We start from the raw sequence: 53566 nt of genomic DNA, 5'->3' as shown, positions 1-53566 counted from the left end.
CGCGGGAGAAGCCGAGAGTAGCGGCGGGCTGCTGCCCGCAATGCGGCGCTTGCTGCGCCTCGATACAGGGGAGCGTTCGCTCCGCGAGCAGCTGGAAGAAACCATCGACCAGCACGAGGGCGAGAGCGAGGCCGACGAGGAAGAGCCGTCGAATGGCGACCTGTCCGGTGTCGAGCGGCAGATGCTGCGCAACCTCCTCCATTTCAGCGAACACGATGCCGACGACGTGGCCGTGCCGCGCGGAGAGATCATCGCCGTCGAGGCCACCGCGCCGTGGGAAAAGCTGATCGGCATATTCTCCGAACACGGCCACTCGCGACTGCCCGTCTATCGCGACCAGCTGGACGACGTGATCGGCATGATCCACATCAAGGACGTCTTCCCCTACCTCGCCACCGGCAAGGTCCCGCCGGACGACTGGACCGTCCTGATGCGGCAACCGCTCTACGTACCGCAGGCGCGCGGCGCGCTGGACGTGCTGGCCGACATGCGCGCCCGCCGGATGCACCTTGCCATCGTGGTCGACGAGTTTTCCGGCACGGACGGCATCATCACCATCGAGGACCTGGTCGAGGAAATTGTCGGCGAGATCGAGGACGAGCATGACGAGGCGCCGGTGCAATGGGTCGTGCCCATCGGCGACGGCATGTGGGACTGCGATGCCCGCGCAGAGCTGGAAGACGTCGCCCGCGACCTCGATCCGCGCCTCGCCGATGTCGAGGAAGCGGTAGACACGCTGGGCGGCCTGACCTTCATCCTGGCCGAGCAGGTTCCCCCCGTCGGCACGGTGGTGGAGCATTCCAGCGGCTGGAAGATCGAGGTGCTGGCAGGCGACGAGACCCACGTCACCCGGGTCCGCCTGCACCAGCCGGAACAGGCCGAGGAAGACGAGGAAAGCTAGGCCCCGGGCGTCTTCGCATCGCCGTTTTGCGATGTTCGCAAAATCCGCCCGAATACGCCTCGACAACCGCGGGCCTTGCCCTAGATTGCGCCCATGCCCCTCCGCCGATTACCGCCCCTGCGCGCTCTGGAAGCTTTCATGCGCACTGTCCGCCTCGGTTCTGCACGCGCGGCATCGGAGGAGCTCGGGCTCAGCCCCAGCGCGCTCAGCCGCCGGATCGCCAGCCTGGAAGAATTCGTCGGCAAGAAACTGTTCACCCGCGCCCGGCAGTCGATGCAGCTGACCGATGAAGGCCACGCCTTCTACGAAGCGGTCGCGCCGCAATTCGAAGCGCTCGCCCGCGCGGTGGAGAGCCAGTCCGACAATATGTCGCTGCTGCGCCTGCGGCTTGGCGTCCTGCCCCTGTTCGGCAGCCAGCGCCTGTTCCCGCATTTGGGCGAACTGCGCCGCCTCCATCCGCTGCTGCATATCGACATCGATACCGGCGCCCATCTGGAAGCGCGCGTCGGCGATACGCTGGATGCCGCGATCATCCTGTCGGAAGGTCCGGAACGGGGGCTTCACGCAATCAGGCTGGACGAGAACAAGGTTCACGCCATCACCAGCCGCGAACTTGCCGCCTCCATCAGCGACAAGCCGATCGAGGCCGAACTGGCGAAGCAGACTTTCCTGATCCACAACGAGCTGCCCGAGAGCTTCACCGCGTGGAAAGAGGAAATCGGCCTGCGCGACCTGGAGCCTGTCGCCATCGACCATTACGATTCAGGCCAGCTGATGCTGGAAGCGGCGGCGCAGGGCCTGGGCATCGCGATCATGCATGACGACCATCGCCGCAGGGCCGCCGACCCGCGATTGACGGACCTGTTCGATGTCGATGTGGACAGCCCCTACAGCTACTGGTTCGTCTGCAAGCCCACGGCGCTGGAGGAAAGGCCCGTGCGCCTGTTCCACGACTGGCTGGCAAAGGCCGGGCTCTAGGCCTCTTCTTCGTCCTTCGGCGCGTGCGGGCAGAGTGCCGGTTCGGCATCGGGCCCCGGATGCCGCTTGTCCGCCTCGCCGCATTCGATTTCCGGTTTCGCGATGCCGTTCGGTGCCAGCACTTCGAACGCGGCGTCGTCGGCATAGGCCGCGATCCATGTCAGGCAGTCGGCCAGCCGCCGGATCGAGTGTTTCTCGCCCGCACTATCCGATGGATTGCAATTGATGACGATGGCTTCCGATGCTGGCGGGGCCTTGTATCGCCGCAGGACGCGCAGGAACTCGCCGCGTTCCGTGATCGCGAGCCGGTCCATGTCGCCGCGGCCGGGATCACCGCTGAAGAAAGGCGAGGTGTTGAACACGAAGGCGCGAACGCCGGGATTGTCGATGGAGATCTGCGTCGCCAGTGCCCCGCCCAGCGAATGGCCGGTCGTCTCGATCGGGATGTCGGTATAGCCTTCCGCGTCCAGCGCCGCCCGCTCCGCCGCGTAGACCGCGCGTGCCTGGTCGCGCTGCGCATCGCCGAGCGAACCCGACACGATGTCGGACGTAGAGCCGAACTCCGTCCCCCGAAACGCGATCACGCGCGCCTTCAGGATGCGGCGCGTGCCCTCGACCGCGTGGCGGTCGAACACGGAATAGGCGAACCCGCTATCGTCATTCCCGGTCTGCTCCCGCTCGAGGAATGCGTAAGGCAGGTCGGTATAGGTATCCTCGTCCGCATAGGCGTTGGAACTCAGCATGGCGTAGGGATACGCCTCTACCGCCGCTTCGCGCACGAAATCGCACCAGCCACCCGGCTCGGTCCGGCACGGGCTGCGGGACTGGGTCAGGTCGGGATAGGCCGTGATGCATCCCGCCAGCAGCGGCAGCACGGCAAGGACGGGCGCGCGGCGAATCAGTGCAGCACGCGCCCGGCCCATCGGATCAGCTGACGGTCGCTTTGACGATCTTGCCCGGGTTCGCCGGCGGCTCGCCCTTGGGCAGCGCGTCGACATGGTCCATGCCTTCGGTCACCTGGCCCCAGACGGTGTACTGGCCGTCGAGGAACTCGGTATCGCCGAAGCAGATGAAGAACTGGCTGTTGGCGCTGTCCGGCATCTGCGAACGGGCCATGGAGCAGGTGCCGCGCACATGCGGTTCGGAATTGAATTCCGCTTTCAGGTCGGGCTTCTCGCTGCCGCCCATGCCGGTGCCGGTCGGATCGCCGCCCTGTGCCATGAAACCGTCGATCACGCGGTGGAAGATCACGCCGTCATAGAACCCCTCGCTTGCCAACGCGGCGATACGCTCGACATGGTTCGGTGCGAGATCGGGGCGCAGTTTGATCACGACGTCGCCGCCATTGCCGTCGCCGGTGTCGAGAGTGAAGGTCAGTGTATCGGCCATTGAATTGGTCTCCTTTGATGCAATCTTGCCGCGGCCTTAGCGACCCGTGCCGCGCGCCGCTACCCCGGCGAGCATGATGGCATGCCAGCATTCCCCGCGCTTGCTTTTGTGCGCCCGCTGCCTAGAGCGAGGCGCATGACCTCGCCCGAGCCTCTCGACTACGACACCAATGTGGCCGACCTCGATCTCGAGGACGCGGAGAGCCGGGGCCGCCCGGACGATCGGATCGACGACGAGCGTCACGACGAGGAAAACCGGCTGAAGCCGGCCTATGTCCGCGCGGTCGAGGATGCGCTGGATGCGGGCGACAAGCAGGCGGTCTACGACCTTGTCGAACCGCTGCATCCGGCCGACGTGGCCGACCTCCTGGAACTGTTCGACCGCGACGAACGTGCGCAGCTGGCAGTGGCCATCAGCGACCTGATGACCAGCGATGTCGTGGCCGAACTCAACGACTTCGTGCGCGAAGACATGATGGAGGCGATGCCCGCCGACGCGGTCGCGCTGATTGCCGAACAGCTGGACACAGACGACGCCGTCCAGCTGATCGAGGACCTCGACGAGCCGGACCAGGCCGCCATCCTGGCGGAAATGGATGCGGGCGACCGCGCCGTCATCGAAAACGCCCTGTCCTACCCGGAAGAAACCGCCGGGCGCCTCATGCAGCGCGAATTCGTGGCGGTGCCCGAACATCTGAAGGTCGGCGACCTCATCGACATGCTGCGGGCGGAAAACGACCTGCCGACGGAATTCTTCGAAATCTTCGTGGTCGATGCCGCGCATCACCCGGTCGGCACGTGCAACCTGTCGTGGATCCTGCGCGCGCCCCGCACTGTCGCGCTGACCGATGTGATGAAGCGCGACCAGACCCTGATCCCGGTATCGATGGACCAGGAAGAAGTCGCGCTGATGTTCCAGAAATACGCGCTGATCTCCGCTGCCGTGGTGGACGAGAACGAGCGCCTGGTCGGCCAGATGACGGTCGACGACGTGGTCCACATCATCGCCGAGGAAGCGGGCGAGGACGCGCTGCTGATGTCGGGCGCAGGCGAAGGCGACATCAACGAACCGCTGCGCGACGCCTATCGCAGCCGCGTGCGCTGGCTGATCGCCAATCTGGGCACCGCGCTGGTCGCTTCGCTGATCATCGCCGCCTTCGGCGCCGCGATCGAGAAGCTGGTCGCGCTTGCCGTGCTGATGCCGATCGTCGCCAGCATCGGCGGAAACGCCGGCACGCAGACGATGGCCGTGACGGTGCGCGCCATCGCGATGAACCAGCTGACGCAGGCAAACACGAAGCGCATATTATGGCGCGAAATGCGCGTTGCGATGATGAACGGTGCGACCATCGCCGTCCTGATCGGGCTGGCGACCTGGGTGATTTTCAGCCCCATGCTGGGCGGCGTCATCGCGGCGGCCATGATCATCAACGTCGTGGTGGCGGGACTGGCGGGCGTGCTGGTGCCGGTGATCTTCGACCGGCTGGATACCGACCCGGCGCTTGCCAGCAGCGTATTCGTGACGATGATCACGGACTCCATGGGCTTCTTCGCGTTTCTTGGCCTCGCGGTGCTGTCCGGACTGGCTGCCTGACGGGACCAGCGCCTTGAGGTCGGGGAGGGACGCCCTATCTTGGAGCCGATGCCGCTCAACCTGACCAAGATAGCCTTCGGGGCGCAGAGCTTCGACGATATCGAAAGCTGGTATGCCGGGCGTCGCAGCCCCAATCTCACCACCCGCTATCGCCCGACCCGGTGGCAGGAATGCATCGGTGGCTCGCTGTTCTGGATCCACCAGCACAACATCGTCGCCCGCAGCCCCATCACGGGCTTTTCGGAGACGAAGACCGGGCGCTGGTCGATCGACCTCGAACCGCGCCTCATTCGCGTGATGCCCGTGCCCAAGCGTGCGCACCAGGGCTGGCGCTATCTCAAGATTGAGCCCCCGCGAGACCTGGAAGACGGCGAGGATATCGGCGATGTCCTGCCCGGCAGGCTGGCCGGAAAGCTCCAGCGCCTGGGCCTGATCTAGCCCCGTCTCTATCCTGCCAAGCCCGACCTCACCGGGCCGAGATACGTTCCACGAGTTTCAGCGATACCGCCCAGACCGCGAAACCGCCGATCAGGTCGGTCACGTAATGCCCGCCCATCGGGATCGTCGACACGATGGTCAGCGCCGCCCAGACGATGGCGGGCCACCTTGCAGGCGTTGCATAGGCGCCCTGCACGATCAGCAGCGCGAGAACGGTGTGGAACGACGGGAAGGTAACGATCCCGTTCAGATCCTCGATCCTGACGACCCGGCCGACGCCGGAATAGAACAAATCGAATGTCTGTCCGGCATAGGTGCCGGCGCCGATCGGCAACCCTTCCAGTCCGGGGCCTTTCATATCGTAGTGCAGGATTGCGCCGCGAGCGGGAAAGAACATCTACGCGATGGCCGTTGCCTGCATGGTCACGATCGCCGTCGCGACATACCGCCAGAACCGCAGTCTCTCGCCGCTGGCGACCATCCACGCGGCAGCGGCGAGGCAGAGAATCGCCGAACTGTCATAGGCCCATTTCAGGACCCTGACCGCCATATCCTGCGATGCCGTGAAATAGACCATGCTGCGGCTGTCCAGCGGCAGATACGCGTCCATGCTTGCCAGCAACGGGTCGGCCACGGGCATCCGCAGGCCCAGTCCGCCATTCGACACGAGGCCGCACAGCAGGAGGCTGGCGATGAAGAATGTCATCAGCCTGGCAAGGTCGGCAATGCGCCAGCCGAGCCCGCGAAAATCGCAATAGAGCGACAAGACCGCCGTCATCACGGCTAGGCCGGCGATGCCCAGGAATTCCGAGTGGAACCGGATGCCGGTCTTCGCGGTGATGACGGCAAGCGCGATCATGGACGATCCGAGCGCGGCGGCCATCAGCGCGGAAAGGCGCCTGCCTGCATCCAGGCGCGGGACAGCGCCCGCCCCCGACAGGCGATCGAGCCTGATTGTCATGTTTCTCGCGAACATACCGCTTCGTAGGAAAACGCGCTTAACAAGCGGTGTAGATGAGCCGGCGGGAAAGGCCTGACGCACACGGCCCCTTCCCTCTTCTCGGAACCCTGCCCCGCCCGGAACCGTTGGTGGGGAAAGGAGAAAGCACATGCCCGAACGCCAGAGCACGCACCCCGACAACGACCTGATCGACGAGATGACCGACCTGCCGACTCCTTCGCAGGGCAGCAGTTCGGGAGGCGGCGTGAATGTCCGCGTCGGCAAGCGCGACGAGCACAACCGCGCGACCGATCCGGACAACCGCGAGCCGGAAATCGGCTCTGACAACCCCGAACAGGACGCGCGCAAGGGTCCCAAGACGATGGCCGCGATCAAGAGCGGCAATCAGGACTGACCCAGAACCGAAATCACCGCGACCACTCGTGAAAAACGCCTCGCAATCGATGGATTGCGAGGCGTTTGCCTATTGTGCGCTTATCCTGCCGCGAATTGTCAGGCGGCGGTTTTTGCCGCCACGCGGCGCAGCGCGTTGACATAGGCTTCGGGTGGCTGCGCTCCGGGCACCAAAAACTTGCCCTCGATCACCATGGCGGGGACGCCGGTAATATTCGCCTCGAACGCCTGCCGCTCTTCAGAGCGGACCTGCGCGGCGGTTGCATCGTCGGCAAAGGCCGACAGGGCGTCTTCCCGGCTGAGCCCGACGCCTTCGGCCACATCCAGCAGGACGTCGCGACCACCGATGCGGCGGCGTTCGTTGAAATGCGCCTTGAACAGCGCGAGCTTCAGCTCCGTCTGCTTTTCCGCGCCCCGGTTCTGCAGCGTCCACGACAGCAGGCGGTGCGCGGCAAAGGTGTTCCACATCATCGCTTCGGGCGCCGGCTCCTCGCCCTCGTAATCGAGGGACACGCCGGCAGCCTGCGCCGCCTCGCGCATCTGGCCCTGCACCTGTTTCGACTGGTCGATCGTGCGGCCGTATTTGCGGGCGATATGCGCGGTGCGGTCTTCGCCCTGCTCCCCCATGTCGGGATTGAGCTCGAACGCGTGCCAGCGAATGTCTGCGTCGATCTCGCCGTCAAGCTGGTCCAGCGCCTGCGACAGGTTTCCCCATCCGACGAGGCACCACGGGCACATCACGTCGGACCAGATGTCGATGGTCATGCGGCGGGCATTACCGGTATCGCCTTTGGTGCCTGTTTCGGTCATGATCCTGTCCTTTCCAGCCACCAGCCAAGCAGGTGATTGGCAATGGCCTGCGGCGGAGGCGCGCCGAACGGGGCGCCTTCTTCCCTGTTCATCGCGGCCTGCACCTCTTCGCGGGTGAAGAAGCGCACATCCTCCAGCTCGGTAGTGTCCACATCGATGTCGCCCGGCTCTGCCAGCGCATGGCAGCCGATCATCAGCTGCGAGGGAAACGGCCAGGGCTGGCTGGCGATGTAGCTGACGGAATGGACGACGATGCCCGATTCCTCCAGCACTTCGCGCGCGACGCCTTCCTCCATGCTTTCCCCCGGTTCCACGAACCCGGCGAGCGCGGAATAGGCTTTCTCCGGCCAGCCCTTGCCCCGGCCCAGCATCAATTCGCCGTCGCGTTCGACCAGCATGATGGTGACGGGGTCGGTGCGCGGGAAATGCTGCGCTCCGCATCCGCCCGCCTCTGCCGGGCAATCGCGCTGCCAGCCGCCCTTCGCGATGCGGGTCGGTTTGCCGCACTGGGCGCAGAAACGGTGCCTTGCATGCCAGTTCACGATGCTGCGCGCGCCGCCGTAAATGGCGAGATCGTCTGCCGAAAGCGCCATCATCGCGGCCCATACGCGCGGGTTGCTGATGCGCGGGGCCGCATCACCCTGCTGCGGGACGGCGGCGAAACAGGGCTTCGCCGGGCCATCGCCCGCCGGGTCGAGCCCGAGGAAAACGAGTTCCGCATCCTCCGGTGCGTCGGCCAGCGATCCCCATAGCAGGCCACCTGTATCGTCCATTTGCGGCATGAGACCGTCGAGCGCGAGCAGCCGCGCCTTCCAGTTCATCATTCCCGCCAGCGCATCGGGATCGGCGCGCAGGTTGTCTGCCCGGTCGAGCCGCGAACCGGTAAAAGCAACAGGTCTGTTCGTCATGGTATCAGGACCGTTCACTCGGCTCCGCCCTTGCCGGTCATGGCGGCGAGGTCCGCGCGCACCAGGTCGGGGAACTGGTTCTGGATCGGATAGCTCTCGCTCGGCATGTACTGGGTATAAAGCTGTGCGCGAAGGCCGCTGCCGAAATCGGCAAATGCCGCCGTTCCCGCAGCGCCGCCCCAGCCGAATGCGCCACCCGTCACACGGCCGCCTGCGCCAAAGCCCTGCCCTTCGATCCACGTCCCTTCTGTCTGGACGGTCGAGGGCAGGATGTTACGCGTACCGACCCGCACGGCCAGCTCGCCCATCACGCGCTTGCCGTCGATCTTGCCGTAGCCCAGCAGCATCCGCAGGAAGCGGTCATAGTCGCGCGGGCTGCTGACCAGCCCTGCGCCGCCGAACGGGAAGGCGGGTTCGTCGAGATAGATCGAGGCCGCCGCCGGATCGATCGGCAGGGGTGTGCCGTTGAGGATGCCGTAATTGGTCGTGAAACGCCCGACTTCGCTGCGCGGCACCTGGAAATACGTGCTGTCCATGCCGGCAGGGGTGAAGATATTGTCCTGCAGGAAGCTGGCGAAATCGGTGCCGCTCGCGACCTCGATCACGCGGCCTAGCAGGTCGAGGCTGACCGAATAGCTCCATTTCGTGCCCGGTTGCAGGACCAGCGGCACCTCGGCCAGCCGGTCGGCGAAATTGGCAAGACCCTCCACCGGCTTGGCCCGTCCGATGCCCGGGATCGGGATACGGCTGACCTGTCCGGGCACGAGCCCGAGCCGCTCGTATTCCTTGGTGATCGGACCTTTCTGGATGATGCCATAGCCAAGCCCTGCCGTATGGGTCAGCAATTGCCGGATCGTGATCGGCCGCTCTGCCGGGACGAGATCGGTGATCGACCCGTCATAGGTCTTCTGCACCATCATGTCGGAATAGGCCGGCAGGATTTCGGCCAGCGGCTGGTCGAGGCCGAGCTTGCCGTCATCGATCAGCATCATCGTTGCCATGCCGGTCACGGGCTTGGTCATGGAATAGATGCGATACAGGCTGTCCGCGTCGGCCATCGCAGGCTGGCCGATAGTCAGCTTCCCGCCGCCAACGGTCTGGAGCGCATCGCCCGTTCCCCAGCCGAAGGTCGCCAGCATGTTGGCGACCTTTCCTTTCGCGACATAGCCGGTGACTTCCTCGGTCACGCCGGGCCACGCCATCGCGTGCATCGCCCCGCCTGCATGATTGTGGGCAAGCGCCGCGCGCCCCATCGGCATACCGGCCAGCAGCGCACCGGCCCCGGCCAGCGCCCCGCCGCGAAGCAGGGCCCGGCGGCTGACCTGCGCCTGATTGAAGCCGTCGTCGAATGTCCGGTAAGCCATTGGCAATTCCTCTCTCATCGCTTTTCGATACGCTTCCTGCGGCATGCGGGGTGCACGGTCAATCTGCTCTTGAAAAGGCGCGGTGCTTTACCCATATAACACACATGGGAAACATCATTGCAATCTTGCTGGGCGTGCTCGTGCTGCCCATCGTCATCCTGGGGACCATCCCCTTTCTCGGCTGGGCGAACTGGCTTGCCCTGCCCGTCCTGGTGCTGGGCATCGTGGCCGGACAATTGTCGAGCAGCGGGAATGCCGGGCGCAATTTCTGCATCGTCGTCGGCATCATTGCCGCCATCCGGCTGAGCATCGGCGGCGGTATCATCTGACCTCCATCCGGGCGGTCAGCTTCTGGCGTCCGACAGGGCCAGCCGCGCCGCCTTCGCGAACAGCGTCGGCAGTCCGGCATCGTCCAGCTGCGCCACCGGCCACCATGTGCCCTGCCCCGGGGGATCGGTTTCGGCCGTGGCTCCCAGCACATCCATTTCCAGCGCGAAATGCGTGAAGCCGTGGGATACCGTGCCCAGCAAGGTCCACTTCACATCCAGCGGAGCGATGCCCGACCCGTCGCCGCCAGCATTCCATCCGTCGTCCGGCAGCGACCGCATCCCGCCGAGCATCCCCGTGCCGGGCCGCGCGACCAGCCAGACACGGTCATCCCGCTCGATCCAGTAAGCCTGTCCGCGCCGGACGGGCTTCACCTTCTTCGGGGCCTTTACCGGCAGGGTTTCGGGTTCCTGCAACCGTCCTTCGCACGCCGCGGCAAGCGGACATATAAGGCATTTCGGAGCCCGCACCGTGCAGAGGGACGATCCCAGATCCATCATCGCCTGCGCGAAATCGCCCGGCCGCTCGTCCGGCGTAATCCGGTCCGTCGCTGCCCGGATTGCCTTGCGCGCAGCGGGCAAGGGCTGACGGATCGCGAACAGGCGGGCGACCACCCGTTCGACATTCGCATCGACCACCACCGCCCGCTGGCCAAAAGCGATCGCGGCGATTGCGGCGGCGGTATATTCACCCACGCCCGGCAGCGCGCGCAGGCCTTTTTCCGTGCCCGGAAACGCGCTCGCCTGCGCCACGGCCCGCGCCGCCTTCACCAGGTTGCGGGCCCGCGAATAATAGCCCAGCCCCGCCCACGCCGCCATGACATCGGCATCCTGCGCCTTTGCCAGGGCATCGACACTGGGCCAGGTCGCAGTGAATTTCTCGAAATAGGGTTTGACCGCCGCAACGGTCGTCTGTTGCAGCATGACCTCCGACAGCCAGACGCGGTATGGGTCCGGGGGCGCGTCGCCCGGCGGGCTGCGCCACGGCAGGTCGCGGGCATGGGCGTCGTACCATTCCAGCAGCGCGTCCGGAATTGCGCGCAAGTCCTGTTTGCCGGTGGCGGTCACGCGGTGCCTATGGCATGGCTTTTCGCACGATGGAACGGGATGCTGACGAAACCTCCGGCAAGGGCACGAAACCGTCCGGCAAAGCTGCCGGCGCGCGGGCGAAGACGCCTGCGAAACCGCGCGCCAAGGCCCGGCCCTACGAAAGGCCGCGCGGCCGCGGGGCGAAGGCGATCGGCGACCTGACCCCGCAGGTCGGGCGCACCGCGTTTCGTCGCTTCGGCTTCGTGCAATCCAATATCGTCACCCGCTGGCCGGAAATCGTGGGCAATGCCCATGCGCAGGTCAGCTCTCCGGAAGCCATTCGCTTCCCTCCCGGCGAACGGGCGGAAGGCATCCTGCAACTGGTCGTGATGCCGGCCCACGCCCCGCTGATCCAGCACGTCATTCCCGAGATCATCGAGCGGGTGAACCGCTTCTTCGGCTATAAGGCGGTGGCCCGGGTCAAGATACGGCAAGGCAACGTTCAGGCGCCGCGTGCTGGAGACAAGCCGAAGGCCCCGCCCTCGCTCAAGCCGATCCCGATGGAACTGGGGGAAAGCCTGCGCGATGTTGGCGACCCCGAACTGCGCGCTGTGCTCGAAGGCCTAGCTCGCAGCCTCGGGGACGGGCGCAAGGCGGATCAGGAACAGGACAGGTAATTCCCATGAAAATCGGTCGGCGCACTGGCGCATCCCTGCTGGCTGTCGCAGCCCTTGCCATGATGGGCGCGGGCCAGAACTGGACGCTGGCAATAGAGCGCGGGGAGGCGTTCCACACGGTCGGCAATCCCGATGCCGAAATGACCGTCGCGGATTTCTCCAGCTACACCTGCTCGCATTGCGGACATTACGCGCGCACGGGCGGCGAGGTGATGAAGCTGGCCTATGTCGGATCGGGCAAGACACGGGTCGAGATGCGGCACGTCATCCGCAATCCCATCGACCTTGCCGCGGCGATGGCGGCATGGTGCGGGCCGAAGGACAAGTTCCTGCGCAATCACGCGGCCCTGATGTTCGCCCAGGACGACTGGCTGGAAAAGGCGGGCACTGCGACCGCGGCCCAGAAACAGCGATGGGTCAACGGGCCCATTCCGCAGCGGCTGCGCAATATCGCCAGCGACCTGGGATTCTACGAAATTTTCGAGCAGCGCGGCTATGACCGGCCGGCGCTGGACCGGTGCCTGGCCGATACCGAGCGGATGGAAGCGCTGGTCGCGGCGACGGGCTCGGACGCGGCGGAGTACGGCGTGCGCGGTACGCCCAGCTTCGCCATCGACGGCGAATTGCTGGACGGGGTGCATGGCTGGGACGCGCTGCAGCCGCAGATCCAGGCACGGCTGGACGGAGATCAGGGGAAAGACGACGGGCTCGGCGAATCGAGCGAACTTTCCACCGACAGCGCCTTTTCCCTTGAGTAGCGGCCCGAGGATTGCATAACTCCCCCTCGAACCCGCTCGCAGGCTGTGCAAAACCGCGGCGCCTGCCATCCCTTCCCTGCCCGTAACGGGCTAGCTTCCCCCTTTCAGGAGAGGACAACGATGAACCCTTTTCGCACCACGCTGATCGCCCTTCCCCTCGCTCTTGCGCTGGCGGCTTGCGGTGACGAGGCCGAAACCGCCGGCTCACTCTCGGGAGAGCCTGTCGCGGAAGTTCCCGCGCCGGAAGGCCAGTCCTGGCTCGATACGGTCGCCGTGTCGGATGCCGATGGCTATATCGTCGGCAATCCCGACGCACCGATCAAGCTGATCGAATATGCGTCCTACACCTGCGGGGCCTGCGCCAACTTCATCGAAACCGGCGTCGAACCGCTGAAGTCCGAATATGTGGAAAGCGGGCGCGTGTCCTTCGAATTACGCAACCTGGTCCGCGATCCCATCGACCTGTCGGTGGCGGTACTGGCCCGTTGCGGCAGCCCCGAAAGCTTCCACCCGCTGTCCGAGCAGGTGTGGCGCAATTTCCAGACCATCATGGGCGGCGCGCAAGCAAACGGGCAGGCCATCGAAGCGGCCATGACCGGGCCTGAGGACGAGCGTCTGGTCGGCGTGGCCGAGGCGGTCGGCCTGATAGATTTCTTTGCTTCCCGCGGGCTGAGCCGCGACCAGGCGCGCCAGTGCCTTGCCGATACCGACAAGGTGCAGAGCATTGCGGAAAATTCGAATACGCAGGCCAGCCAGAACGATGTGACCGGCACGCCGACCTTCTTCATCAACGGCCAGCAGACCGATGCCAGGGGCTGGGACCAGCTCGAGGTCGCGCTGCAGGAAGCCGGGGCCCGGTAAGGCAGCCGGATGCAGATACGCAGGCTCAAGCTCAGTGGTTTCAAGAGCTTTGTAGAGCCTGCAGAACTGCGCATCGAGCCCGGGCTGACCGGCGTGGTCGGCCCGAATGGCTGCGGTAAATCCAATCTCCTCGAGGCCATCCGCTGGGTGATGGGCGAAAACTCGCCCAAGTCCATGCGGTCGGGCGGGATGGAAGACGTCATCTTCGCAGGCACGCAGTCGCGTCCGCCCCGCGATTTCGCGGAAGTCGTGCTGCAGGCCGTGGACAGCGACGGCGAGGAATTGGACGTGACCCGCCGGATCGAACGCGGCGCGGGCAGCGCCTACCGCGTGAACGGCAACGATGTCCGGGCAAAGGACGTATCGCTGACCTTTGCCGATGCGGCGACCGGCGCGCATTCGCCCGCCCTCGTCAGCCAGGGCAAGATCGCGCAGGTCATCGCCGCCAAGCCGACGCAGCGGCGCCAGATGCTGGAAGAGGCGGCAGGGATCGCCGGCCTTCATGTCCGCCGCCGCGATGCCGAGGGCAAGCTGCGCCAGACCGAGGCCAATCTCGCGCGGCTGGAAGACCTGATGGCGGGGCTCGACACCCAGATCGCCAGTCTGAAGCGGCAGGCGCGGCAGGCGGAACGCTATACGAAGCTGTCGGACCAGATCGGCATCGCGGAAGGCCGGGTCCTGTTTGCCCGCTGGCGCGATGCCGCTGCCGCGGCAAAGGCGGCGCGCGAGCAGGCGCAGGCCGCAGACGCGCGGGTCGCCGGGCTGAAGGAAGCGGCCGATACCGCGCAGGCGCGCCAGCGCGAGGCGGCCCTTGCCCTCTCCGCCGCGCGCGAGGAACTGGCGGACCGGCGCGACGATGCCTCCGCCCACGGTCACCGCATGGCCGCGCTCACCAGCCAGCTCGAAGCGGCAGAGCAGCGGCTGGCCGATCTCGACCGGCAGAAGGAACGCCTTGAAGAGGACCGCGGCGAAGCGGACCGGTTGACCCGGGACGCGGCCGAGGCACTGGCCCTGCTGGAGAAGGACCTTGCCGCGAACGAGGCGGCGCTGGCCCGCGACGAGGAGGAGCGCCCTGCCCTTGCCGCTGCACTGGAGGACAGCGAACGCGGGGCGCGCGCCGCCGAACTCGCGCTGGCGCAGGCTACGGCGGACCATGCGGGTGTCGAGGCGGAATGGCGCGTTGCCGCGGCTGCGATCGAGCAGGCAGAGACCCGGATTGCGCGCCTCGACGCCGAATCGGCGCGGCATGCGGAAACGAAGGCTGCCCTGCTGGGCGGCGCCGATCCGGACGATGCGGTCGGCAGGGCGCGCGCGGACGCGAACGCAGCGTCGGCCCGCCTCTCCGACCTTCGCACCGCTCTCGATGCCGACCGGGCCCGCAAGGAAACGCTCCAGTCCGAACGCGACGAAGCGGCCAGCGCGCTCTCGGCCGCCATGGCGGAACTGGCCGGGATCGAACGCGAATATCAGGCGCTGGACCGCGACCGGAAAGCGCGCGAAAAACAGGCGAAGGGCCGCGAGGGACTGCCCTCTGCACTCGACAGGGTCAGCGTCGCGCCGGGGTACGAGCGGGCGCTCGCCGCCGTGTTGGGGCGGGATGCAAAGGCCCCGCTCGGCAGACCCGAGGGCGATCCCGAGGGCCGTTTCTGGACCGGACGCGATGCTCCGCCCCCGGTAGCCGATTCGCTGACTCATCATGTGCGCGATTGCCCGCCACAGCTCGCTGCCCGCCTCGCGCTGGTCCATGTCGCCGAGAGCGATGACGGCCGCGTGCTGGCCCCCGGCGAATGGCTGGTGACGACCAGCGGGGCCCTGCGCCGATGGGACGGCCTCGTCGCGCGGGGTCAGGGCGCGGCAGAGGCTGCACGGCTGGAAGCGGCCAACAGGATTACCGAACTGGAAGCCCTCCTGCCCTCACGGCGGGAGGAGCGCGATGCGGCCAAGGCGGCGCAGGACACGGCGCAGACCAGCCTCTCCGAATTGCAACGCAGCCTCGTCGCCTCGGAACGGGCCCTCGGCGAAGCTGCGGAGCAGGAGCGGCAGGCCCTGCGTGCGCTGGACCAGGCAGAGGCCGCGCGTGAGCGGATCGCGGCCCGGCTGGAAGAACTGGAGAACGCTGTCACCGATCTGGCGGAGCAGCGCCGACAGGCCGATGCCGACCTCGCAGACGCGAAGGAAAAACGCGGTGCGCTGACCGATCCGGAAGCGGGCCGAGCAAAGCTGGAGGCCGTGCAGGCCAAGAGCGAGGCCTCACGCTCTGCCATGCAGGCAGCCACGGCCCGGCTGGCAGCGCACGACCAGGCGCTTGCCGTGGCGCGCGAGCGGACTGCCGCGCAGCGCGGCGACATGGCGAACTGGCAGGCCCGCTCGGGCGAGGCCGCCCGCCGGCTGGCCGGAATGGACCAGCGGTTCGAGGAAATAGCGGGCGAGCGCGCCGTCATCGCTGCCAAGCCCAAGGGGCTGATGCGAGAAATCGAACAGGGCGATGCCGTGCGAGAGCGTCTTGGCACGGCTCTCTCGGAAGCAGAAGCGTCGGTCGCCTCCGCCGAGGCCGCAGCAAGCGACGCCGAGCGCGCCGTGGCCGAGGCAGGCGAGACGCTGGCCCAGGCGCGCGAGAACCGTGCCGGATTGACCGCCCGCGCGGAAAACGAAGAGACGCGCCGCGCCGAAATGGCGAGGGAATCGGGCGAGCGTTTCCAGTGCCCCCCGCCCCTTTTGGCCGAGAAGTTGGGCTTCGATGCGGGCGATGTCGGGCCGCAGGAGGACGAAACGCGAGGCCTGGAAACGCTTGCCGCCAGCCGCGAGCGTATCGGGCCGGTCAATCTCGTCGCTACCGAGGAACTGGAGCGCATTGAAACGGAGCACGGCGCAAGTGCGGCGGAGCAGGAGGAACTGGCGGAGGCGGTCAATCGCCTGCGCGGCAGTATCGGCAACCTCAACCGCGAGGGGCGCGAACGCCTGAGATCCGCATTCGAACAGGTCGACAGCCATTTCCGCGAATTGTTCACCAAGCTGTTCGAGGGCGGCCAGGCGCATCTCGCCCTGATCGACAGCGAAGATCCGCTGGAGGCGGGCCTTGAGATCTACGCGCAGCCGCCGGGCAAGAAACTGCAATCGCTGACGCTGCTGTCCGGCGGGGAGCAGGCGCTGACGGCCACGGCGCTGATCTTCGCGCTGTTCCTGACCAATCCGGCCCCGATCTGCGTGCTGGACGAAGTGGACGCGCCGCTCGACGATGCCAATATCGATCGCTTCTGCGACCTGCTCGATTCGATGGTTCGCGAAACCGATACGCGCTACCTGATCGTGACGCACAATGCGGTGACGATGAGCCGGATGCACCGCCTGTTCGGGGTGACGATGGTGGAAAAGGGGGTCAGCCGCCTGGTCAGCGTGGACCTTGGCGAGGCGGAGCTCCTGGCCGCCGAATAGGCCGCGCCGCGGGCACCGTCCGGCAGCGGGTGATCACTCGGCGATGGCAGCCTGCAGGCGCGCGCGAATATCCTTGAGTTCGGCAATCAGCTCGCTCGGCACGCCGCGCGCCTCGACGCTGGCCGCGGCAGAGCGAGGCGCCCTCTCCGGCGCTCCGGCGCCCGGGACCGTGCCCATGTCCGGACCCGTCTCCGGTGCAGGTTCGCTGGCTGCGCCATCCCCGCCATCGGGCGGCGCGTCCTGCGGAAGAACGGGTGCTTCGGAAACCGGCGCATCCGACGCGGCCTCCACCGCGGCGCGGCCGTCTTCTATGGCCGTGCGCGCACCTTTGAGGGTGTAGCCTTCGACATTCACCAGCCGGTTGATCGTCTCGATCAGGGCCACATCGCCGGGGCGGTAATAGCGCCGGTTGCCGCTACGCTTGAGCGGCTCGAGCATCGGGAACTGTTCTTCCCAATAGCGCAGGACATGCGGTTTCAGGCCGAGCGCCTTGCCGACCTCGCCGATCGTGCGCAGAGCGCCGTCGTCCTTGCCATCTTCGAAAGTCCCGCTCATCCCTGCTCCATGGCGAAGATCAACCCTTCGCGATCCTGTCCTTCAATATCTGGCTGGCACGGAACGTCATGACGCGGCGCGGCGTGATCGGAACCTCCACCCCGGTCTTCGGATTGCGGCCCACACGTTCCTTCTTGTCGCGCAGGACGAAGCTGCCGAAGCCGGAAATCTTCACGTTTTCGCCATCCTTCATCGCGCTGCACATATGCGCGAGGATGGATTCCACGAGACCGAGCGATTCCGCCCGGCTGAAGCCCATCTTGCGGTTGATCGTTTCCGCCAGGTCCGCACGGGTCAGCGTTCCCACATTACGCGCCATGCCGTTCTCCTTCATCACATCGGTGCGACCCGGGGTGCGTCAGTATCTGAAAAGATAGCCTTTTCCCGCATTTGGCGCAATCCGCGCAGGATAAAAGGCCGGAAGCGTCTTTCGGGACCGTCCGGGGTCAGAGCCGCATAAGGCTGGCGCCCCATGTGAAACCGCCGCCCATCGCTTCGAACATGACCAGATCGCCGTCCTTGATCCGCCCGTCCTTGCGCGCGGTATCGAAGGCCAGCGGCACCGAAGCGGCAGAGGTATTGGCGTGCCGGTCGACGGTCACGATGACCTTCTCCGCGGGCAGGCCCAGCTTGCGCGCCGTTGCATCCAGGATACGGGCATTGGCCTGGTGCGGCACGACCCAGTCGATATCGGCAGCCGCAATGCCAGCATCTTCGATGACTTCGCGCAGGACCGAGGACAGGTTGACCACCGCGTGGCGGAAAACCTCGCGCCCCTTCATCCGCAAATGGCCGACGGTCTGCGTGGTGGATGGACCGCCATCGACATAGAGCAGGTCGTGCTGGTCGCCATCGGCGTGCAGGCGAGAGGCGATGACCCCGCGATTCGCTTCCTCGCCCTCTTCCGCCTCGATCACCAGCGCCCCCGCGCCGTCACCGAACAGGACGCAGGTTCCGCGGTCTTCCCAGTCGAGGATCCGGCTGAAGGTTTCCGCGCCGATCACCAGCGCCCGCTTCGCCATGCCCGACTTGAGCAGCGAATCGGCGGTCGCGAGAGCATAGAGGAAGCCCGAGCACACGGCCTGGACGTCGAACGCCATGCCGCCGGTGCAGCCGAGCGCGGCCTGCACTTTCGTGGCGGTTGCGGGAAACGTGTTGTCGGGCGTCGCCGTGGCCAGGACGATCAGGTCGATCTCGCTTGCATCGATCCCGGCATCGTCCAGTGCCGCCCGCGCCGCGCCGATGGCGAGCGTGGAAGTCGTCTCGTCCTCGCCCGCGATATAGCGCTGGCGAATGCCGGTGCGCTCCACGATCCATTCGTCGCTGGTATCGACGGTCTTCGACAATTCGGCGTTGGAGACCACCTTCGCCGGCAGTGCGGACCCGCTGCCCCGGAACACCGAGCGAATCATTTGGCCGGCGAACCGTCTCGGCCGCTGCCGGCCCACATGCGCGCATCGAGCTCGCCCAGGTCGTGCACGATCCGTTCGGTCAGCTTGTCTTCCAGCAGCCGCGCTGCCACCGCCACTGCATTGGCGACGCCGGCCGACGACGCGCTGCCGTGGCTCTTCACGACGACCCCGTTCAGGCCGAGGAAGACGGCGCCATTGTGGTTGTTCGGATCAAGATGATGGCGCAGAAGCTCCGTCGCGGGACGCGATACCAGGAACCCGACCTTGGACCGGATCGAGCTGGTGAAGGCTGTCTTAAGCAGGTCGGTCACGAAACGCGCCGCCCCCTCGATCGCCTTCAGCGCAATATTGCCGGAGAACCCGTCGGTCACGACGACGTCCACTTCGCCGCGATTGATCTTGTCGCTTTCGATGAACCCGTCGAACCGCATTTCGAGCGCGGTCGCCTCTTGCAGCTGGGTGGCGGCATCGCGCAGCGCGTCCGTGCCCTTGATCTCTTCGGTACCGATATTGAGCAGGCGCACGCGCGGCTGGGCGCGGCCCGTCAGGATGCGCGAATAGGCCGCGCCCATCACCGCGAATTGCACCAGGTTGCGGGCATCGGCTTCGGTATTGGCGCCGAGGTCGAGCATGACGACGTCGTCATCCTCCAGCGTCGGCATGACACCGGCGAGCGCAGGACGGTCGATACCGGGCATGGTCCGGAGTGCCAGCTTGCTCATGGCCATCAGCGCGCCGGTATTCCCGCCGCTGACCGCGGCCCCGGCATCGCCCTGCTTCACGGCATTGACGGCAAGCCCCATCGACGTGGTCTTGGCCCGGCGCAGTGCCTGAGTCGGCTTCTCGTCGCCGCCCACGACATCGTCGCAATGCAGGATTTCGCTGGCGGACCTGAGATTGGGATGCGCGTCCAGCGCGCTTTCGATCCGGGCACTGTCGCCCACCAGCAGGAACTTGAACCTGTCATGCCGGCGGCGCGCCTCGGCGGCACCTTCGATCATGACGCGCACGCCCTCGTCCCCGCCCATCGCATCCACGGCGATACGAGGCAGGGTCATGACGGTCTCCGGCTGGACTGAATCGAAAATCCGCCCAAAATACTGGCGGATTTCAAGGGCAAACTACAGGCTGGGCGCGAGGACTTCGCGGCCGTTGTAGAAACCGCAATGCGGGCACAGATTGTGCGGGCGCTTCAGCTCGCCGCAATTGTTGCACTCGTGATGTGCCTCGACCTTCAGCGAATCGTGAGCGCGGCGATTGCCACGGCGATGCGGGGATACTTTTCTTTTGGGGACAGCCATCTCGGCACCGTTCCTCGAAATCTATCAAACTGTTGCGGAGCCGCATGTAGGTGAAGGACCGCACCGACACAACCCGGAAAGGATGCATGCGGAATGGCCCGACGGTAATGCGGCGAAGGCGCGGCCTATAGCGCAATTGCCGTGCGTTGCAACCTCTGCCCGCGCCATCTAGGCCTGCCACGATGCAATAACCGCGGGGCACTCGCGGGAAATACGGGGGAATCGTGATCATGGGCTTCATCCTGCCGACGACGCTGGCGCTGGCCGCAGCGACTGCGCTGACCAATATCTGGCTGTCGATCCGCATCGGCGCATTGCGGCGCGCCCACGCGATTTCCGTCGGCGATGGCGGGAACGAGGCCCTGTCGCGGCGCATGCGGGCCCAGCTCAATTTTGCGGAGAACACCCCGCTGGTCCTGGTGCTGGTCGCCGCGATCGAACTGACCGCGAAGGGCGGCGTCTGGTTGCCCTGGGTCGCGCTCGCCTATGCGCTGGGACGCGTATTGCACGGTTTCGGCATGGATGGCGGCGGACTGCAATGGGGCCGGATGGTCGGTACGATCGTGACGCTGCTGGTGCAACTGGGTCTCGGCATCTTCGCTGCGTTGATCGCGATGCGGATCATCTGAGCACCCGCCGCACCGACGCGCGGGCCTGCGGCAATCAGGACAGCGCAATCACGACAAGGCAGCGTCGCTGACGAAGGCGTTGGTCTTGCGCTCCTGACCGAACGTGCTGGTCGGACCGTGGCCGGGGATGAAGGTCACGTCGTCGCCCAGCGGCCACAGCTTCTGGGTGATGGCATCGATCAGGTCCTGGTGATTGCCCATGGGGAAATCGGTGCGCCCGATGCTGCCCTGGAAGATCACGTCGCCGACCACGGCGAACTTGCTCGGCCGGTGGAAGAAGACCACTTGGCCCGGCGTGTGACCGGGGCAATGGATGACCTCCAGCGTCAGGTCGCCGACCGTCACGGTGTCGCCATCGACCAGCCAGCGATCGGGTTCGAAGACCTGCGAGTTCATGCCGTAGCGCGCACCGTCTTCCTCCAGACGCGCGATCCAGAACCGGTCGGCCTCGTGCGGGCCCTCGATCGGCAGGCCCAGCTCTTTCGCAAGCACGCCCGCTTCGCCGCAATGGTCCATGTGGCCATGGGTGATGAGGATCTTCTCCAGCTCGACGCCGGATTTCGCCACGCCTGCCTTCAACTTGTCCAGATCGCCGCCGGGATCGACCAGCGCGCCCCTGTTCGTGGCGGTGCACCAGATCAGCGAGCAATTCTGCTGGAGCGGGGTCACGGGAATGATGCCCGCCTTCATCGGCGGCAAAGGCTTGGCGGTGCTGGGCGTATCGGTCATGACCCGTGATGTGGAGCCTGCAGCGCGGCTTCGCAAGCGTCAGATCCGCCCGCTCTTCCATACGACGCGGCCGATGATCTCGACCTCGTCCATCGACACCTCCACCGGCGGATAGCTCAGGTTCTGGCTCAGCAGGGTCAGGCGTCCCTTGCCCGGACTGGCGATCCGCTTGATCAGAAGCGTATCGCCCATCCGCACGACATGGACCCCGTCGCGAAAAGGGCGCGGCGTGCGGTCGACCAGGACCTCGTCCCCTGCGCGCAGCAGCGGCTCCATGCTGTCGCCCTCGACGGTAACCGCGCTCAGCATCTTTGGATCGAGGCCGTTGTCGCGCAGCCAGCGGCCGGAAAACCCGAAATTGTCGAACGGGGTCTCACCGGCTGCGAATTGCCCCGGCCCGGCCGCAACACTGACCGGCAGGCGCGGGACCGCGATGAAATCGTCGTCCCAAAGGGGCGCGAAAGATGCATAGGATTTTTCCTCCGCCCCGCCCAGCTCCGATTCGTGGACGCCGAAGAATTCCGCCAGTTTCCGGCGGTCGCCCTCCTCCAGCTTCTTCGGGCTGCCCTTGCGTATGAATTGCTGCAAGTAACTGGCATTACGACCGATAAAGGCAGAAAGCGAAGACAGGCTCGCGTCCCGTTCCTCCGCAAGCTGGAGCAGGCGACCCCGCGGATCGGAGGCCGGATTATCAAAGGATGGGTTGGGCATACTTCCTACCTAGACGAAAGATTTTTCCTAGACAAGTAGGATTTGGGGATTATCCCGTTGGAACAAGTAATCCACAGACCGAACCACGCCGACTCCCGAATCAGGGGGCGCGGTGATATGGGGATGGGATGGAAAAACGTCAGCTTATCCGCTTGGTGGGCAAAGTCTTGTTTTGGGTCGCCATCGTGGTTTTAGGGCTGAACCTTGAAAACCTAGCTGAAGCGTTTGGCTACGATTCCGTTTTGGCTGACTTCGCACAAGGCGAGGGATTCTTCCCCGCTGTGTGGTCGGTCATGACGAGTGACCTCGTGTTTTTTGGTGCCCTAGTTGCGCTAGGCGCAGGAATTGCCGCGTGGGCTGACCACTTTGCGAAAAAGTGGGACTCCACCCATCTGACTCACGAACAGCAGTGTGTGGCTCAATCGTGGCCTCTAAGGATTCTTGCAGACGAATTAGAACGCGCCAGTCACTTGCCTCAAATTCCGGCTGAGATTTTTTCGAAGTTAACCAGTCGCTACAATACACTTCGGGATTTAGGCTTTGGTGCGCCTAGTCCCCCGCTAGACGATCCACGGGCATGGTTTGAAATACACCAAGTTTACTTGCGCCTGCTGTGGCCCATTTTGAACGACGGTCATGTCGATTTAGCCAAGTTAGAATCCATGCGCTGGAACGGCCAAGTAACGAAGCCGTTGAGCGGAGTAAGCCAACAAGATAGCCGAATTGCTTGAAGGGCAAATTTCGTTCCATAAAATACTATGGTTACGGGTATTTTACCTTTCTAGGCCACACCAAGATATGGAACAAATTTTCGGCAAAAAAGTAAAGCCATGGCTTGTGAACGCAATGATGTGGCTGGTCATGGGCTTGGTGATCTTTTTGGCTTACGCGGTGTGGTTTTTGACCATGCGCGGGAAGCAACCCGTGTCTGGGGGCAACCTTGTCGAAAACGGCTTCGACACTATATCAGTCCAGCTCGATATTCTCAGCCTGACTTTCGCCGCCGTAGGCATAAGTTTGGCTTTTCTGGGATGGTTCAGTTATCAAAATCTGAAAGAAGGGGCTGATAACATGGCCCGCAAAACTGCGTATGCAGTCGCAGAGAAGGTCGCGACGCAGGCGGTTGCCAAAGCCTTGGAGAATGCTCGGATTCCAGATGCGGATAGCAGGAAAACTAGCGCCCCAGATCCAGGTGTGGTAGAGGAAATTCAAGAAGGATAAAGGCGCGCCATGGGCATTTTGACAGCCGAGAAGGTTATACGAGAGCATCAGGCGTCTGCGCCTGTGCAAACCGTTGATATTGCTCGTGCCCTCGGCATCACGCTTTTCAAAACTAAAAGTTGGCCGGATAATATTTCGGGAATGATCCGAAAAGATGACAAGTCGGGTCCAAGTGGTTTCACAATTTACGTCAATGGCAACCATCCTAGAGTGCGGCGGCGTTTTACCATCGCGCATGAAATTGCGCATTACGCTTTGCATGAAAGCCTTATCGGAGATGGTATTTCTGACGATGCGCTTTATCGGAGCGGTCTCAGTTCATCCGTAGAGACACAGGCAAACCGAATGGCGGCAGATATTTTGATGCCGTGGCATCTTATTGATGAAGCAACTTCGCAGGGCCTAGGCAGTGTTGAAAAATTGGCTCGGCATTTCGATGTCTCCCGCAGCACGATGGCTATACAGTTAGGCGTTCCGTATGACGCAGATTTTACCTATGCCGCAGTCTAATCCGCATATTCAATTCGACCGCCTCCTAGAGGCCATGGCCAAAGGCGAACCGCCTAAAACGAAGCCATCAACTCCGAAAGCATCGCCTGCGGATGGTTCCGCCAGTTGTGACGAAACTCAAACTCGCCAAGATACTTAGGCAGGTGCTTCGCGCTAACGTGGATATGCGTCCCGTTGATACCGCGCTTTAGCTGCGCCCAGAAGCCTTCAATCCCGTTCACCGTCACGCCTTCGGCACTGACATATTCGCGGCGGCTATGGTTTACGCGCTTGTGCGTGTGAGTGAGAGCGATGCCGCTGTAACCGTGCAGTTCGTCCGTATGCACTTCGCTACCAGCTAGGATATTTTTGCCAACCTGCGGCAGCAGCGTAGCGCCACGGCGGTTGGCGACAACGCGGGTGATTACGTCGCCGCCGCGCTCTTTCATGCCCAGCACAACCGTCTTGCCCTTGCCGCCGAAGCCGCCCTTGTCATAGCCGCCCATGAACGTCTCATCGACTTCCACGATGCGGCCTTCGCCACCTAGCGGCGTGTCACCATCAACCTGCGCCATATACTTGCGAATTTCGTGGCACATTCTCCACGCGGTTTTGTAAGTCACGCCGATCTGGCGCTCGACTTCCTTGGCAGCAACGCCGTTCCGCGTCGTGCAGAACAGGAACATCAAATAGAACCAGTCTCGAAGGCTTGTGCGGGTCCGATGGAAGGGCGTGCCAGCGGTCGGATAGACCTGCGCCCCGCAATGCTCGCAAGCGTAACTACGGCGCTTAGCAACGCGGTAGAACTGGGCATCTTTGCCGCACTTGCCGCATTCGTGACGCTCGCCAAACTTGACCAGCTTCAAATGCTCTAGGCAGGCTTCCTCGGTTGGGAAGCGGTCTTGGAATTGGCGAAGGGTGGGGAGTTTCTGTTTGGCCATGCCATTATGTAGCACAGAACCTTACTTGTCGCAAGGGGATAATCCCCTAGGATTTCACGTCCGACCAATGGCCTCAGGGATAGCGAATCACTTGCTGAATTGAGGGTCATAAATGCTCATCCGACGTATCGAAAAATTCCTCCGCGACACGGATATGCCGCCAACCAAGTTCGGTCGCCTGGCGGCGCAGGATCCGCGTTTCGTGCTGGACCTGCGCAATGGTCGCGAGCCGCGCCCGATGATGGAAATGCGCTGCGACGCCTTCATCCGCGGATACCGGGAGGCGATGCATGCAGCGTGAAGCGATCATACCCGCCCGCGCCGACGCCCGTACCGACACTCGCGCCGACGAACACGCCGGGGAAGTGGGAACGCCGCGCCGCAAGACATGCCGGACCCTGTCGGACCGTCTGCGTGATGCCGTGCTCGCTCTGGCTGATGGCCACGGGTCCGTGAAACGTCACACCGAGAAGGCGTGGGCCAGCATCACCTTTGCGGGCACGCGGCACGAATTGCTGCTGGTGTTCGAAGGCGTGGAGGCTGTCGAAGCCGGCGAGACCCTGGTTGCCGACCTGCCGACCCACGAATTCGCCATACCCCGCCAACTGGTCGCCGATGCTGTCGTTACCGCGGTCGACCACACGCTGCTCCCTGCCCCGCGGATGGAGGTGGCCTGCGAATTGCTCCTGCTGGAAGACGCCTAGTCGGCGGTGTTCAATAGCCGAGTGCGAGGTCCATGCGCGGCTCGACCGGTTCGCCCCGGTGCCACCGCTCCAGGTTCAGGACGAACCGGTCGACGCTGCGCTGGAACATCTTGGTCTGCGCCCGGCCCGACAGATGCATGGTGACCTGCGCGTTCTCCAGCGACCACAGCGGATGATCCTGCGGCAGCGGTTCGGGCGTGGTCACGTCGAGCAGGGCCGCCTCGATACTCTTCGCGTCCAGCGCGGACACCAGCGCATCCTGGTCGACGACATCCCCGCGCGCGACATTCACCAGTACGGCCGTGTCCTTCATCGCGCCAAGCTCGTCCGCACCGATCATGCCGCGCGTCTCGTCGGTAGCGGGCACGGCCAGGATCACCCAGTCGAACTCGCCCAGCCTCCCTCGCCATTCGTCGGGCGTCAATGCCCCGTCCGCACCGGAGCGGCGCACGGGCACGACCTCCATGTCGAACGCCTTTAGCCGCGTTTTCACGAGGCTGCCGATGGCCCCCATGCCGAGCAGCAGGACCCGCTCGCCCGCAAGTTCGCGCTTGCCCGGGCTGTCGAGCAGCCATTCGTGCCGGTCCTGCGCACGCACGACCTGCGCGTAGCCCTTGGCGTGGGCCAGCATCATCATGACCACGTATTCGGCGATGGTGATGGCATTGATGCCGACCCCGTTGGTCACGACGACGCCGCGCTCCTGCAACGCGCCGAGCGGCATGAAATCGAGTCCGGCATAGATCGAATTGAGCCATTTCAGCTTCGTCGCGGCCTTCGCGATCGCCGCCATCGGCTCCTTCTCGTTGAGATCGAACCAGCCGATTTCCGCCAGCGGCGCCTTCTCCAGCGCTTCCTCCTTCGAGGCGAACCAATGCGGCTCGAGCCAGTCGGGCAGCCGCGCCTCCAGCATCGGGCGGATCATCGCGGAAAGAAGTGCGGTGGTCATGCGAAATGCTCCAGTTTCCAGTCCCAGCCGAGCGGGTCGCCATCCATGACCTCGACGCCCTTCGCGGCGAGGTCGTCGCGTATGGCGTCGGACAGCGCGAAATCCTTCGCGGCGCGCGCTTCCTTGCGGCGGACGAGTTCGGCTTCGATCTCGGCTTCGGTCACTTGCGCCCCTGCCGGCCGCAGGCGCAATTCCTCGCGCGGGAGGATCATCAGGCCCAGCGGCCACATCATGCCGAGCGCCAGGATGCCCTTCTGGTCCTTGGGCATTTTCTTGGTCGCCAGCACCTCTTCCAGAGCGGTCAGGGCGATGGCGGTGTTGAGATCGTCCGCCAGCGCGTTCTCGAACTTCTCGAGCAGCGGTGCCAGCTTCGGGTGGGTCACTTCCGCGCGCAAACCGTCGGCGCGCGTCGGCGGCGGCGGGGCAAGGCCTGCTTCCTGCGACCACTGGTCCTGTGCTTGCCTCAGACCCATGACCAGTCGTTTCAATCGAACCAACGCCGCGCCAAGGCCTTCCCAGGTAAATTCCAGTTCGCTGCGGTAATGCGCCTGAAGGCACAGCATGCGGTAGGCGAGCGGGTGGTAGCCGCGATCGACCAGCGCCTGCAGCGTCAGGAAGTCGCCGGTGGACTTCGACATCTTCCCCCGTCGGTCGACGAGGAAATTATTGTGCATCCAGATATTTGCGCCCGATTTCTCTCTGCAATTGTGCGCTTGGTTCTGGGCGATTTCGTTCGGGTGGTGAATTTCGCGGTGGTCGATCCCGCCAGTGTGGATGTCGAACGGATGGCCGAGCAGTTCCGCGCTCATCACGCTGCATTCGATATGCCAGCCCGGCGCGCCGCGGCCCCACGGACTGTCCCATTCCATCTGGCGGTCCTCGCCTTCCGGGGTGGTTCGCCAGATGGCGAAGTCGGCGGCGTTGCGCTTGCCCTCGACGCTCTCGATCCGCGCTTCACCCTCTTCGGTGACGGCGCGCGCCAATCGCCCGTATTCCGGCACGGTGGTCACGTCGAAATAGAGCCCGCTTTCGATGCGATAGCAGTGCTTGTCCTCGATCCCCTTGCCCCACTCGATCATCGCCTCGACGTAATCGGTGGCCTTGGGATGTTGCAGCTTGCGAATGTTGAGCCGCGCAAGATCGTCCTCGAACACGCGCTGGTAATAGGCGGCGATGTCCCACGCGCTTTTCCCTGCGCTGGCGGCGGCTTTCTCCATCTTGTCGTCGCCCGCATCGGCGTCGCTCGTCAGATGGCCGACATCGGTGATGTTGACGACATGGGTGAGGTCATAGCCTGCCCAGCTCAGCGTGCGACCCAGCGTATCGGCGAAGACATAGGCGCGCATGTTGCCTACATGCTGGTAATTATAGACCGTCGGCCCGCAGCTATAGACGCGCGCCTCGCCTGCGTGGATCGGGACGAATTGCTCTACCTGGCGGGTGAGCGAATTGAACAATTTGAGCGGGGGCGTGGTCATGCCCCGGCTTTGCCAAGCTGGCAGTTACAGTCAATCCCAGCCGAGAAACTTCACCTGATCGTCCAGCGGCACGCGCTCGCGCTCGAAATTGTTCACCGGGGCTTCCGGGTCGCGGTAGCCGATGGCCATGCCGCAGAAGAACATGGTTTTCTCGTGGTCGAGGCCGAGGAAATCGCGGATCGGCGTTGCGTAGAGCGCCATGAATTCCTGGAAGCAGCAATCGAGCCCCTCCTCGCGCAGCAACAGGGCGACGGTTTGCAGCCACATCCCGGTGTCCGACCACTGCGCCTCCTTCATCAGGCGCGGGAAATAGCAAAGCAGCAGCGCCGGGCTGTCCCAGCTGTCGCGGTTGCGCAGCATCGCTTCCTGCCGCCCGGCATGATCGTCGCGCGCAATGCCGAGCGCACCGAACATCCCCTTCGAGACAGCATTGAGCCGCTGTTTGTATTCCTCTTCCTGCCCCGGCGCGGTCCAGTCGTATTCCGCCTGCCCCATCGGCGCCTCGGCCAGGATGCCGCGCAGTTCCGCCAGCGGCTCGCCGGTCAGGATGGTCGCCTCCCACGGCTGGTAATTGCACCCCGAAGCCGCCCAGCGCGCCGTGTCCATGACGCGGCGGATGGTCTCGTACTCGACCGGCTGGTCGGTAAAAGCGCGGATCGAGCGGCGGGTGGTGACGGCTTCGGTGACGTTCATTCTATTTCTCCACCTCGAACAGATCCGCCAGCTGCTCGATGATTGTGCCGCCGAGTTGCTCGACGTCCATGATCGTCACCGAGCGCCGGTAATAGCGCGTCACATCGTGGCCGATGCCGATGGCGGCGAGCTGGACGGGCGACTGCTTCTCGATCCATTCGATGACCTTGCGCAGATGCGCTTCGAGATAGCCGGCGCTGTTGACGCTGAGCGTGCTGTCGTCGACCGGCGCTCCGTCGCTAATCACCATCAGGATGCGGCGGTCCTCCGGGCGGCGGAGCAGGCGGTCGTGGGCCCAGAGCAGCGCCTCGCCGTCGATGTTTTCCTTCAGCAGCCCCTCGCGCATCATAAGGCCGAGATTGCGGCGCGCGCGGCGCCATGGCTCGTCGGCCTTCTTGTAGAGGATGTGGCGCAAATCGTTGAGGCGGCCGGGTGCCTGCGGCTTGCCATCGGCCAGCCATGCCTCGCGCGATTGGCCGCCCTTCCACGCGCGGGTGGTGAAGCCGAGGATCTCGGTCTTCACCCCGCAGCGTTCCAGCGTGCGCGCCATGATGTCGGCGCTGATTGCCGCGATGGAGATGGGCCGACCGCGCATCGAGCCCGAATTGTCGATCAGCAGGGTGACGACCGTGTCCTTGAACTCGGTATCGCGCTCGGTCTTGTAGCTCAATGACTGGCCCGGGCTGATAACCACGCGGGCGAGCCGCGCCGCATCGAGCAAGCCTTCTTCCTGGTCGAAGTCCCAGCTGCGGTTCTGCTGCGCCATCAGGCGGCGCTGGAGGCGGTTGGCAAGCTTCGTCACCACCGATTGCAGGCCGGTCAGCTGGCTGTCGAGATAGGCGCGAAGCCGGTCCAGCTCCTCGGCATCGCACAGCTCGGGCGCCTCGATCTCCTCGTCGAATTTCGTCGTGTAGGCGGTGTAGTCGAAGCTGTCGGGGATATCGGTCCACGGGCGGTTCGGGCGGACGGGCTGCATGCCCTCCTCGCCTTCGTCGCCGAGGTCGCCGTCCTGCATCTCCTCTTCGCCGGACAGTTCGGACTCGCCTTCGCCGCTATCTTCGCCCTCTTCCATTTCGCCGGCCATTTCCGCCGGATTGGGCTGGTCCTCGCCGCCGCTTTCCTCGTCCTCGCTTTCGTCCTCTTCCTGGCCGTCCTCGTCCTCGCCGTCATCGTCGTCGGACTGGTCGGGCGCATCCTCGGGACGCGTCAGCTCGAGGTTCTTCAGCATGTCGAGCGCCAGCGACTGGAACGCCTTCTGGTCGCCCGCCTGCGAAGCGAGATCGGCGAAGTCGTCGCCCACCCGTTCCTCGATGAAATTGCGGACCAGGTCGACGCCCGCCTGCGCGCGCTGCGGCACGGCGCGGCCGGTCAGTGCCTCGCGCAGCATCAGGGCAACTGCGGTCTGCAGCGGGACCTCGCTCTCGCTTTTCGCGCGGGCGATGGGATCGGAGGCGGTCCGCAGTTCGACCGCAGCATCGAGATTGGCCGCGATCCCGCTGAAACGGTTGGAGCCCAATGCCTCGTAACGCACCTGCTCGACCGCATCGTAGACGGCGCGGGCAATCGGTTCGGACGGGGCCTGCCGGTCGTGCAGCGCCACGTCGTGGTGGCGCAGTTTGAGTGCGAAGCTGTCGGCAAATCCGCGCGCCTCGGTCGCCTGTTCGGGCGGGAGCGAGCGGCCCGGCAGCGGAACGCGGAAATTGTTGCCAGCCGATGACGGGCTGTCCGCGCTCCACGCGACTTCGACTTCCGGCTCGCGCGCGATGGCACGGGCGCTGCCGGTCAGCGCCCGCTTGAACAGGTCGAGAGGGGTCTCTTCACTCATGCAGGATTACAGGATGCTCTGCCCCGTCGCTTCCCAGTCCTTCAGGAAGCCTTCGATCCCCTTGTCCGTCAGGACATGATTGGCGAGCGCCATGATCACCTTGGGCGGAGCGGTCATCACGTCGGCCCCGATCAGCGCGCTGTCGAGGACATGGCCGACATGGCGCACACTGGCGACGAGGATTTCGGTGTCGAAGGCGTAATTGTCGTAGATCTGGCGAATGTCGCGGATGAGGTCCATTCCGTTCGTGCCGTTATCGTCGTGCCGCCCGACGAAAGGCGAGATGAAGGTTGCCCCGGCCTTTGCCGCGAGCAGCGCCTGGTTGGCCGAGAAGCACAGGGTGACATTGACCATCGTGCCATCACGGGTAAGCGCATTGCAGGTCTTCAGCCCGTCGATCGTCAGCGGCACCTTGATGCAGACATTGTCTGCGATGGCGCGCAGCTTGTCCGCTTCCTTCATCATGGTCGCATGGTCCAGAGCGACGACCTCGGCGCTGACCGGACCATTGGTGATCGAGCAGATTTCCTTCGTCACCTCGATGAAGTCGCGGCCCGATTTGTGGATCAGTGAGGGGTTCGTCGTCACCCCGTCCAGCAGGCCTGTCTCCTCCAGCTCGCGAATGGCGTCTATTTCTGCGGTGTCGGCAAAGAATTTCATGTGCGTGCGTGCTCCGGATGGCGATTCCCTGCCAGCCTTAGCGGGGCGGACCAGCGCGGGCTAGGTGGTCCTGTGGTCCATCCCCGCGTGCAGGATCACAGCAGTCGGTCCGCCGCGCCGAATACCCCGATGATCAGCGGATCGCGGGTCGCCTGCGGATTGGCGCGGATGGCCGCTTCCTCGCGCCCGATCTCGCCCCAGATCGCATCGTCGATGCCATTGGCGACGCGGGTTGCCACGCCGCCGATATCGACGCCGGACAGGGCGGCAATCGCCTGCCCCACCAGCGGATCGCTGGCGACGCGCATCGCATCGCCCAGTTCGGGCACCATCGCATCGATCAGGCGCGTTCCCATGTTCCCGCGCAGGTAGGACGTCGCCGCGCTGGGTCCGCCGCGCACCAGGTCGATCGCGTTCTGGAACCCGATCGTGCGCACGGTATCGAGAACGATGGGTGCCGCCCGGTCGCTCGCCTCCAGCGCGAAGCCTGCGAATTCGCGCTCCAGCCGCGACTTGAAGAGGGCGGAGGTCAGGATGTTCGACAGCACGTCGCCGCGCGCGCCCATAAGGTTGCCAAGCCCGATCTGCGCGACCTGTTCGTCCCAGTACCCGCCCGGCGCGGTCAGGCGGGCGAAGGCCTGTTCGCTGGAGAGGAACAGCAGGCGGCGCACCGCGTCGACCATGCCGAACCCGCCCAGCCCTGTGGTGCAGCCGGACATCAGCAGGCCGCCTGATGCGACGCCGATCCCGCCCAGAAAGGCACGGCGTCCGGTGGTTTTCGTCAAAAGCTCGGTCATTTCAGGGATACTCCATCTTGCCGCCCCACCATTGCGGCTCCCATATGGCAGGCGCATGAACCGCGTCCGCCTCCTTGTCTTCAACGCCGCGCTGGGCGTGCTCGATTACCGTGTGCCGGAAGGGATGCAGGTCGGGCCGGGCAGCGTCGTGGTCGCCCCGCTCGGTCCGCGCCAGATCCTGGGCGTGGTCTGGGAAGAGGACGCTCTGCCATCGCAGTCCGTTCCCGATGCGAAGCTGCGGCCGCTGCTGGACGTCGTGCCGGTCCCGCCGCTCCGCCCGGAACTCAGGCGCCTGATCGAGTGGACGGCGGATTATTACTGTGCCCCGATGAGCGCGGTGGCGCGCATGGTCCTCGCCAGCGGCGGCGCTTTGCGCGGCCCTGCGACGATGACCGAATACCGGCTGACGGGCGGAATGCCCGAACGCATGACACCGCAGCGCGAGCGGGCGATGGAGCGGCTGGAAGGCGAACAGGCGACGATTCGCGAGCTGGCCGAGATGGCCGGCGTGTCCGACGGCGTATTGCGCGGCCTCGTCAACCAGGGGGTGCTGGAGCCGGTGGAGGTCGATATCGACCGCCCCTATCCCCGTGCCACCGCAGACTTTGCCGAACCGGTGCTGTCCCCCGACCAGCAGGAAGTGGCGGGAGACATCGTGGAGGCTGTCGAGGCGCGGCAATTCGCGCCCATCCTGCTCGATGGGGTGACCGGATCGGGCAAGACCGAAACCTATTTCGAACCGGTCGCCGCGGCCTTGCGCGCCGATCGGCAGGTGCTGGTCCTGCTGCCCGAAATCGCGCTGACCGAGGCGTTCCTTCGCCGGTTCGAGGACCGCTTCGGCGCCCCGCCCATCGTGTGGCATTCCAGCCTGAAATCGACCGAGCGCAGGCGGGCATGGCGCGCCATCAGCACGGGCGAGGCGCAGGTGGTGGTCGGCGCACGCTCCGCCCTGTTCCTGCCCTACGCCAATTTGGGACTGGTCGTGGTGGACGAGGCGCACGAGGTCAGTTTCAAGCAGGATGACGGCGTGCGCTACAATGCCCGCGACGTCGCCGTCATGCGTGGGCATTTCGAACAGATCCCCGTGGTGCTGGCCAGCGCCACGCCGGCGCTGGAAAGCCTGCAAATGGCGGAGAGCGGCATCTACCGGAAGCTGGAACTGCCAAGCCGGTTCGGCGGGGCGGAATTGCCGGACATCCAGCTGCTCGACCTGACGCAGGAAAAGCCCGAACGCGGCCGCTGGCTCGCCCCCCGCCTCGCCGATGCGGTGGCCGACCGGCTGGAGAAAGGGGAGCAATCGCTGCTCTTCCTCAACCGGCGCGGCTATGCCCCGCTGACGCTGTGCCGAAATTGCGGATACCGTTTCCAGTGCCCCAATTGCAGCGCGTGGCTGGTCGAGCATCGTTTTACCCAGCGTCTCGCGTGCCATCACTGCGGCCACGATACCGCCCCGCCCGAAACCTGCCCCGATTGCGGCGAGCCCGATTGCATGGTCGCCTGCGGACCGGGGGTCGAGCGGATCGCCGACGAGGTGCGCGAGATCCTGCCCGAGGCGCGCGTCGCGCTCGTCACCAGCGATACGCTCGGCAGCCCGGAACGCGCGGCGGAATTCGTGGCGCAGGCGGAGAGCGGCGCGATCGACGTCATCGTCGGCACGCAGCTGGTTACCAAGGGCTTCCACTTTCCCGAACTGACGTTGGTCGGCGTGGTCGATGCGGACCTCGGCCTGGAAGGCGGCGATTTGCGCGCGGCGGAGCGCACTTACCAGCAGGTCGCGCAGGTCGCAGGCCGTGCCGGACGCGGGGCGAAACCGGGCGAGGTGATCATCCAGACCCGTCACCCAGATGCCCCGGTCATCGCCGCGCTGGAAGCGGGCGACCGCGATGCCTTCTACGAGGCGGAAACCGACGCCCGCCGCCATGCGGGCGCCCCGCCCTTCGGACGCTGGGCGGCGATCATCATATCCAGCGAGGACGAGAAGGAAGCGCGCGAGGCGGCGCAGGCCATCGGCCATGCCCGGCCCGACCTGCCCGACGTTGCCATCCTCGGTCCCGCGCCCGCCCCGATGGCGCTGCTGCGTGGCCGCTACCGCTACCGCCTGCTGGTCAATGCACGGCGCTCCGCCAATGTACAGAAGGCCATTCGCGGCTGGCTGGACCCGCTGGACTTGCCCCGCGGCGTGCGCGTAAGCGTCGACATCGATCCCTATAGCTTCGTTTGAGAGGACCCCCATCCATGAGCACCCTGACCGTCCACCATCTCGGCATTTCGCAGTCCGAGCGCGTCGTCTGGCTGTGCGAGGAGCTGGGGATCGACTATGAGTTCAAACGCTACGACCGCCGGGCGGACAACCGCCTCGCGCCGGACGAGCTGAAAGCGCTGCACCCGGCCGGCATGGCGCCGGTCATCCAGGACGGCGACCTCGTGCTAGCCGAAAGCGGGGCGATCTGCGAATATGTCGATCGCAAATACGGCGCGGAGAAACATTGCCTGCGGCCAGACCACCCCGATTTCGCGGACCACCTCTTCTGGTTCCACTACACCAACGGCACCTTCATGACGAATGGCATGATGCAGCTGATGCTGTCCATGGCCGACGCGCAGAACCCGATGCCCGGCAATTTCGTGGCCGACCGCACGGCCAAGGCATGGGACCAGGTTGAACAGCGGCTGGGCGAGGCCGAGTTCTTCGGGGGCGAGCAGCTGACGCTGGCCGACATCATGATGGTCTATTGCCTGACCACCGCCCGCATGACGCGCGGCACCACGCTGGACGACAAGCCGAACACGCGAGCCTATCTGAAGCGCATCGGCGAGCGCGAGGCCTATCGGCGCATGTGGGCGAAATGCGAGCCGGGAGTGGAGCCGAACCTTTCTTAGGCAGGTGCGTTAGGGGCGCATGAGCGACGACAGTTCCGGCCCGATCCTTGTTCCCATCCTCGGCGACCAGCTGACCCGCACGCTCGCGTCCCTGCGCGGGCGGACGAAGGACGACACCGTCATCCTGATGATGGAGGTCCGGGACGAGGCGACCTACGTCAAGCATCACAAGCAGAAGATCGCGCTGATCTTCTCCGCCATGCGCCATTTCGCGGCGGAGCTGGAAGATGCCGGCTGGCAGGTCGACTACGTGAAGCTGACGGACGAGGACAATGCCGGCAGCTTCACCGGCGAAGTCGCCCGCGCCGTGGAACGTCACGACCCGCGCGCGGTCCACATTGTCGAAGCGGGCGAATGGCGCGTGCAGCAGGCGATTGAGGAATGGCCGGACAAGTTCGACTGCGAAGTCGAGATTCTGACCGACGACCGTTTCGTCTGCACCCTCGCCGAATTCAACGAATGGGCGGAGGATCGCAAGACGCTGCGGATGGAGAATTTCTACCGCGAAATGCGCCGCAAGACCGGCCTGCTGATGAACGGCGAGGAGCCCGAAGGCGGCGACTGGAATTACGACAGCGAGAACCGCAAGCCGCCCAGGGAAGGACTGGAGGCTCCGCAGCGCCCGCTGTTCGAACCCGACGAGATCACGCAGGAATGCATCGCTCTCGTCGAGGAGAAATTCGGCGATCATTTCGGCAGCCTCGAGACCTTCCGCTGGCCCGTCACCCGAGGCGAGGCGGAAAAGGCCGCCGATGCCTTCTTTGCCGAGCGGATCGAGAAGTTCGGCCCATACCAGGACGCGATGGTCCACGGGCAGGACGACCTGTTCCACTCGATGCTTTCGACCAGCATCAACCTAGGTCTGCTCGACCCTCTGGAACTGTGCGAGCGGGCACAGAAATCCTATGAAAACGGCAAGGCGCCGATCAATTCGGTCGAGGGTTTCATCCGCCAGCTGATCGGCTGGCGCGAATATGTCCGCGGCTTCTACTGGCGCTTCATGCCGGGGCTGGAAAGCGACAATGCTCTGAACGCCCAGCGCGCCTTGCCCGAATTCTACTGGACCGGCGAGACAGACATGCGCTGCCTCGCCGATGCAATCCGGTCCACCCGCGACAATGCCCACGCCCATCATATCCAGCGCCTGATGGTGCTGGGCAATTTCGCGCTGATCGCCGGCATCGACCCGCGCGAGGTGCAGGATTGGTACCTGGTCGTTTACGCCGACGCCTATGAATGGGTCGAACTGCCCAATGTCGCCGCCATGATCCTTTACGCCGATGGCGGGAAACTGGCGACAAAGCCCTATGCGGCGAGCGGGAATTACATCAACAAGATGAGCAATTACTGCTCGGACTGCAAATACTCGGTCAGCAAGAAGACCGAGGAGGATGCCTGCCCTTTCAATTCGCTCTACTGGCGCTTCATGGACCGCCACCGCGACCGGCTGGAAAGCAATCCGCGCATCGGGCGCATCTATTCCAACTGGGACCGGATGGATGAGGACAAGCGGCAGGCCTATCTCGACCGGGCCGAGGCATTTCTGGACACCTTGACGCCTGCAGACAGTCGCTGGGCGCGTACCGACTAGTTGCCACTGGACAAACCCGCTTGCCCTGCGCTTAAAAAGAGGCGGCAAACAGGGACAGTCATGGCAGATAATAACGAACCAGAAGACCAGCGTGCGTATGAGCGACTGCCGTTCTCGCTCACTATCGCGAACCTTTCGCTGGAAGACGAGCCGCTGGTATATGTAAACCGCGCGTTCGAACAGATGACCGGCTATTCCTCCGCGTCCGTCCTGGGGCGCAATTGCCGTTTCCTGCAGGGCGAGAAAACCGATCAAGAGAAGGTCAGGCAGCTTTCCAGGGCAATTCACAAGCGCGAGGAAATCGAGACCAGCATCTATAACTACCGCGCCAATGGCGAGGGGTTCTGGAATCGCCTGGTCATGGGCCCGCTGGAGGAGAAAGAGGGCGAGACAAGCGATTTTTACGTCGGCATCCAGTACGATATGGGGTCCGATATTTCCCCCACCCCGTCGGAAACGGTCGAGAACCAGCTGGCCGAAGTCCAGCACCGGGTGAAGAACCACCTGTCCATGGTCATCAGCATGATCCGCCTGCAGGCGCGCAAGCCGGTGAAGACGGAAGCCGATTTCGATTCCCTTTCGCGCCGGGTCGAGGCGCTCCAGCTTCTGTATCAGGAGATGGATGCAGGCGGCGCTGGACGTGCGTCGGAGAAGACCATCGCGCTGGGCGCTTACCTGACCCGCATTTCATCGGCGATCAATCATCTCGACGGCCGCCCGGGGGTGAAAGCCAATTTCGAAGCCGACACAATCAAGGTGGAGACCGAAACGGCAGCACGGATCGGTCTGATCGTCTCGGAAATCCTGACCAATTCGCTGCAACACGCGTTCAAAGGCCGGGATGAAGGCACGTTGATTTCGCGCGCCATTCTCCTGTCGGAAGATCGGTTGCGTATCTCGATCGAGGATGACGGCGTCGGCATTCCGGACGATTGCAACTGGCCGCACGAGGGCAATCTGGGTGCGCGGATCGTCACGACTCTGGTCGCCGGTCTACAGGGCGAGCTCAACGTCATTCGCGGCAGTACGGGGACGATCATCCACCTCGACATTCCGCTGGCGAAACAGGCCGCGCAGATCGAGGATGAACGGGCAAAAGGCTGACCGTATCCGGCTTCAGTCCGCCCCTGCGCCCTCGCGCCTCAGCAATTCGGCCTTGATCTCCGGCCCGTAAGCATAACCGCCGATCGAACCATCCGCCTGCACCACGCGGTGGCAGGGGATAAGGACCGCGATATTGTTCGCGCCATTGGCGCTGCCGACCGCGCGGCTGGCCTTCGGATTGCCCAGCATGGCCGCCTGTTCGCCGTAACTGCGCGTATCGCCGGCAGGGATTTCGCGCAAGGCCTGCCAGCACCGCTGCTGGAACGCCGTGCCGCGCACGTCGAGCGGGATGTCTGCGCCGCTGCCGGGCGTCTCCACCGCCTCGGCCACCCGTTCGAACAATTTGCGAAACGACTCGCTTCCTTCGTGCAGTTCGGCGTTGGGAAAACGGGCACGCAAATCCGCTTCGCCTTCATTGAAGCTGAGACAGCATACGCCGATCTCGGTCGCGGCAACCAACATGGGGGCGATGCTGGTATCGACCACGCTCCAATGAATGACGCGGCCCCTGCCGCCGTTCCGCCAGTCGCTCGCCGTCATGCCCATCCTGTCCTCCATCGCTGCATAGAAGCGGCTCGGCGCCTCGTAGCCCGCATCGTAGATTGCGTCGCTCACCCGCTCCGCCTTGCCCAGCGCATCTTTCGCCCGCTCTTCCTTCAGCGCCCGGTCATAGGCGGCAGGTGACAGGCCCGTCGCCCGCTTGAACAGGCGCTGGAAATGGCCGGGGGAATAGCCCGATGCCGCCGCCAGTTCCGCCAGCGACGAGCGTGAGCGGGATTGCCTGATCGTCTCGATGGCCGCCAGCACGGCGGCCTCGTCACGGGCGACGTCGTCGGGCAGGCAGCGCTTGCAGGCGCGCAGGCCGGCTTTGCGCGCCTGAGCTCCATCGGCAAAGAAGCGCACATTCCTGCGCGCAGGATGGCGCGCGGCGCAGGACGGGCGGCAATAGATACCCGTCGACAGCACGCCGGTGACGAACCGGCCGTCCATCGCTCGGTCGCGGCGCAGCACGGCTGCCCAGCGCGCATCGTCGCTTTCCGCCTGTTCTTGCGTGTCCTGCGTCATGCCCCTTCCCTAGCGCAGCGAGACACGGGTGGCATCCCGAAGCTTGCGGTCAAAGCGCGCGGCGATAGAAGCGGGGGCATGAAAAGACTTCTCGCGCTGTTCGCGATCCTGTTGGCCGCGCCACTGGCCCCGGCGCTGGCAGAGCCCGCCGATATCGAGGCTGCAGCGCGCGGCGTGGTTCGTGTCGTGATCCTGGAAGGGACGGACGGCTACCCCGATGATGCACCGCGCCCGATCAGCCACGGGACGGGCTTTACGGTCAGCCCGACGCAGATCGTGACCAATGCCCATGTCGTGATGCAGGCGCAGGCCGATCCGGAACTTCGCATCGGCATCGTGCCGGGCGACGGGGCGGAAAGCACCTATGCCCGGCTCGTCCAGTTCAGCCCGCGCGCAGACCTCGCCCTGATCGAGATTACCGGCGACCTGCGCCTGCCGCCCCTGACGCTGGCCGGACAGCGTCCGGGCAGCGGCGAGGCGACGGCGGTGGGCTATCCCATGAATGTCGACCGCGCGCAGGGCCTCGACATCGGCGACATCATCCGCAGCCAGCCGCCGGTGAAAAGCCGGGGCTTCCTGTCGGGCGAGCGGCCCAGCCGCGAATTCGACACGCTGCTGCATACAGCGCCCATCGCGCGGGGCAATTCGGGCGGACCGCTGCTGGATGCGTGTGGCCGCGTGCTCGGCGTGAACAGTTTCGGCGCGGACAGCGAAGGCGCGGATGGAGAATTCTATTTCGCCGTCTCCAACCGCGAGCTGCTTCCTTTCCTCTCGGCAGCGGACATCTCGCCGCGCGTCAATGCCAGCCCCTGCCGCAGTCTCGCCGATTTGGATGCAGAGGAACGCGAACGGGCAGCGCGCGAGCAGATGCTGGCGCAGGCGGAACTGGAAGACAGGAGCGAGGCCCAGCGCGAACGCCTCGCCCGTGCGCAGCTGGAAGCGACGCAGGAAGTCCAGGCCGAACGCGAAGACCGCATGGCGCTGGCGCTGGTTCTTCTGCTGGCAGGCGTGGCCTGCGGTTTCGCGGCCTGGCAGCGCTGGGCCTCGGCTGTGCGCCGAGAGGGCATCCCGAGCCTCCAGACGGACACCGATATTGATGAGGGCACCTACGAAGCCGACCCGCCGCGGTACGGCATCGCCATCGCCCTCGCCGTCGCGGCCGCCGCCCTGCTGGTGGCGGCGCTCGCCCTCTGGTTCACGCGGCCCGGTCTCGACGCGGTGGACCGCCGGGTCGCCGCCGCCATGGCCGAGGGGCAGGACGGCGAAAGCGGCGAGGCAGGTCCGGCAACGCCCGAGGGTGAAATTACGCTGATCTGCCGCCTCCAGCCAGAGCGAAGCCGCATCACCGGCGCTCCTGCGGAAACGGTCGAATTCAGCTGGACCCCGGATGGCTGCGTCAACGGGCGAACGCAATACGGGCAGACCTCCGGCGAATGGAGCCGCGTCTTCGTCCCGAACGAGGAAGCGGTCGTCTCGGTCAACAGCTATGCCCCGGGCAGCCGGACCTACCGCGTCGACCGGTACCTGCTGACCCGGAGCGACATGGCCGCCGCGCGCGAGGCACGCAGCGCCTACTCCACCCCGTCCTGCGAGGCCGAGGGAGCATCCTCGCGCCTTGGCGACCTGCAGGGCGCGGTCATCGCCGGCCTTCCGCAAAGGCCCAACGAACGGCTGGTCTACCAGTGCGAGATCCAAAGCCGGTAAGCGGGCGGACTGGCGGGCTGCAAAGTGCTCAGGCCGCCAGCGGTTCCCCGCTCAGCGTGATCCGGTGCATCTCGCGCCGGTGGCCCTGGTAATCGTTCAGCGCGTTGTGCCACGTCGTGCGATTGTCCCAGATCGCGACCGTGCCCGGCCGCCATTGGAGGCGGCACTGATTGTCCCCGGTCAGCGCCGCATCCAGCAGCCTCTGCAGCAGCGGCAGGCTTTCCTCGCGCGTCCGGCCAACGAAATTGATGGTGAAGCTGCCATTGACGTAGAGCAGCTTGCGCCCCGTTTGCGGATGGCGGACCACGACTGGGTGGACGGCGCCCGTCTTCAGGTCCTGTCCGCGCAAATTCTTGCCCATGTCGGTCTTCGCGTAGATGCCGTCCGCCTTGTAGACATGGTCGGCGGTATGGAACGCCTCCAGCTCCTCGATCTCGTCCTTCAGGTCCTGTGGCAGCGCGTCGTAGGCCGCCCCCATATGCGCCCATTCGGTATCGCCGCCTTGCGGGGGAAGGTCGCGCGCCACCAGGATGGACCCCATGGCCGGCACCTGGTCGTAGGAATGATCGGTATGCCACGCCCCGCCGATATTGGTCGACTCGTCGGCTTCCTTCTTCACGATGGCGATTTCGGGCTGCTCGCCATGGAGAGGGAAGTAATTGTTCACGTCGATCCCGCCCCAGCGGCGGGCGAAGGCGATGTGATCGTCGGGCGAGAAATCCTGATCGCGAAACACCGCCACGCCGTGTTCCCAGATTGCCTGCCTTATCGAATCGAGCGTGTCGCCCTCGGCCTGCGCCAGGGTCACGCCGGAAATCTCCACGCCGCATCGGGGCGCCATCGGGGTCAGCTTCATCGGTCCTCTCCTCCCGTATAATCCCGGCCCTTCGCCTACTCCTTTTCGCTCGGGCAGGGAAGATGTCCCCGCTCGCGCCTTGCATCGCGGTGGGGGGGCTGCTAGGCGCGCGCCAGCTTCGCAAGGACACGTCACCCGTGCCCGGTGCGCAGGCGTTCGCAATGTTATTCCCGCTTTTCCGAGAGGACTTCGCCCAGTGGAGATTTCCGCCGGTATTCAGGCCAGCCTGCCAGGCCGTTATGCTTCCGCGCTGTTCGATCTGGCAGCCGAAGACGGAGTCGTGACCGCAGTCGAATCCGATCTCGACAAGCTGGACGCCGCTCTCGCCGAATCGGGCGAGCTGCGGGCCGTCACCAGCAATCCGCAGATCAGCCGCGTCCAGCAGGGCCAGGCGATCGAAGGCGTGGCCACCGTGCTGGGCCTGTCGGACCTCACGAAGAAGTTTCTCGCCGTGCTGGCGCAGAACCGCCGCCTGTCGACCCTGCCCGGCATGATCCGCGCGTTCCGCATCATCGCGGCGGCACAGCGCGGCGAAGTCACCGCAGAGGTCACCAGCGCCCACGCGCTGACGGACGAGCAGCTCGAGACGCTGCGCCAGAAACTCACCGCCCGCGAAGGCCGCACGGTCAAGCTGTCGCACAGCGTCGACCCGGACCTGCTCGGCGGTCTCGTCGTTACACTGGGGTCGAAGCGCATCGACGGCTCGATCCGCACCCGCCTCAATTCTCTTGCACAAGCCATGAAGGCCTAAAGGACGAACCCATGGAAATCCGCGCCGCAGAAATCTCCAAGGTCATCAAGGACCAGATCGCCAATTTCGGCACCCAGGCCGAAGTCAGCGAAGTCGGTACCGTGCTCAGCGTGGGCGACGGCATCGCCCGCATCCACGGCCTCGACAAGGTCCAGGCCGGTGAAATGGTCGAATTCGCCAATGGCGTGCAGGGCATGGCCCTCAACCTCGAAGCCGACAATGTCGGCGTCGTGATCTTCGGCTCCGACGCCGAGATCAAGGAAGGCGACAGCGTCAAGCGGACCGAGACCATCGTGGACGTTCCCGTCGGCAAGGGCCTGCTGGGCCGCGTGGTCGACGCACTGGGCAACCCGATCGACGGCAAGGGCCCGATCGAGAACGTCGAGCGTCGCCGCGTCGAGGTGAAGGCGCCGGGCATCATCCCGCGTAAATCGGTCGACGAGCCGGTGCAGTCGGGCCTGAAGGCGATCGACGCCCTCGTGCCGGTCGGCCGCGGCCAGCGCGAACTGATCATCGGCGACCGCCAGACCGGCAAGTCCGCCGTTGCCATCGACACCTTCATCAACCAGCGCGAAGCCCACCAGGGCGACGACGAGGGCGAGAAGCTGTACTGCATCTACGTCGCCGTGGGCCAGAAGCGTTCCACCGTCGCGCAGATCGTGAAGAGCCTGGAAGAAAACGGCGCGATGGAATACTCCATCGTCGTCGCCGCCACCGCGTCGGAGCCTGCTCCGCTGCAGTATCTCGCGCCCTATACCGGCTGCACGATGGGTGAATTCTTCCGCGACAACGGCATGCACGCCGTCATCGTCTACGACGACCTTTCGAAGCAGGCCGTGGCCTATCGCCAGATGTCCCTGCTGCTGCGTCGTCCCCCGGGCCGCGAAGCCTATCCGGGCGACGTCTTCTACCTGCACAGCCGCCTGCTGGAGCGTGCGGCGAAGATGAACGACGACAATGGCGGCGGTTCGCTGACCGCCCTGCCGATCATCGAAACGCAGGCGGGCGACGTGTCGGCCTACATCCCGACCAACGTGATCTCGATCACCGACGGCCAGATCTTCCTCGAAACCGACCTGTTCTACCAGGGCGTGCGTCCGGCCATTAACGTCGGCCTGTCGGTCAGCCGCGTGGGCGGTGCCGCCCAGACGAAGGCGATGAAGAAGGTGTCGGGCTCGATCAAGCTGGAGCTGGCGCAGTACCGCGAAATGGCGGCCTTCGCGCAGTTCGGTTCGGACCTCGACGCATCGACGCAGAAACTGCTGAGCCGCGGTGCGCGCCTGACGGAACTGCTCAAGCAGCCGCAGTTCTCGCCCATGCCGTTCGAAGAGCAGACCGTGTCGATCTTCGCCGGCACCAACGGTTATCTCGACAATGTCGCGGTCGACCGGGTGACGGAATACGAAACCGCCATGCTCAGCTTCATGCGCAACGAACATGCCGACATCCTGAAGGACATCCGCACGAGCAAGAAGTTCGAAGGCGACACCAAGGATGCAACCGTGAAGGCGCTCGACACCTTCGCAAAGCAGTTCGCCTGAGTTCGGTAAGAGTTAGGGAGCCAAGATGGCCTCGCTGAAAGAACTGAAAGATCGGATCGGGTCGGTCAAATCGACCCAGAAGATCACCAAGGCCAAGCAGATGGTCGCCGCGGCGAAGCTTCGCCGCGCGCAGGCCGCTGCCGAAGCTGCGCGCCCCTATGCCGAGCGTCTGTCGGACGTCATGGCCTCGCTCGCGGGCAAGGTCGGCGGCGGTGACAGCGCGCCGCGGCTTCTGGCCGGAACCGGCAGCGACAAGCGTCACCTGCTGGTCGTCGTCAACACCGACAAGGGCCTGTGCGGCGGTCTCAACTCCAACATCGTGAAGGCTGCCAAGGCCAAGGCGAAGGCGTTGCTGGCAGAAGGCAAGGACGTGCAGTTCTACCTCGTCGGCAAGAAGGGCCGCGCCCCGATCCGCCGCGATTACGCGGACCGCATCGAAGGCCATTTCGACACCAGCGAAGTGAAGACCCCCGGCTTCGACGAGGCGGAAGGTATCGCGGACGATCTGATCGAACGCTTCGAGAAAGGCGAATTCGACGTCGCCCACCTCGTCTATCCGGTTTTCAAGTCGGCACTGGCGCAGGACCCGACGGTCGACCAGCTGATCCCCGTCCCCTCGCCCGAGGAAACGGCGGCGAGCGATGCCGTGGTCGAATACGAGCCCGGCGAGGAAGAAATCCTCGAGGAATTGCTGCCGCGCTATGTGAAGACGCAGATCTTCGGCGCATTGCTGGAACGCGAGGCGTCCGAGCAGGGTGCGTCGATGACCGCGATGGACAACGCCACGCGCAATGCCGGCGACCTGATCAACGATCTCACCATCCAGTACAACCGCAGCCGCCAGGCCGCGATTACGACGGAACTCATCGAAATCATCGCAGGCGCCGAGGCGCTGTAACCAGCGGGCCGCCCTCCCCCGGGACGGCCCGACCAACACGAAGATTACAGGACGTAGATACCACCGTGACCAAGTTTGCCCTCATCCTCGCCCCCGCATTCCTTCTCGCAGCCTGCGGCGAAGAGCCTGCTGCCGAACCGGCCCCGGCCGAGACCGTGGCGCCCGAGCCGGTGAACACGCTGCCCGCCCCCGACCAGGCCCTGTTCACCACGGTCTTTGCAGAAGCCTGCCCTGAAGCGGAATCGGTCAACACGGCCGTCTGCAAGCGCGCCGGCATCGGCAGCGAAGACGTCATCTGCGAATACGGTCTCGGCGACGATGAATATCTCCGCGATTCCGCAACTCTCACCCCGGGCGAAGACGAGTGGACGCTCTCCGATCCCGAAACTGTTTGCGCCCAGTAACCATTTCCGCTGAAGCGCCCCTTATCCGCCCACCAATTGCCAGGCAGGACTGAACCAATGGCCACCGCACCCGTACTCAACCAGACCACCAACGGCACGATTGCCCAGGTCATCGGCGCCGTCGTCGACGTGCAGTTCGAAGGCGAACTGCCGCCGATCCTCACCGCTCTCGAAACGAAGAACGGCGACAACACGCTGGTTCTCGAAGTCGCGCAGCATCTTGGCGAGAACACCGTCCGCACCATCGCGATGGACGCGACCGAAGGCCTGACGCGCGGCAGCGAAGTGACCAACACCGGCGCGCAGATCAGCGTGCCCGTCGGTCCCAAGACGCTGGGCCGCATCATGAATGTCATCGGTGAGCCGATCGACGAACTGGGCCCCGTCGGCGCGGAAAAGTCGATGCCGATCCACGCCGAAGCCCCGGCCTTCATCGACCAGTCGACCGAAGCGGCCATTCTGGTCACGGGCATCAAGGTGATCGACCTTCTCGCCCCTTATGCAAAGGGCGGCAAGATCGGCCTGTTCGGCGGCGCCGGCGTCGGCAAGACCGTTCTCATTCAGGAACTGATCAACAACATCGCGAAGGGTCACGGCGGCGTGTCTGTCTTCGCCGGCGTGGGTGAGCGTACCCGTGAAGGGAACGACCTCTACCACGAATTCCTCGATGCAGAGGTCATCAAGAAGGACGCGAACGGCGTCGCGACGCCCGAAGGGTCCAAGGTGGCCCTCGTCTTCGGCCAGATGAACGAGCCTCCGGGCGCACGTGCCCGCGTTGCTCTCTCGGGCCTGACCATGGCGGAATATTTCCGTGACGAGGAAGGCCAGGACGTCCTGTTCTTCGTCGACAACATCTTCCGCTTCACGCAGGCGGGTTCGGAAGTGTCGGCCCTGCTCGGCCGTATTCCTTCGGCCGTGGGCTACCAGCCGACCCTGTCGACCGACATGGGCAATCTGCAGGAACGCATCACCTCCACCACGAAGGGGTCGATCACCTCGGTGCAGGCCATCTACGTTCCCGCCGATGACCTTACCGACCCGGCGCCTGCAACCTCGTTTGCCCACCTCGACGCCACGACGACGCTGAACCGCGCGATTTCGGAGCTGGGCATTTATCCGGCCGTCGACCCGCTCGATTCCACCAGCCGCGTGCTGGAGCCGCGCGTCGTGGGCCAGGAGCACTACGAAACCGCTCGCAAGGTCCAGGAAACGCTGCAGAAGTACAAGTCGCTGCAGGACATCATCGCCATTCTCGGGATGGACGAGCTGTCGGAAGAGGACAAGCTGACCGTCGCCCGTGCGCGCAAGATCCAGAAGTTCCTCAGCCAGCCGTTCCACGTGGCCGAAGTCTTCACCAGCATTCCGGGCGAGTTCGTCCAGCTGGAAGACACGGTGAAGTCGTTCAAGGCAGTCGTGGACGGCGAATACGACCACCTGCCGGAAAACGCCTTCTACATGGTCGGCGGCATCGACCAGGCGGTCGAGAAGGCCAAGAAGATGGCCGACGAAGCCTAAGCACTCCGCAACTGGAAACCAAGCGACATGCCCCTCCATTTCGAACTCGTCACCCCGGCAAAGCAGGTCCGTTCCGAGGAAGTCCACATGGTGGTCGTTCCCGGTGCGGATGGCGATTTCGGCGTGCTGGAGGGGCATGCGCCCTTCATGTCCGTCATTCGTGACGGCGCGGTGCAGGTCTATCGCAGCGAAGGCGCTGCGCCCGAGGAAATCGCCGTGCGCGGCGGCTTTGCCGAGGTCGGCGACAAGGGCCTGACCGTGCTCGCGGAACATGTCGACGGCTGAGTCCCCTGCGACGGTTTCCCGTTATGCCGGGCCGCTCGCGCTTCTCCTGATCGCTACGTGCGCCCCGCTTTTCGGCGCATTGACCTTCGACCTTTCGCAAGGTGCCAGTGTCACCCGCGGCCTCTGGCTGCCGGTCATCGGCATCGAAATCGCGCTGATCCTGACAGCACGTGCCGGCGGCTTTCGCCCGGTGCCGGCCATCGGGTTCCTGCCGCGCAGCGTTTCATGGCCCCTGGGCACCTGGTTTGCAGGCGCGGTGGGTGCCGCATTTCTTGCGGATGACCGACCTGCTGCAGTGATCTTCCTGACCTATTCGGTCATCCATGTGATGACGGCCATCGCCCTGCATGACCGGTTTGCGAACAATTGGGCTCCGCTGCGCCGCGCAGCCCTCGTTGCGCTGGCCGCCGGGATCGCCGCGTTCGTTCTTCTAGCCCACATCTATGCCTCGCTCGCCGTTGCAGAGCAGGGTTTTGATTGGATGCTGTTCGGACTGGCCGTGACCAATGTCCGCCACCTCGGCTTCTACGCGGTGTCGCTTGCAGGGATCGGTGTCGGTCTGCTGGCCGCATCGGACCTCCGGCCGACAGAGCCCGGCAAGTGGCTGATCCCGTTCCTGCTGACCGCTGCCGGACTTTATTTCGTGGCATGGACCGGCGGCCGTTCGCCCTTCCTGTCGGTGCTCGTGATTACCGCCGCGTTGATGGTGGTCATGGGGCCGGGCCAGCGATTGAAACTTTTCCTGTCGGTCATTCTCCTGGCGGCAGCCGTGATGCCGCTGACATTCCTGACCGCCCCCGAAAGCAAGCATTACGGCCTGGAGAACATTGTCGGCCGGACCACCGGGGAGGCCGAGAAGAAGAGCCCGTCCATCGGCATCAGGACGGAAATGTGGGCGCAGACGGCGCAGAAAATCACCGAGGCCCCCCTTCTAGGCTATGGCCAGAACAATTGGCGTACCAAGGTGGCAGCATCGAACGATGCGAACGCGCATCCCCACAACATGATCATGCAGGTCCTGTTCGACTGGGGAATTGTCGGCGCCCTGTCGCTTGCGGTAATCGCGCTGACCGGCCTTTCGCGGCTGCGCGGGTGGATAGCCGCCAATTCGTCCGTCGCTTTGCCGGCCATGGGCGGACTAGCAGGTCTGGGGGCGATGAGCATGACCGATGGCGTCCTGTTCTTCGCCTTCCCGCAATTCGTGATTGCCGTGTGTATCGCCGTCCTGGCGTCCATCCGGACCATCCGGGGCAACGACGCAGCCCCTAGCTGATCCGCAGCGGATCAGTCCGGAATGAAGATTTCCCGCGACACTCCGCCATAAGTCTCCCCTGCTGCGACATCGACGCTGTCGACCGTCTCGGCCTTGCAAATCCGTTCCGCGACAATCTTGCCGCCGCGAACCACCATCACGCCGTCGGTGATCTTCGGATGGTTCGGCTCCCCCGGTTCGAAATTGGTCCGGACGATCCGGCTGAAGACGATGTAGCGCGTCTCGCCATTGATAAACGCGACCTGCGCCTCGCCGCCGCCGGCATAGGGCACTTGCGCGAAGCGACCGCCGGTGAGGACGATTTCCGCCAGGCGTTCGCCGAACCGGTACTGGACCTCGCCATCGCTGCCGCACACGGCAATGGTCCGCCCGCCGGAGGTTTCGCAGGAAAAGATCGTCTGTTCCGACTGGCTGCAAGCCACTTGCGGGGGTACTGATGTCTGGACACCGGCCGTCTTTGCAACCTCGCGCACAGGGCGCTCCGCCACTTCGCCAGTTTCCACGCCTGCGCCCGGTGCGGCGTCCGCACGGCCAGCTTCCGGTGCGGGATCGCTGCAGGCGGCCAGCGCCAGCACCGCCCCGATGCCACAGAGCCGCTTCACGATTTCGCCGCGGCTGCTTTTTTCTTCTTCATCGCATCGTGGAACCTGTCGGCCCAACCCGGCTTCACCGCCTGTTCCGCCCGTTCCATCCGCAGTTCTCCGTCGTCCACGTCCCGCGTCACCGTGCTGCCGGCCGCGACGATGGCATCCGCGCCGATCGATACCGGCGCAACCAGTGCGCTGTTCGATCCGATGAAGGCCCGCTCGCCGATCTTCGTCTGGTATTTGAAATAGCCATCGTAATTGCAGGTGATGGTGCCTGCGCCGATATTGGCTCCCGCTCCCACCGTGGCATCGCCGAGATAGGTCAGGTGGTTCACCTTTGCGCCCTCGCCCAGCACCGCCTTCTTCATTTCGACGAAATTACCGACCTTCGCGCCTTTTTCCAGCACCGCGCCGGGGCGCAGGCGGGCGTAGGGGCCGACCTCGCAGCCCTCGCCCAGCGTTGCGCCTTCCAGGTGACTGAAGGCGCGCACCGTGCATTTGTCCGCGATTTTGACGCCAGGACCGAAAACGACATTCGGTTCCACGACCACATCGCGGCCCAGCTGCGTATCGTAACTGAAGAAGACGGTTTCCGGTGCCTTCAGCGTAACCCCGTCCGCCATGGCGTCCTCGCGCCGCACGTCCTGCCACTGCGCCTCTGCCCGCGCCAGTTCCGCGCGGCTGTTGATACCCTGCACCTCGTCCGGGCTGTCGGTGGTCACCGCCGCGCAGGTCCGACCGTCGGCCAGCGCAATATTCACGATGTCGGGCAGGTAGTATTCGCCCTGCGCGTTGTCGTTGCCCACCCGGTCGAGCAGCGCGAACAGGTCGTCCGCCCTCGCCGCCATCAGGCCCGAATTGCACAGCGTGCAGCCGCGCTCTTCCTCGCTCGCATCCTTGTATTCGACCATCTTGGCGATGCGGCCCTCGTCATCGGTCAACACCCGGCCATAGGCGCCCGCATCCTCCGGCTCGAAGCCCAGCACCACCGCGGCGGGGGCATCGCCTTCCTCCAGCCGGTCGAGCATGGCCTGCATCGTTTCCGGCCGCACGAAGGGCACGTCGCCATACATGACCAGCACCGCGCCGGTGAAGCCGGACAGCGCCTCGCGCGCCTGCTGCACCGCGTGACCCGTGCCGTGCTGCGGTTCCTGCAGGCAGGTCTGCGCATCGTCCCCCAGCGCCGCTTCCAGCTGCTCGCGCCCGGCCCCGACGACGACGACCTTGCGTGCCGGTGACAGCGTGTCGACCGAGGCCATCAGGTGATGCAGCATGGAGCGCCCGGCAATCGGGTGCAGCACCTTGTGCAGGTCGCTTTTCATGCGGGTGCCCTTGCCCGCGGCGAGGATGACGGCGGCGAAATCGGTCATGCGAACTCCTGAATTTTGCTCCCTTTGCCACCCTTTCCTTGCGGAATGAAGAAGCTTGCGTCAGGCCAGCGCGTATGAACGATTTTCCTTTCGCCGCAATCGGCTTCGATCTGGACGGCACGCTGCTGGACACCTTCCGCGACCTGGGAGCGGCGGTGAACCACGCACTGGAAGCCGGCGGCTTCGCGCCCGTGCCGGTGGACAGCAGCAAGGACCTGATCGGCGGGGGCGCGAAGATCATGCTGAAACGCGCGGTGGACCGGCAGGGCGGCATGGCGGACGACGAATTCCACGCGCTCTACAAGCAGATGCTGGCCTATTACGCCGAGAACAACGCGGTCCATTCCCGGCCCTATCCGGGCGTGCTGGAAACGCTCGACACGCTGGCGGCCAAGGGCGTGACCATGGCTGTCGTGACCAACAAGTTCGAAGCGTTCGCCCGCTCTGTCCTGACCCAGCTTGGCATGGCGGACCGCTTCGTCGCCATCATCGGCGGCGATACGATGGGGAAAGGCAATGCCAAGCCCAAGCCCGACCCGGTGATCGAGGCGCGGCGCGCGTGCTGCGCATCGGATGCCCGCTTCGCCTTTGTCGGGGACAGCACATACGACGTGAACGCGGCGAAGGCGGCAGGCGTGCCGGTCGTCGCGGCAGCCTATGGCTATTGCGACAAGCCGCCAGCCGAGCTGGGGGCGGACGCCGTAATCGAGCGATTCGAGGATTTGTTGCCCGCGCTTGAAGCATTGTAACACGCCCCGCGCGGCCTGACCTTACGGCACGCAGGCCCCGTCTTTCCGCTGTTGCAACGCAGCATGGAACCTGCCACCCGTGCCGGCGATTGACGTGTGCGTAAGGCACGCGCTCAAGCCATTTATCACCCTCAAGTGGAGAGACACCCCATGAGCATTTCGTTCAAAGACAAAGTCGCCATCGTCACCGGCGCAGGCGGCGGCCTGGGCAAGGAATACGCCCTCGAACTCGCCCGCCGCGGTGCGAAGGTCGTCGTCAACGACCTGGGCGGTTCGCGCGACGGAACCGGTTCTTCCGACGCAGCGGCGCAGGTTGTCGAGGAAATCGAGAAGGCCGGCGGCGAAGCCATGGCCAATGGCGGCAGCGTCACCGAATTCGACCAGATGGAAAAGATGGTCGCCGACGCCAAGCAGAAGTGGGGCGGCGTCCACATCCTCATCAACAATGCCGGCGTCCTGCGCGACAAGAGCTTCGCCAAGATGAGCCCGGAAGACTTCGAATTCGTGGTCAAGGTCCACCTGACCGGCAGCGCGTTCGCCACCAAGGCCGTGTGGGAAACCATGCGCGAGCAGGCCTATGGCCGCATCCTGATGACCGCCAGCAGCACCGGCCTGTTCGGCAATTTCGGCCAGGCGAATTACGGCGCGGCCAAGCTGGGCCTCGCCGGCCTGACGAAGACGCTGTATCTCGAAGGCGCGAAGTACAACATCAAGGTGAACACCCTGTCGCCCGTCGCAGGCACGCGCATGACGCAGGACCTGTTCCCCGAAGAGGCGTTCAAGCTGTTCGACCCGGTCAATGTCGTCCCCGCCGCGCTGTTCCTGGTGAGTGAAGACAGCCCGTCCAACGCCATCGTCGGCGCAGGCGCTGGTGGCTTCCACTCCAGCTGGACCGTGATGAACGACGCCGTCTGGCTGCCCGACGGCGAGCGTACGGTCGAAGGTTTCGCCGAGAACTGGGACAAGATCAGCGACTTCTCCAACCTCAAGGCGCCGAAATCCGGTAACGAGCAGTCGGGCGCGATCCTGACCGCCATGCAGAAGGTGACCGGCACCGGTCCCGACAGCGCACGGGGCTGAGGCCCGCCGGTTCCTGACCGGCAGGGACTCCATATCAAGAGAAAGGCCCGCGCCCCCTGGAAGGGAGCGCGGGCCTTTTTCGTGCCGACAACGCGTTCGCAGTGCCGCGCCTTGTTACAGGGCTAGTCGTCGACCGCTTTCAGCAGGCGTCGTTCCATCGGGGCCAGCACGCCGGCGAGGTCGTGCCCGCGCTTCAGCACCTGGCCATGCTCGCCGAACAGGGTCCACAGCCCCTGCCGGTTGCGCAGCGACGGTCGTTTCTCCACCCGCGCCTGCGGGCGTTCCGCGGCGCGGCGGAAGGCTGCGAAGATGGCGGCATCCTTCGTGAAGTCCATTGCGTAGTCGCGCCATTCGCCGGCTGCGACCATGCGGCCGTACAGGTCCAGGATGCGCTGCAATTCGTCGCGCTGGAAACCGATCTGGTTTGCGCGGGCGGCAGGGAAGGCGACAATTTTTGCGCCGGGGCTGGATACCATCAGTCGGCGGTCCCGCTACGGCGGCCGATGCCCCCATCGGCAGGTGGCGTCAGGCGTTCGGCTTTCAGCGCCTCCAGCTCCGCCTTCAGGGCGGCGAGGTCGGCCTCCAGAACTTCGACCCGGCGACTGCCCTCGGCGACCTTCTCCCCGAACTGCTCTTCGCACGGATCGTCGCAGGGCGTGCCGTAGGGAAGGAATTCGCGCAGCCATTCCTCCGCCGGGACCAGCGTGCTGCGCGCCTTCAGCCCGATCATCGTCGCGCCTTCCGGCACTTCGTCGGTGACGACAGCATTGGCCCCGATACGCGCACGGCGGCCCACCGTTATGGGGCCGATGACCTGCGCGCCGGAACCGATGATGACGCTATCGCCGATAGTCGGATGCCGCTTCCCGCCAATGCCGTTGGTCGGGTTCGTCCCGCCCAGCGTCACGCATTGGTAGATGGTCACATCGTCGCCGATCACGGCGGTTTCCCCGATGACGGTAAAGCCGTGGTCGATGAACAGGTTCTTCCCGATCTTCGCGCCGGGATGAATGTCGATCGCGGTCAGGAAGCGCGAGAAATGGTTCACGAAGCGGGCCAGGAAATACAGCTTCGCCTCGAAAAGCCAGTGCGCCACGCGGTGCAGGCCAAGGGCGAGCACGCCGGGATACAGCAGAATTTCCCAGCGCGAGCGCGGGGCCGGATCGCGCGCGCGAACCGAGTCCAGATAACGGATCAGGCCATTCAGCATGGGCGTCTCATCCTCCGGAATCTCCCACTTTTTCATCCCCGGCGCAAGCTGCGCCGCAGGACCTCACAACAGGCGGGCCTGTTCCGGGCCCTGCACGGCCTCCAGCGCGTCGCGCCAGATGCCCATGGTCGGCGGTGCCTTGCGCTCGAGGCTCAGCCGGTCGATCGCTGCCACCACCCGCTCTATCTCGGCAAAGCTGCGGGTTACGCGCGGCACGAGATAGGTAAGAGCGCCCTCGCCCAATGCCAAGCCATGGCGCGCCGCGTGCAGTTCGATCAGCTCTGCCAGCATGGCATCGTCGGGTTGGCCGATGCCTATGTGAAGCGCCGCGCCGAGGCGGGACCTGAGGTCGGGCAGCGCTATGTCCCACGCTTCGTCCTTTGCCACCAGGAGCAAAGCCTCGCCTTCTTCCTGCGCCCGGTTCCAGCGGTGGAACAGCTCCGTTTCGTCGATTGTATCCGCGCCGTCGATAATCGCGCCCTTCCCCGCCAGTTCGAACCAGCGCGCCAGCAGCGACTTGCCCGAGCGCGGAGGTCCGGTGAGGATAGCGGTGCGATAGGGCCAGGCCAAGGGATCGGCCAGCGCATCGACGGCCTTGCGGTTGGCGGACCCGACGATGATCCTGTGGGCCTGTCCGTCGGCGCCAGGCGCAAGCGGGAGCGCAATCTGGGAAGGGGCAGCCACCAGCCGCCGGCCTAGCGCCTGACGGAAAGCGCGTTCGAACCCTGCGTAACCGCAAAGCCGCGGCCCCGCAGCGCCGCTGCCAGTTCGGACAGCGATCCCGTATAGGT

At 64.9% G+C, this 53566-nt stretch carries 60 protein-coding genes (2 of these 60 running past the window's edge); 30 read left to right on the top strand and 30 right to left on the bottom strand.

The genetic code is table 11. From position 1 onward, the window contains the following. Both ACGHJ7_RS02615 and ACGHJ7_RS02610 read left to right on the top strand, forming a co-directional pair. Positions 1-901, top strand: partial view of a hemolysin family protein gene (locus tag ACGHJ7_RS02615; RefSeq protein ID WP_390474397.1) — the 3' portion only. It extends 32 nt beyond the left edge of the window; 901 of the gene's 933 nt are visible here — the last part of the coding sequence; its start codon lies beyond the left edge, outside the window; it ends in the stop codon at positions 899-901. A 93-nt stretch (positions 902-994) separates the two neighbouring features. Then, complete coding sequence (locus ACGHJ7_RS02610) at positions 995-1879, top strand: LysR substrate-binding domain-containing protein (protein WP_390474395.1); 885 nt, start codon at positions 995-997, stop codon at positions 1877-1879. Here ACGHJ7_RS02610 and ACGHJ7_RS02605 read toward each other — a convergent pair. Continuing rightward, positions 1876-2802: a hypothetical protein gene (locus ACGHJ7_RS02605; RefSeq protein WP_390474394.1), complete on the bottom strand. Its 927-nt coding sequence runs from the start codon at positions 2800-2802 to the stop codon at positions 1876-1878. The two genes, ACGHJ7_RS02610 and ACGHJ7_RS02605, sit on opposite strands and share 4 nt — an antisense overlap. A 4-nt stretch (positions 2803-2806) precedes the next feature. Continuing rightward, positions 2807-3268, bottom strand: a complete 462-nt coding sequence (locus ACGHJ7_RS02600; protein WP_390474392.1) for a peptidylprolyl isomerase — start codon at positions 3266-3268, stop codon at positions 2807-2809. Positions 3269-3403: 135 nt separating this feature from the next. Here ACGHJ7_RS02600 and mgtE point away from each other — a divergent pair, with 135 nt between their 5' ends. Both mgtE and ACGHJ7_RS02590 read left to right on the top strand, forming a co-directional pair. Next, a complete protein-coding gene (gene mgtE, locus ACGHJ7_RS02595) occupies positions 3404-4861 on the top strand; it encodes a magnesium transporter (protein WP_390474390.1) in 1458 nt (485 codons plus the stop codon). Between the two features lie 48 nt (positions 4862-4909). After that, complete coding sequence (locus ACGHJ7_RS02590) at positions 4910-5299, top strand: DUF1489 family protein (protein WP_390474388.1); 390 nt, start codon at positions 4910-4912, stop codon at positions 5297-5299. 28 nt (positions 5300-5327) lie between these two features. On the opposite strand, the gene ACGHJ7_RS02585 is transcribed toward ACGHJ7_RS02590, so the two are convergent. Continuing rightward, complete coding sequence (locus ACGHJ7_RS02585; protein WP_390474386.1) at positions 5328-5696, bottom strand: phosphatase PAP2 family protein; 369 nt, start codon at positions 5694-5696, stop codon at positions 5328-5330. Beyond that, positions 5697-6260 carry a hypothetical protein gene (locus ACGHJ7_RS02580; protein ID WP_390474385.1) on the bottom strand — a complete coding sequence of 188 codons (564 nt, stop codon included), beginning with the start codon at positions 6258-6260 and terminating at the stop codon, positions 5697-5699. Between the two features lie 148 nt (positions 6261-6408). On the opposite strand from ACGHJ7_RS02580, the gene ACGHJ7_RS02575 reads away from it, so the two are divergent. Then, on the top strand, positions 6409-6654 hold the full coding sequence (locus tag ACGHJ7_RS02575; RefSeq protein ID WP_390474383.1) for a hypothetical protein: 246 nt from the start codon (positions 6409-6411) through the stop codon (positions 6652-6654). Positions 6655-6752: 98 nt separating this feature from the next. Here the strand turns inward: ACGHJ7_RS02575 and ACGHJ7_RS02570 are convergent, their stop codons facing one another. The 3 genes from ACGHJ7_RS02570 to ACGHJ7_RS02560 are packed head-to-tail and all read right to left on the bottom strand — an operon-like array spanning position 6753 to position 9735. Then, positions 6753-7463, bottom strand: a complete 711-nt coding sequence (locus tag ACGHJ7_RS02570) for a DsbA family oxidoreductase (protein WP_390474381.1) — start codon at positions 7461-7463, stop codon at positions 6753-6755. Beyond that, positions 7460-8371, bottom strand: coding sequence for an NAD(+) diphosphatase (gene nudC / locus ACGHJ7_RS02565; RefSeq protein WP_390474380.1), 912 nt, complete (start codon positions 8369-8371; stop codon positions 7460-7462). Before nudC ends, ACGHJ7_RS02570 begins: the two co-directional genes overlap by 4 nt. A gap of 14 nt (positions 8372-8385) precedes the next feature. After that, complete coding sequence (locus ACGHJ7_RS02560; RefSeq protein WP_390474378.1) at positions 8386-9735, bottom strand: serine hydrolase domain-containing protein; 1350 nt, start codon at positions 9733-9735, stop codon at positions 8386-8388. A 104-nt stretch (positions 9736-9839) separates the two neighbouring features. Here ACGHJ7_RS02560 and ACGHJ7_RS02555 point away from each other — a divergent pair, with 104 nt between their 5' ends. Further along, positions 9840-10064 (top strand): hypothetical protein, encoded by a 225-nt coding sequence (locus ACGHJ7_RS02555; RefSeq protein WP_390474376.1) that lies wholly within the window; start codon positions 9840-9842, stop codon positions 10062-10064. Positions 10065-10079: 15 nt separating this feature from the next. On the opposite strand, the gene ACGHJ7_RS02550 is transcribed toward ACGHJ7_RS02555, so the two are convergent. Next, positions 10080-11129 (bottom strand): A/G-specific adenine glycosylase, encoded by a 1050-nt coding sequence (locus ACGHJ7_RS02550; protein ID WP_390474375.1) that lies wholly within the window; start codon positions 11127-11129, stop codon positions 10080-10082. Positions 11130-11143: 14 nt separating this feature from the next. Between ACGHJ7_RS02550 and ACGHJ7_RS02545 the strand changes: the two genes are divergently transcribed. The 4 genes from ACGHJ7_RS02545 (at position 11144) to ACGHJ7_RS02530 (ending at position 16818) form a co-directional block, all read left to right on the top strand. Beyond that, on the top strand, positions 11144-11767 hold the full coding sequence (locus ACGHJ7_RS02545) for a DUF721 domain-containing protein (RefSeq protein WP_390474373.1): 624 nt from the start codon (positions 11144-11146) through the stop codon (positions 11765-11767). Between the two features lie 5 nt (positions 11768-11772). Then, complete coding sequence (locus tag ACGHJ7_RS02540; protein WP_390474371.1) at positions 11773-12525, top strand: DsbA family protein; 753 nt, start codon at positions 11773-11775, stop codon at positions 12523-12525. A 120-nt stretch (positions 12526-12645) separates the two neighbouring features. Further along, on the top strand, positions 12646-13386 hold the full coding sequence (locus ACGHJ7_RS02535) for a thioredoxin domain-containing protein (RefSeq protein ID WP_390474369.1): 741 nt from the start codon (positions 12646-12648) through the stop codon (positions 13384-13386). 9 nt (positions 13387-13395) lie between these two features. Beyond that, positions 13396-16818, top strand: coding sequence for a chromosome segregation SMC family protein (locus ACGHJ7_RS02530; protein ID WP_390474367.1), 3423 nt, complete (start codon positions 13396-13398; stop codon positions 16816-16818). Between the two features lie 33 nt (positions 16819-16851). Here the strand turns inward: ACGHJ7_RS02530 and ACGHJ7_RS02525 are convergent, their stop codons facing one another. From ACGHJ7_RS02525 to rpmF, 5 genes are all read right to left on the bottom strand, one after another. Further along, on the bottom strand, positions 16852-17373 hold the full coding sequence (locus ACGHJ7_RS02525; protein WP_390474365.1) for a MerR family transcriptional regulator: 522 nt from the start codon (positions 17371-17373) through the stop codon (positions 16852-16854). A gap of 19 nt (positions 17374-17392) precedes the next feature. Next, the gene (locus ACGHJ7_RS02520) at positions 17393-17692 is read right to left on the bottom strand and encodes an integration host factor subunit alpha (protein WP_390474364.1); all 300 of its coding nucleotides are present in this window, start codon (positions 17690-17692) and stop codon (positions 17393-17395) included. 127 nt (positions 17693-17819) lie between these two features. Beyond that, on the bottom strand, positions 17820-18785 hold the full coding sequence (locus ACGHJ7_RS02515; protein ID WP_390474362.1) for a beta-ketoacyl-ACP synthase III: 966 nt from the start codon (positions 18783-18785) through the stop codon (positions 17820-17822). After that, positions 18782-19843 carry a phosphate acyltransferase PlsX gene (gene plsX, locus ACGHJ7_RS02510; protein ID WP_390474360.1) on the bottom strand — a complete coding sequence of 354 codons (1062 nt, stop codon included), beginning with the start codon at positions 19841-19843 and terminating at the stop codon, positions 18782-18784. Before plsX ends, ACGHJ7_RS02515 begins: the two co-directional genes overlap by 4 nt. A 63-nt stretch (positions 19844-19906) precedes the next feature. Further along, complete coding sequence (rpmF, locus tag ACGHJ7_RS02505; RefSeq protein WP_390474359.1) at positions 19907-20086, bottom strand: 50S ribosomal protein L32; 180 nt, start codon at positions 20084-20086, stop codon at positions 19907-19909. Between the two features lie 230 nt (positions 20087-20316). Here rpmF and ACGHJ7_RS02500 point away from each other — a divergent pair, with 230 nt between their 5' ends. After that, entirely contained in the window at positions 20317-20715 is a 399-nt protein-coding gene (locus ACGHJ7_RS02500; RefSeq protein ID WP_390474357.1) for an MAPEG family protein, read from the top strand. Between the two features lie 48 nt (positions 20716-20763). Here the strand turns inward: ACGHJ7_RS02500 and ACGHJ7_RS02495 are convergent, their stop codons facing one another. Beyond that, the gene (locus ACGHJ7_RS02495) at positions 20764-21405 is read right to left on the bottom strand and encodes an MBL fold metallo-hydrolase (RefSeq protein WP_390474535.1); all 642 of its coding nucleotides are present in this window, start codon (positions 21403-21405) and stop codon (positions 20764-20766) included. A 78-nt stretch (positions 21406-21483) separates the two neighbouring features. After that, positions 21484-22155: a helix-turn-helix transcriptional regulator gene (locus ACGHJ7_RS02490; RefSeq protein ID WP_390474355.1), complete on the bottom strand. Its 672-nt coding sequence runs from the start codon at positions 22153-22155 to the stop codon at positions 21484-21486. 128 nt (positions 22156-22283) lie between these two features. On the opposite strand from ACGHJ7_RS02490, the gene ACGHJ7_RS02485 reads away from it, so the two are divergent. The 3 genes from ACGHJ7_RS02485 (at position 22284) to ACGHJ7_RS02475 (ending at position 23886) form a co-directional block, all read left to right on the top strand. After that, positions 22284-22886 (top strand): hypothetical protein, encoded by a 603-nt coding sequence (locus ACGHJ7_RS02485; RefSeq protein ID WP_390474354.1) that lies wholly within the window; start codon positions 22284-22286, stop codon positions 22884-22886. A 67-nt stretch (positions 22887-22953) separates the two neighbouring features. After that, positions 22954-23376 (top strand): hypothetical protein, encoded by a 423-nt coding sequence (locus tag ACGHJ7_RS02480; protein WP_390474353.1) that lies wholly within the window; start codon positions 22954-22956, stop codon positions 23374-23376. Between the two features lie 9 nt (positions 23377-23385). Further along, positions 23386-23886 carry an ImmA/IrrE family metallo-endopeptidase gene (locus tag ACGHJ7_RS02475; RefSeq protein WP_390474351.1) on the top strand — a complete coding sequence of 167 codons (501 nt, stop codon included), beginning with the start codon at positions 23386-23388 and terminating at the stop codon, positions 23884-23886. A gap of 53 nt (positions 23887-23939) precedes the next feature. Here ACGHJ7_RS02475 and ACGHJ7_RS02470 read toward each other — a convergent pair whose 3' ends face one another. Then, positions 23940-24806 carry an IS1595 family transposase gene (locus ACGHJ7_RS02470; protein WP_390474349.1) on the bottom strand — a complete coding sequence of 289 codons (867 nt, stop codon included), beginning with the start codon at positions 24804-24806 and terminating at the stop codon, positions 23940-23942. A gap of 112 nt (positions 24807-24918) precedes the next feature. Here ACGHJ7_RS02470 and ACGHJ7_RS02465 point away from each other — a divergent pair, with 112 nt between their 5' ends. Then, complete coding sequence (locus ACGHJ7_RS02465) at positions 24919-25107, top strand: hypothetical protein (RefSeq protein ID WP_390474347.1); 189 nt, start codon at positions 24919-24921, stop codon at positions 25105-25107. After that, positions 25097-25510 (top strand): hypothetical protein, encoded by a 414-nt coding sequence (locus ACGHJ7_RS02460; protein ID WP_390474345.1) that lies wholly within the window; start codon positions 25097-25099, stop codon positions 25508-25510. Before ACGHJ7_RS02465 ends, ACGHJ7_RS02460 begins: the two co-directional genes overlap by 11 nt. Before the next feature lie 10 nt (positions 25511-25520). On the opposite strand, the gene ACGHJ7_RS02455 is transcribed toward ACGHJ7_RS02460, so the two are convergent. The 6 genes from ACGHJ7_RS02455 to ACGHJ7_RS02430 form a co-directional block, all read right to left on the bottom strand. Then, complete coding sequence (locus ACGHJ7_RS02455; protein WP_390474343.1) at positions 25521-26459, bottom strand: D-2-hydroxyacid dehydrogenase; 939 nt, start codon at positions 26457-26459, stop codon at positions 25521-25523. Beyond that, a complete protein-coding gene (gene cysS, locus ACGHJ7_RS02450; RefSeq protein WP_390474341.1) occupies positions 26456-27937 on the bottom strand; it encodes a cysteine--tRNA ligase in 1482 nt (493 codons plus the stop codon). Before cysS ends, ACGHJ7_RS02455 begins: the two co-directional genes overlap by 4 nt. Positions 27938-27967: 30 nt before the next feature. Then, positions 27968-28630 (bottom strand): nitroreductase, encoded by a 663-nt coding sequence (locus tag ACGHJ7_RS02445; protein ID WP_390474339.1) that lies wholly within the window; start codon positions 28628-28630, stop codon positions 27968-27970. Between the two features lies 1 nt (position 28631). After that, entirely contained in the window at positions 28632-30455 is a 1824-nt protein-coding gene (cobT, locus tag ACGHJ7_RS02440) for a cobaltochelatase subunit CobT (protein WP_390474337.1), read from the bottom strand. Between the two features lie 6 nt (positions 30456-30461). After that, on the bottom strand, positions 30462-31115 hold the full coding sequence (gene fsa / locus ACGHJ7_RS02435; protein WP_390474335.1) for a fructose-6-phosphate aldolase: 654 nt from the start codon (positions 31113-31115) through the stop codon (positions 30462-30464). A 95-nt stretch (positions 31116-31210) separates the two neighbouring features. Continuing rightward, the gene (locus tag ACGHJ7_RS02430; protein WP_390474333.1) at positions 31211-31912 is read right to left on the bottom strand and encodes a DUF4197 domain-containing protein; all 702 of its coding nucleotides are present in this window, start codon (positions 31910-31912) and stop codon (positions 31211-31213) included. A gap of 55 nt (positions 31913-31967) precedes the next feature. Here ACGHJ7_RS02430 and ACGHJ7_RS02425 point away from each other — a divergent pair, with 55 nt between their 5' ends. Genes ACGHJ7_RS02425 through ACGHJ7_RS02410 form a run of 4 tightly spaced genes read left to right on the top strand, consistent with a single transcriptional unit; the run spans position 31968 to position 37487 of the window. Further along, complete coding sequence (locus ACGHJ7_RS02425) at positions 31968-34133, top strand: primosomal protein N' (protein WP_390474331.1); 2166 nt, start codon at positions 31968-31970, stop codon at positions 34131-34133. A gap of 14 nt (positions 34134-34147) precedes the next feature. Then, the gene (locus ACGHJ7_RS02420; RefSeq protein WP_390474329.1) at positions 34148-34792 is read left to right on the top strand and encodes a glutathione S-transferase family protein; all 645 of its coding nucleotides are present in this window, start codon (positions 34148-34150) and stop codon (positions 34790-34792) included. A gap of 19 nt (positions 34793-34811) precedes the next feature. After that, positions 34812-36383 carry a cryptochrome/photolyase family protein gene (locus ACGHJ7_RS02415; protein ID WP_390474327.1) on the top strand — a complete coding sequence of 524 codons (1572 nt, stop codon included), beginning with the start codon at positions 34812-34814 and terminating at the stop codon, positions 36381-36383. Between the two features lie 60 nt (positions 36384-36443). Further along, positions 36444-37487: a PAS domain-containing protein gene (locus tag ACGHJ7_RS02410; protein ID WP_390474325.1), complete on the top strand. Its 1044-nt coding sequence runs from the start codon at positions 36444-36446 to the stop codon at positions 37485-37487. Positions 37488-37499: 12 nt separating this feature from the next. Here the strand turns inward: ACGHJ7_RS02410 and ACGHJ7_RS02405 are convergent, their stop codons facing one another. Beyond that, positions 37500-38552, bottom strand: coding sequence for a bifunctional transcriptional activator/DNA repair enzyme AdaA (locus ACGHJ7_RS02405; RefSeq protein WP_390474323.1), 1053 nt, complete (start codon positions 38550-38552; stop codon positions 37500-37502). Between the two features lie 78 nt (positions 38553-38630). Here ACGHJ7_RS02405 and ACGHJ7_RS02400 point away from each other — a divergent pair, with 78 nt between their 5' ends. Further along, positions 38631-40256, top strand: coding sequence for a S1C family serine protease (locus tag ACGHJ7_RS02400; protein WP_390474321.1), 1626 nt, complete (start codon positions 38631-38633; stop codon positions 40254-40256). Between the two features lie 28 nt (positions 40257-40284). On the opposite strand, the gene ACGHJ7_RS02395 is transcribed toward ACGHJ7_RS02400, so the two are convergent. Beyond that, complete coding sequence (locus ACGHJ7_RS02395) at positions 40285-41112, bottom strand: TauD/TfdA dioxygenase family protein (RefSeq protein ID WP_390474319.1); 828 nt, start codon at positions 41110-41112, stop codon at positions 40285-40287. 196 nt (positions 41113-41308) lie between these two features. Between ACGHJ7_RS02395 and ACGHJ7_RS02390 the strand changes: the two genes are divergently transcribed. The 7 genes from ACGHJ7_RS02390 to ACGHJ7_RS02360 all read left to right on the top strand — a co-directional run bounded on the left by ACGHJ7_RS02390 (position 41309) and on the right by ACGHJ7_RS02360 (position 47779). Next, positions 41309-41863, top strand: coding sequence for a F0F1 ATP synthase subunit delta (locus ACGHJ7_RS02390; RefSeq protein ID WP_390474317.1), 555 nt, complete (start codon positions 41309-41311; stop codon positions 41861-41863). Between the two features lie 11 nt (positions 41864-41874). Continuing rightward, positions 41875-43404, top strand: coding sequence for a F0F1 ATP synthase subunit alpha (gene atpA, locus ACGHJ7_RS02385; RefSeq protein WP_390474316.1), 1530 nt, complete (start codon positions 41875-41877; stop codon positions 43402-43404). 25 nt (positions 43405-43429) lie between these two features. Next, complete coding sequence (locus tag ACGHJ7_RS02380; RefSeq protein WP_390474314.1) at positions 43430-44302, top strand: F0F1 ATP synthase subunit gamma; 873 nt, start codon at positions 43430-43432, stop codon at positions 44300-44302. Positions 44303-44367: 65 nt separating this feature from the next. Next, positions 44368-44706, top strand: coding sequence for a hypothetical protein (locus ACGHJ7_RS02375; RefSeq protein ID WP_390474313.1), 339 nt, complete (start codon positions 44368-44370; stop codon positions 44704-44706). A gap of 57 nt (positions 44707-44763) precedes the next feature. Then, positions 44764-46221, top strand: a complete 1458-nt coding sequence (gene atpD / locus ACGHJ7_RS02370) for a F0F1 ATP synthase subunit beta (protein ID WP_390474311.1) — start codon at positions 44764-44766, stop codon at positions 46219-46221. Between the two features lie 27 nt (positions 46222-46248). After that, the gene (locus ACGHJ7_RS02365) at positions 46249-46506 is read left to right on the top strand and encodes an ATP synthase F1 subunit epsilon (protein ID WP_390474309.1); all 258 of its coding nucleotides are present in this window, start codon (positions 46249-46251) and stop codon (positions 46504-46506) included. Further along, entirely contained in the window at positions 46493-47779 is a 1287-nt protein-coding gene (locus ACGHJ7_RS02360) for an O-antigen ligase family protein (RefSeq protein WP_390474307.1), read from the top strand. The genes ACGHJ7_RS02365 and ACGHJ7_RS02360 overlap by 14 nt, the downstream gene beginning before the upstream one ends. Before the next feature lie 11 nt (positions 47780-47790). Here ACGHJ7_RS02360 and ACGHJ7_RS02355 read toward each other — a convergent pair whose 3' ends face one another. Both ACGHJ7_RS02355 and glmU read right to left on the bottom strand, forming a co-directional pair. Beyond that, positions 47791-48381 (bottom strand): hypothetical protein, encoded by a 591-nt coding sequence (locus tag ACGHJ7_RS02355; protein ID WP_390474305.1) that lies wholly within the window; start codon positions 48379-48381, stop codon positions 47791-47793. After that, positions 48378-49736 (bottom strand): bifunctional UDP-N-acetylglucosamine diphosphorylase/glucosamine-1-phosphate N-acetyltransferase GlmU, encoded by a 1359-nt coding sequence (gene glmU / locus ACGHJ7_RS02350; RefSeq protein ID WP_390474303.1) that lies wholly within the window; start codon positions 49734-49736, stop codon positions 48378-48380. Before glmU ends, ACGHJ7_RS02355 begins: the two co-directional genes overlap by 4 nt. A 74-nt stretch (positions 49737-49810) precedes the next feature. Here glmU and ACGHJ7_RS02345 point away from each other — a divergent pair, with 74 nt between their 5' ends. Both ACGHJ7_RS02345 and ACGHJ7_RS02340 read left to right on the top strand, forming a co-directional pair. Then, positions 49811-50485, top strand: coding sequence for an HAD hydrolase-like protein (locus ACGHJ7_RS02345; protein ID WP_390474301.1), 675 nt, complete (start codon positions 49811-49813; stop codon positions 50483-50485). A gap of 150 nt (positions 50486-50635) precedes the next feature. After that, positions 50636-51565: an SDR family NAD(P)-dependent oxidoreductase gene (locus tag ACGHJ7_RS02340; protein ID WP_390474299.1), complete on the top strand. Its 930-nt coding sequence runs from the start codon at positions 50636-50638 to the stop codon at positions 51563-51565. Between the two features lie 122 nt (positions 51566-51687). Here the strand turns inward: ACGHJ7_RS02340 and ACGHJ7_RS02335 are convergent, their stop codons facing one another. The 4 genes from ACGHJ7_RS02335 to ACGHJ7_RS02320 all read right to left on the bottom strand — a co-directional run. Continuing rightward, a complete protein-coding gene (locus ACGHJ7_RS02335) occupies positions 51688-52041 on the bottom strand; it encodes a DUF2794 domain-containing protein (protein ID WP_390474297.1) in 354 nt (117 codons plus the stop codon). Continuing rightward, positions 52041-52775 (bottom strand): serine O-acetyltransferase EpsC, encoded by a 735-nt coding sequence (epsC, locus tag ACGHJ7_RS02330; protein WP_390474534.1) that lies wholly within the window; start codon positions 52773-52775, stop codon positions 52041-52043. Before epsC ends, ACGHJ7_RS02335 begins: the two co-directional genes overlap by 1 nt. A 63-nt stretch (positions 52776-52838) precedes the next feature. Then, positions 52839-53459, bottom strand: coding sequence for an ATPase (locus ACGHJ7_RS02325; RefSeq protein WP_390474295.1), 621 nt, complete (start codon positions 53457-53459; stop codon positions 52839-52841). Positions 53460-53470: 11 nt separating this feature from the next. Next, a protein-coding gene (locus ACGHJ7_RS02320) for a heavy-metal-associated domain-containing protein (RefSeq protein WP_390474293.1) crosses the window boundary here: on the bottom strand, positions 53471-53566 show its 3' end. 1215 nt of this gene lie beyond the right edge of the window; the window shows 96 of its 1311 coding nt (coding positions 1216-1311); its start codon lies off the right edge, out of view; its stop codon occupies positions 53471-53473.

Source organism: Altererythrobacter sp. MTPC7 (assembly GCF_042851395.1).
Taxonomy (GTDB): Bacteria; Pseudomonadota; Alphaproteobacteria; order Sphingomonadales; family Sphingomonadaceae; genus CAJXSN01.
The sequence above is the reverse complement of the archived record's forward strand: the minus strand, read 5'-3'. Positions and strand labels throughout refer to the sequence as shown.

Coding starts and splice junctions, on each gene's coding strand:
- ACGHJ7_RS02500 (WP_390474357.1), top strand. CDS start 20,317: ATGGGCTTCATCCTGCCGACGACGCTGGCGCTGGCCGCAGCGACTGCG.
- ACGHJ7_RS02465 (WP_390474347.1), top strand. CDS start 24,919: ATGCTCATCCGACGTATCGAAAAATTCCTCCGCGACACGGATATGCCG.
- epsC (WP_390474534.1), bottom strand. CDS start 52,775: ATGCTGAATGGCCTGATCCGTTATCTGGACTCGGTTCGCGCGCGCGAT.
- ACGHJ7_RS02490 (WP_390474355.1), bottom strand. CDS start 22,155: ATGCCCAACCCATCCTTTGATAATCCGGCCTCCGATCCGCGGGGTCGC.
- fsa (WP_390474335.1), bottom strand. CDS start 31,115: ATGAAATTCTTTGCCGACACCGCAGAAATAGACGCCATTCGCGAGCTG.
- ACGHJ7_RS02425 (WP_390474331.1), top strand. CDS start 31,968: ATGAACCGCGTCCGCCTCCTTGTCTTCAACGCCGCGCTGGGCGTGCTC.
- ACGHJ7_RS02460 (WP_390474345.1), top strand. CDS start 25,097: ATGCAGCGTGAAGCGATCATACCCGCCCGCGCCGACGCCCGTACCGAC.
- ACGHJ7_RS02560 (WP_390474378.1), bottom strand. CDS start 9,735: ATGGCTTACCGGACATTCGACGACGGCTTCAATCAGGCGCAGGTCAGC.
- cobT (WP_390474337.1), bottom strand. CDS start 30,455: ATGAGTGAAGAGACCCCTCTCGACCTGTTCAAGCGGGCGCTGACCGGC.
- ACGHJ7_RS02430 (WP_390474333.1), bottom strand. CDS start 31,912: ATGACCGAGCTTTTGACGAAAACCACCGGACGCCGTGCCTTTCTGGGC.
- ACGHJ7_RS02335 (WP_390474297.1), bottom strand. CDS start 52,041: ATGGTATCCAGCCCCGGCGCAAAAATTGTCGCCTTCCCTGCCGCCCGC.
- ACGHJ7_RS02345 (WP_390474301.1), top strand. CDS start 49,811: ATGAACGATTTTCCTTTCGCCGCAATCGGCTTCGATCTGGACGGCACG.
- ACGHJ7_RS02515 (WP_390474362.1), bottom strand. CDS start 18,785: ATGATTCGCTCGGTGTTCCGGGGCAGCGGGTCCGCACTGCCGGCGAAG.
- ACGHJ7_RS02610 (WP_390474395.1), top strand. CDS start 995: ATGCCCCTCCGCCGATTACCGCCCCTGCGCGCTCTGGAAGCTTTCATG.
- ACGHJ7_RS02420 (WP_390474329.1), top strand. CDS start 34,148: ATGAGCACCCTGACCGTCCACCATCTCGGCATTTCGCAGTCCGAGCGC.
- ACGHJ7_RS02495 (WP_390474535.1), bottom strand. CDS start 21,405: ATGAAGGCGGGCATCATTCCCGTGACCCCGCTCCAGCAGAATTGCTCG.
- ACGHJ7_RS02400 (WP_390474321.1), top strand. CDS start 38,631: ATGAAAAGACTTCTCGCGCTGTTCGCGATCCTGTTGGCCGCGCCACTG.
- mgtE (WP_390474390.1), top strand. CDS start 3,404: ATGACCTCGCCCGAGCCTCTCGACTACGACACCAATGTGGCCGACCTC.
- ACGHJ7_RS02525 (WP_390474365.1), bottom strand. CDS start 17,373: ATGAGCGGGACTTTCGAAGATGGCAAGGACGACGGCGCTCTGCGCACG.
- ACGHJ7_RS02575 (WP_390474383.1), top strand. CDS start 6,409: ATGCCCGAACGCCAGAGCACGCACCCCGACAACGACCTGATCGACGAG.
- ACGHJ7_RS02545 (WP_390474373.1), top strand. CDS start 11,144: ATGGCTTTTCGCACGATGGAACGGGATGCTGACGAAACCTCCGGCAAG.
- ACGHJ7_RS02480 (WP_390474353.1), top strand. CDS start 22,954: ATGGAACAAATTTTCGGCAAAAAAGTAAAGCCATGGCTTGTGAACGCA.
- ACGHJ7_RS02600 (WP_390474392.1), bottom strand. CDS start 3,268: ATGGCCGATACACTGACCTTCACTCTCGACACCGGCGACGGCAATGGC.
- ACGHJ7_RS02455 (WP_390474343.1), bottom strand. CDS start 26,459: ATGACCACCGCACTTCTTTCCGCGATGATCCGCCCGATGCTGGAGGCG.
- ACGHJ7_RS02485 (WP_390474354.1), top strand. CDS start 22,284: ATGGAAAAACGTCAGCTTATCCGCTTGGTGGGCAAAGTCTTGTTTTGG.
- ACGHJ7_RS02520 (WP_390474364.1), bottom strand. CDS start 17,692: ATGGCGCGTAATGTGGGAACGCTGACCCGTGCGGACCTGGCGGAAACG.
- ACGHJ7_RS02410 (WP_390474325.1), top strand. CDS start 36,444: ATGGCAGATAATAACGAACCAGAAGACCAGCGTGCGTATGAGCGACTG.
- ACGHJ7_RS02365 (WP_390474309.1), top strand. CDS start 46,249: ATGCCCCTCCATTTCGAACTCGTCACCCCGGCAAAGCAGGTCCGTTCC.
- ACGHJ7_RS02540 (WP_390474371.1), top strand. CDS start 11,773: ATGAAAATCGGTCGGCGCACTGGCGCATCCCTGCTGGCTGTCGCAGCC.
- ACGHJ7_RS02535 (WP_390474369.1), top strand. CDS start 12,646: ATGAACCCTTTTCGCACCACGCTGATCGCCCTTCCCCTCGCTCTTGCG.
- ACGHJ7_RS02555 (WP_390474376.1), top strand. CDS start 9,840: ATGGGAAACATCATTGCAATCTTGCTGGGCGTGCTCGTGCTGCCCATC.
- ACGHJ7_RS02445 (WP_390474339.1), bottom strand. CDS start 28,630: ATGAACGTCACCGAAGCCGTCACCACCCGCCGCTCGATCCGCGCTTTT.
- ACGHJ7_RS02340 (WP_390474299.1), top strand. CDS start 50,636: ATGAGCATTTCGTTCAAAGACAAAGTCGCCATCGTCACCGGCGCAGGC.
- ACGHJ7_RS02395 (WP_390474319.1), bottom strand. CDS start 41,112: ATGAAGCTGACCCCGATGGCGCCCCGATGCGGCGTGGAGATTTCCGGC.
- ACGHJ7_RS02580 (WP_390474385.1), bottom strand. CDS start 6,260: ATGACAATCAGGCTCGATCGCCTGTCGGGGGCGGGCGCTGTCCCGCGC.
- rpmF (WP_390474359.1), bottom strand. CDS start 20,086: ATGGCTGTCCCCAAAAGAAAAGTATCCCCGCATCGCCGTGGCAATCGC.
- ACGHJ7_RS02405 (WP_390474323.1), bottom strand. CDS start 38,552: ATGACGCAGGACACGCAAGAACAGGCGGAAAGCGACGATGCGCGCTGG.
- atpD (WP_390474311.1), top strand. CDS start 44,764: ATGGCCACCGCACCCGTACTCAACCAGACCACCAACGGCACGATTGCC.
- plsX (WP_390474360.1), bottom strand. CDS start 19,843: ATGACCCTGCCTCGTATCGCCGTGGATGCGATGGGCGGGGACGAGGGC.
- ACGHJ7_RS02360 (WP_390474307.1), top strand. CDS start 46,493: ATGTCGACGGCTGAGTCCCCTGCGACGGTTTCCCGTTATGCCGGGCCG.
- cysS (WP_390474341.1), bottom strand. CDS start 27,937: ATGACCACGCCCCCGCTCAAATTGTTCAATTCGCTCACCCGCCAGGTA.
- ACGHJ7_RS02605 (WP_390474394.1), bottom strand. CDS start 2,802: ATGGGCCGGGCGCGTGCTGCACTGATTCGCCGCGCGCCCGTCCTTGCC.
- ACGHJ7_RS02415 (WP_390474327.1), top strand. CDS start 34,812: ATGAGCGACGACAGTTCCGGCCCGATCCTTGTTCCCATCCTCGGCGAC.
- ACGHJ7_RS02380 (WP_390474314.1), top strand. CDS start 43,430: ATGGCCTCGCTGAAAGAACTGAAAGATCGGATCGGGTCGGTCAAATCG.
- nudC (WP_390474380.1), bottom strand. CDS start 8,371: ATGACGAACAGACCTGTTGCTTTTACCGGTTCGCGGCTCGACCGGGCA.
- ACGHJ7_RS02530 (WP_390474367.1), top strand. CDS start 13,396: ATGCAGATACGCAGGCTCAAGCTCAGTGGTTTCAAGAGCTTTGTAGAG.
- ACGHJ7_RS02570 (WP_390474381.1), bottom strand. CDS start 7,463: ATGACCGAAACAGGCACCAAAGGCGATACCGGTAATGCCCGCCGCATG.
- ACGHJ7_RS02475 (WP_390474351.1), top strand. CDS start 23,386: ATGGGCATTTTGACAGCCGAGAAGGTTATACGAGAGCATCAGGCGTCT.
- ACGHJ7_RS02470 (WP_390474349.1), bottom strand. CDS start 24,806: ATGGCCAAACAGAAACTCCCCACCCTTCGCCAATTCCAAGACCGCTTC.
- ACGHJ7_RS02585 (WP_390474386.1), bottom strand. CDS start 5,696: ATGTTCTTTCCCGCTCGCGGCGCAATCCTGCACTACGATATGAAAGGC.
- atpA (WP_390474316.1), top strand. CDS start 41,875: ATGGAAATCCGCGCCGCAGAAATCTCCAAGGTCATCAAGGACCAGATC.
- ACGHJ7_RS02590 (WP_390474388.1), top strand. CDS start 4,910: ATGCCGCTCAACCTGACCAAGATAGCCTTCGGGGCGCAGAGCTTCGAC.
- glmU (WP_390474303.1), bottom strand. CDS start 49,736: ATGACCGATTTCGCCGCCGTCATCCTCGCCGCGGGCAAGGGCACCCGC.